This is a genomic window from Paracoccus sigandri (assembly GCF_003709565.1).
GTDB lineage: Bacteria > Pseudomonadota > Alphaproteobacteria > Rhodobacterales > Rhodobacteraceae > Paracoccus > Paracoccus siganidrum.
On sequence record NZ_QNRC01000011.1, the window covers coordinates 1 to 56,928 of the forward strand.

Here is a 56,928-nt window from a genome sequence, read left to right on the forward strand (position 1 = left end):
GATCCTGCAGGGCCTGGCCCGGCCCGCCAACGACCTGTCCCGCGGCTGCTCGACCGAGGACATCGTCGCCGCGGCAGCCATCACCGCGCTCCAGGCAAGAACAGCAGAGGAAAACGAGACGGTTGCGACGGCGATCGGGAAAGGCGCCTAGCAGACGAACCCACCCGCAGAAACGCCGCCTAATAGAGGTCCCGCCGCCAGCGACCCGACAACGACAGAGCCCGAAGCCAGACCGCGCCGAAAAGCGCGGTAGGCCACCAGGCGAGGCGCGCTTGCGTCCATCTGCCGATGGGCAAGGGTTCAAATCGAGGTCCATCGGGTGTAGATGGTGACATCCAACCATAAGAACACCGAGGCAGAGATCGACATGTTCAGAGCAAGCACGGCCTTTCTGGCTGTTTCATTGGCATTGGCAGGATGCGGCGGAGGTTATGGCTATGACAGCCCCGCGAACAGTGCGGCCGTCCGGACCGTCGGCGGGGCGGCGGCCGGTGCGCTGGTCGCGGATGCCGTTGGCGGATCCGGAACCAAGGGGGCGCTCATCGGGGCGGTGGCTGGCGGCCTGTCCTGCGCGTCCGGCACCTGCCACTGAGGCATGGGGTGCATCGCGAACTGTCCATAGCGCAGGCGTGATCCCGATCGAGGCGACGTCAATCGAGGCGGCGTCACATGGGCATGTGATCGATCGCCTGTCCCGAGCTTCCCACGGGATCGCCGGGCGGGTGGAGGAGACCCGCCCGGCACGTCCCCGTTGGGGATCGCGATCCCTCTTTCCGCCTGGTCATGCCCTGCCGATAAGCGGCATTTCCGACGCGGGGCATTCCTCGGCGGGGCGCAGGTTCAGTGCCCTTCCAGATCGCCCGACAGGCCGGCGCCTCTGGGCGGGATGCCGTTGAACAGGATGTTCAGCAGAAGCGCGGAAAACGTGCCGATCAGGATGCCGCTGCCGAAGGTGCGCCCGAAGATCTCGGGCAGCTGGCTATAGATGCCCGGCGCGACCACCGGAATCATCGCCAGCGCCAGGCTGACCGCCACGATGTAGATGTTGCGCCGGTTGCCGACGAAATCCGCCCGCGCCAGGATCTTGACCCCGGTCGCCGAGACCATGCCGAACATCACGATCGCCGCGCCCCCGATCACATAGCTGGGGATCGAGGCGCTGATGAAGGCGACCTTCGGCAGGCATCCCAGCAGGATCAGGATGGCGCCGCCGGCCGCGACCGCCCACCGGCTGAGCACGCCGGTGATCTGCAGCAGCCCGACATTCTGCGCATAGGTGGTATAGGTGAAGGTGTTGAAGATGCCGCCGATGATATTGCCGATCCCGTCGGTGCGCAGGCCGCGCGCCAGCCGTTCCTCGGTGATCTTCTGGCCGGCCATGTCGCCGACGGCCAGGAACTGGCCCACCGCCTCGATCATCATCACCACCATGACGGCGCAGAGCGCAAGCGTGCCCCACAGGTTGAAGATCGGCGTGCCGAAGGCGAAGGGCGTCACCAGGTTGACCCAGCCCGCATCGCCCAGGCCGGTGAAGTCCACGCGCCCGGCGGCGATCGAGATGACGAAGCCGAGCGTGATCCCGATCAGCACGCCCAGATTGGCCAGGAAGCCCTTGAAGATCCGCGTCACCAGCAGGATGGTCGTCAAAACGATGGCGGCGACGGCCAGGCCGAAGGGCTCGCCATAGGCCGGATTGGGGACCGGCCCGTCGGGGGTGTTGATCGTCGGCGTCCCGCCCGCGGTCCAGTTCACGCCCACCCGCATCAGCGAAAGCCCGATCACCAGCATCACCGTCCCGGTCACGATCGCCGGGAAGAACCGCACCCATTTGCTGAAGAATTTCGCGGCGATCAGCGTGAAGACGCCCGAGGCGATGACGGCGCCGAAAACCCCGCGAATGCCCAGGTCCGGGTCGGTGCCGGTGGCGATGATCGCGGGCACGGCGGTGAAGCTGATCCCCATCATGATCGGCAGCCGCGCCCCGATGTTCCAGATGCCCAGGCACTGGATCATCGTCACGATGCCGCAGCAGAACAGGTCCGCGCTGACCAGCAGCGCGATCTGTTCCTTGGACAGTCCAAGCGCGTTTCCGACCAGAAGCGGCACGGCGACCGCGCCCGCATACATCACCAGCACATGCTGCAGACCCAGCGCGGCCAGCTTGGGCAGCGGCATCTTCTCCTCGATCGGGTCGTGTTTCTGGACCGGCTCGGCATATTCCATATCGGTGGCCACGCTCATCGGTTCTCCTCCCCTGCGGCTTCGACCGGAGCGGCGTTCTCCTCCCCCGCTTCCGTTTTCCGAACCATCTTGTGCGATTGACCATTCATTTAACAACTAGCATAATTTACTTTATACATTCGTTTATTTTATGAATTATGCCCGGAGGAACAGCGCATGGAGCCGACCCTGAAGCAGCTTCGCGCCTTTGTCGCCGCCGCCGAAGCCGGACAGTTCACCCGCGCGGCCGAGCGGCTGGGACTGTCGCAATCGGCAGTCAGCACTCTTATCAACCAGTTGGAGCGAAACCTTTCGCTGCGGCTGTTCGACCGCCATACCCGGCTGCTGCGCCTGACCGAATCCGGGGCCGAGGTGCTGGCCGTCGCCCGGCGCGCGATCGGCGACATCGACAACATGATCGAAAACGCGCGAGAGCTGAACACGCTCAGCCGCGGCCGCGTGGCCATCGCCTCGGGGACGCTGCAGGCCGCCTTGCTGCTGCCGCGGCTGATTCGGGCCTTCAACCAGCGGCACGAGAATGTCGACGTGTCGCTGCATGACGTGTCCGAGCGGGTGATGATCGACATGGTCAAAAGCGGCAGCGTGGATATCGGCCTTGGAACCCTGCCCGACAACGACAGCGAGATCGTCGGCACGCCGCTTGTCACCGATTCCTTCCTGGTGGTCATGCGCCCCGAACATCCCATCGCGCGGCGCCGGTCGCTGCGCTGGAAGGACCTCGAGGGTGAGACGCTGATCGGTCCGCAGCGCGGAAACCCGATTCGCGACCGGTTCGAGGCCGAACTGGCGCGGGCGGGAATCACCCTGACCCTGCATCGATCCTTCCAGGACGTGTCCCTGCCGCTGACCATCATCGGCATGGTCGATGCGGGCCTGGGCGTGGCGATCATGACCTCGACGGTCATCCCGCTGGCCCGGTCGATGGGGCTGGTGACGGTGATGCCGAACGAGCCGCAGATCGAGCGCGACATCTCGCTGATCATCCGCAGCGACCGCTCGCTTTCGCCGACGGCCCGGCAGTTTCGCGACTTCCTGCATCGCTCGGTGCAGGAGGAGGCGCGGCGGCGATCGCGTGCGCCGCGGGCATCACATTGTTGACAATCTGATTCGAAAGTGCTTTGCTTGACCTCGAGTAGAAGCAAAAGGCTGCATCTCACGCGGCGTTAATTGCTCATTTTTCCATTCGGAAGGTGAGTAATGCCGTGCAAAATGCATCCCTGAGACAATCCACCCGCATTCCAGCACCCGTCTTCGCCGCATCGCGGCGGGCGCGTTGCCATGCCACCCCGTTCTCCGCCCGGAGACCGGGGGGATCGTCGCTGCCTGCTCGGAACCTCACGACACCAAACAGGAGGTCGAAACCGTGATCATAGATCTTAGCTGCTATCCAACGGACCTTGTTGATCTCGCCTGGCGCCATGACGGCGAGCCTTTCACCGGAGAGCGGCTGCTCAGGATGATGGACGGCCCGTTCTACGTCAACGGCAAGCCCCGGCGCATCGACAAGGCGTTCATCCAGCCGCCGCAGGGCAATACCATCTATACCGATGGCGTCCTGGAAGCGGAAGGCAAGGCGGCGATCCGCCAATACATGGCCTATACCGAGAAGATGGTGACCGAGCATCCCGACCGCTTCCTGGGCTGCTTCGTCTACAACCCGCGCTATGGCACGCAGAACGGCGCCGAGGAAATCGCGCGCTATGCCAAAGAGTTCGATTTCAAGATGGTCCAGCTGCAGGCGAACATGCACGCCTATCGCCCGGACCGCGCGCTGGACTGGCTGCGCCCGGCGATGCGCGTCTGTGCCGACCTGGGGCTGATGGTCAAGGTCCATACCGGCGACGGGCCCTATTCGATCCCGACCGAGTTCTACCCGATCATCCGCGAATTCCCCGAGGTGAACTTCATCCTGGCGCATTTCGGGGTGCAGACCGGCGGCGTCTATGTGTTCGAGCCGTTCCAGATGGCGATGGATGCGCCCAACGTCTATGCCGAATCCGGCTGGTGCCTGCAGTCGCGGATCGTGGAATTCGCCAAGGAACTGCCCAAGCACAAGATCCTGTTCGGCAGCGACACGCCCCCGAACGAGCCCGGCATGTGGCTGAACCTGCTGGAGGTTCTGTGCCACGAGCCGCCGCAGGGCCTGAACCTCGATGAGGACACCCTCGAAGACTATCTCGGCAACAACGTTGCCCGGATGATCGGCCTCGACCCCACCCCGCCCCCGGCGAGCGTGGCCGAAGCCGAAGCCTATCTGAAGGCCAAGGGCGTCCAGCTTCAGCCCGCCTGAGCCATCCCGGTAACAGATCACAGGAGACGAGCATGATCATCGACACGCACCTCCATCCCACGAATCTCGTGGACGAGGCATGGCGCCACACCGGCACGCCCTTTACCGGCGAACGGATGCTGAAGCTGATGGACGGCCCCTACATGATCAACGGCAAGCCGCGCCGGATCGACATGGGCTTCATCCAGCCGCCGCCGGGCAATACCGGCTATCGCGACGGCAACCGCATGGGGCGCGACGGCATCCGCGACTACATGTCCTATATCGTGGAACTGTGCGAGAAATACCCCGACCGGTTCATCGGCAACTTCGCCTACAACCCCCGCTGGGGCCCGGAAAACGGCGCGGCCGAAATCGAATTCCATCACAAGGAATACGGTTTCAAGATGATCAAGCTGCATGCGAACATGCACGGCTATCGTCCCGACCGCGCGCTGGACTGGCTGCGCCCGGCGATGAAGATGTGCGCCAAGTACAACATCGTCGTGCTGATCCACACCGGCGACGGCCCCTATACCATCCCGACGATGTTCTATCCGATCATCCGCGAATTCCCGATGGTCAACTTCATCATCGGCCATTTCGGGATCCAGACCGGGGGGAACTATTCCTTCGAATCCTTCTGGATGGCGAATGACACGCCCAACGTCTATTGCGAATCCGGCTGGTGCTTCCAGTCGCGGATCGTGGAATTCGCCAAGCAGCTGGAAAAGCACAAGATCGTCTTCGGCACGGATTCGCCGCCCAACGATCCGGGGATGTGGCTGCGCGAACTGGAGGTGCTGTGCCACGAGCCGCCGCACGGGATGAACCTGTCCGAGGACGACCTGGAAGGCTATCTGGGCAACAACATCGCCAGGCTGGTCGGGCTGACCCCGACCCCGCCCCCGGCGAACCTGGAGGACGCCAAGGCGCGCCTGACCGATACCTACGCCAATGTGGACCGCGCGACCGGCAAGAGCCTGCTGGTGCCCGCCTGACCCCATGCGTGACAACGCGCCGCCGGCACCCCGGCGGCGCATCCCCCGCCAGGACCGGAGCGACCGATGCCTCACACCGAATTCCACCGCCAGGACGTGCGCCGCTTCCTTGCCGATTACCGCGCCGCCCATCCCGAAGACATTCTGACTCTGACGGATCCGGTCTCGGACGACCAGGACGCCACCGCGCTGGTCTTCGCCCTTGCCGCCAAAGGCCGCGCGCCGCTGATCGAGATGACCTCGGTCGGGGGCTTGGGCGCGGATGTGATCACCAACATCTTCGGCTGCCGCAGGCGCATCGCCCGGATGTTCGGCACCGACGTGGCTGGCCTGCACGCCGCCTATCAGGCCGCCGCCCGCCGCGCGAGTCCGCCGGAAATCGTCGCCGACGCCCCGATCCTGGAAGACGTCATCACCCAGAACATCGACCTGAACGGCCTGCCGATGCTGAAACATTTCGCCACCGACCGGGCGAAATACATCACCAGCGGTATCATCATCGCCGAACATCCCGACACCGGGGCGGGCAATCTCAGCTATCACCGCTCGATGATCAATTCGCCCGACACACTGGCCACCAGCCTGCATTCGCGCGGCCATCTGTGGCGGCTTCTGAACATGGCCAGGGAGGCCGGCCGGCCGATGCCCGTCGCCATGGTGATCGGCGCGCATCCGCTGTTCATGATCGCCGCCTCAGCCCGGCTGGCTTTCGGCGAGGACGAGCGCAGCATCGCCGGCGGCCTGTTGGGCGAGCCGTTGCAGGTGGTGCGGACGCCGAAATACGGGCTGCGCGTGCCCGCTTACGCCGAGATCGTGCTGGAAGGCGTGATCGAGCCGGAGGCCCATGTCGCCGAGGGTCCCTTCGGCGAGTTCACCGGCTATTCCTCGGACCGTTCGACCAACAACCTGTTCCGGGTCGAGACCGTCCTGCGCCGCCGCCAGCCGATCCTGGTCAGCGTCATCGGCGGCAATTCCGCCGAGCACCTGAACCTGGGCCGCGTCCCGCGCGAGGCCGAGATGGCCGAGAAGATCAGGCAGCGTTTCCCCAGCGTGACCGAGCTGCACTATCCCGCCTCGGGCACGCATTTCCACGCCTATGTCGCGCTGGACCAGCAGCGCTTCGGCGAGGCGCGGCAGGTGCTGATGGGGATCCTGGGCTGGGACCCTTATCTGAAAACCGTGATCGCGGTGGACAGCGACGTGGACGTGACCCGCGACGAAGAGGTCCTGTGGGCGCTGTCGACGCATTTCCAGCCGCATCGCGACGTGATGATCATCGATTCGCTGCCCGGCAACGCGCTGGACCCCTCGGCCTCGGGGATCGGCACCACCTCGCGCATGGGGCTGGACGCGACCCGCGGGCCGGACTTCCACGGCACTCGCGCGCTGATCGACGAGGGCGCGAAGGCGCGCGCCGCGGCGCTGCTGCGGGCGGCGGGCCTGTCATGAGCGCGGGCGCGGCAGCCGCCCCGGACCGGCCGCGCATCGTGGTGGGCATTTCCGGGGCCTCGGGCGCGGTCTATGGCAAGCGCGTGCTGGAAGTGCTGCGCGACATGGGGGTCGAAACCCATCTGGTCATGTCGCAGGCCGCGCGGATCACCATCGCGGCCGAGGCCGATTTCACGCCCGCCGATCTGGAAGGGCTGGCCTCGGTCACGCATTCCAACAAGGATATCGGCGCCTCCTGCGCCAGCGGATCGTTCCGCACGCTGGGGATGATCGTGGCGCCCTGTTCGGTGAAGTCGCTGTCCGAGATCGCCTGCGGCATGACCACCGGCCTGCTGACCCGCGCCGCCGATGTCACGCTGAAGGAACGGCGGCGGCTGGTGCTGATGCTGCGCGAGACGCCGTTCCACCTGGGCCATATCCGGTCGATGGCGGCGGTGACCGAGATGGGGGCGATCGTCTATCCGCCGGTCCCGGCCTTCTATGCCAAACCCGCCGGCCTTGCCGAGATGGTGGATCATACCGTGGGCCGGGTTCTCGACCTGTTCGATCTGGATACCGGCCTGTCGCATCGCTGGACGGGGCTGCGCCATCGCGACGACTGACCGCCCCGCCACTGCCGCCAGATGAAAACGCCCCGCCATGCCGGCGGGGCGTTTGTCTGTTGCCCGCGCCCGGATCGCTCCGGGCGCGGGGGGCTCAGCCCTCGACCTCCGACAGGCAGTTGCGCAGCTCGGCTTCCAGCCCGGCCTTGTCCAGTTCGCGGCCGATGAAGACGATGCGGCTTTCGCGCCGCTCGTCCGCGCGCCAGGGATGGTCGGGGCGCAGGTCGATCAGTTCATGCACGGCTTGCAGCACGTGGAACCGCTCGTCCCCTGCCATCCAGAGGATGCCCTTGGTGCGGAAGGCGGTGGTGCCGTTCTCCGACAGGTGCCGCTTCAGGAAACCCAGCAGCCGGTCGTGGTTGAAGGGCCGGTCGAAGGTGAACGAGACCGAGCCGACGCTGGGGTCGTGATGGCTGTGGTGGTGATGGCCGTCCAGGTCCAGCAGCCTGGCGCGCTCGGCGACATAAGAGGGCGTGAAGCCGCTGATCCCCAGGATCGCGCCCAGGTCCACCACGCCGTATTGCGAGCGCAGGATGCCCGCCGTCTGGTTCAGCTGGCGCAGATCGCCTTCCAGCGCGTCCAGTTCCGCCGGCCCGGCCAGGTCGGTCTTGTTGATGATGATCCGGTCGGCCGAGACGATCTGGTCCACGGCCTGGTTCTCGCGCCCGTCCAGCTGCTTGTCGTTCAGGTGCTGGCCGATATGCTTGGCGTCCACCAGCGTCACGATGGCGTCAAGCTGGACCGCCTCCATCACCTCGGGGTCGATGAAGAAGCTGGTCGCGACCGGGGTCGGGTCGGCCAGGCCGCTGGTCTCGACGATCACATGGTCGAACTTGTCCTTCTGCGCCAGCAGCTTCTTCATCACCTGGATCAGGTCGTTGCGCACATCCACGAAACAGCAGATGCAGCCGTTCTTCATCTGGAAGATCTCCTCGTCCGAGGCCAGGACCAGGTCGGAATCCACGTCGATCTCGCCGAATTCGTTCTCGATCACCGCGATGCGATGGCCGTGACGCTCGGTCAGGATATGGTTCAGAAGCGTGGTCTTGCCCGCCCCCAGGAAGCCGGTCAGGATCGTGACCGGCACCTTTTCCTTCTGGACCTCATATACCTGCATCCTGAAGCTCCTTCTTCCTTGCCCGCAGACCGTTCAGGACGTCCTCGGGGGTGATGGGATAATGGTGGAACCTGACGCCGATGGCGTCGTAAACGGCGTTGGCGATGGCCGGGCCGATGGCGATGATCGGGTCCTCGCCCACGCCCTTGGCGCCCCAGGGGCCGCCGGGATCGGGCGCGGCCTCAAGGATGATCGTCCGGATGTCGGGCATGTCCATCGACAGGGGCATCTTGTAATCGACCAGCCCCGCGTTCAGCGAACGCCCGTTGGTGCGGTCGATCACGTAGTTCTCGGTCAGGGTGTGGCCGATGCCCTGCTGGATGCCGCCCTCGATCTGGCCCTGCGCGGCGATCGGGTGGATGACCTTGCCGACATCGTGGACCGGCACCACGGTCCTGCATTCGATGATGCCGGTCTCGGTATCCACCTCGACCTCGACGAAATGGGCGGCGAAGGAATAGGACTTGGTCGGCATGTAGCTGCCCGAGGCGATCAGGTGTTCCGCCGGGATCCCGCGCGAGGGGCCCATCGCCTCATGCACGGTCAGGCTGGTGCCGGGCTTGTCGCGGGCGGTGATGATCCCGTCCACCATCTCCAGGTTCTCGACCTTTTCCTGAAGTTTCTCGGCCCCGCGCGCCAGAACCCGTTCGCGCAGTTCCGCCGCCGCCATCCTGGCGGCCGAACCGACCAGATAGGTCGTGTGGCTGGCGAAGGCGCCGATGTCCCAGGGCACCACGTCGGTATCGCCATGCACGACATGGACGGATTCGAAGGTGACGCCCAGTTCCTCGGCCACGATTTGCGCCAGCGCGGTATGCGCCCCGGTGCCCAGCCCCGCCGCCCCGGTCAGCAGGGTGACGCTGCCGTCCTCGTTCATCTTGACGGTGGCGTTGCCCTGTTCCTTGATGCCGGGATAGGCGCTGGAGCCGTGCATCTCGCAGCCGATGCCCCAGCCCCTGCGGACCGAGGGGCGGCCCGCCACGCCGCGATCCGCGCCGCGTTTCGCCTGCCAGCCGAAGGCCTCGATGCCGTGGCTGATGCAGGCTTCCAGCCCGCGCCCGACGATGGGATGGCCCGAGGGCGCGATATCGCCCTCGCGCACCGCGTTGCGCAGCCGCATTTCGGCGGGGTCGATGCCCAGCTTCTCGGCGGCCTCGTCCATCTGGATGTCGATGGCGAAATAGGTCTGGACCACGCCATAGCCGCGATAGGCCCCGGCAATCGGCGTATTGGTATAGACCGCCCGCCCGTCCAGCCGGACGTTCTCGCAACGGTAAAGCGAGGTGGCCGAGGCCGTGCCGACATTGGTCACGCCGGGGCTGTGCGAACCATAGGCGCCGGATTCATAGATCACCTTCATATCGCGGGCGACCAGGGTGCCGTCCTTGCGGAAGCCCTGCTTCAGCCACATGCGGAATGGATGACGCGAGCGGCCGGCGATGAAAGTCTCGCGCCGGGTGAATTCCATCTTGACCGGGCGGCGGCATTTCCTGGCCAGCAGCGCGCAGAGGAATTCGTGCTGGAACAGGTCCTGCTTGGCGCCGAAGCCGCCGCCCATGTGATCGACCAGCACCCGGACCTTGTTCAGCGGCAGGCCCAGCACCTCGGCCAGCGCGCCGCGCACCATGAAGGATGTCTGGGTCGAGGTCCAGAAGGTCAGCTTGTTGCTGCCGTCCCAGTCGGCCACGCAGACATTCGGCTCCATATAGGTCGGCACCGGGCGGCCGCCCTCGAATTCGCCCTCCAGGATCAGGTCGGCCTCGGCGAAGCCCTTCTCGACGTCGCCGCGCTCGATATGGACGGGCGGGATCACCAGGTTGCCGCCGGGGCCGACCTCGTGGATCTGCGGCGCGCCGGGGGCCTGTGCCGCGTCGATGTCATAGACGGCGGGCAGGGGCTCGTAGTCGACCTCGATCAGGTCCAGCGCCTCGTCGGCGATCTCCTCGCTGACGGCGGCCACGGCGGCGACACCCTCGCCCCAGAAGCGCACCTTGTCCTCGAGGATATACTGGTCCTTGGTGCAAGAGGCCGAACGCGGATGCGGCGAGCCGTAATGCAGCACCTTGGGCACGTCGTGATGGGTCAGCACCGCCTTGACGCCGGGATAGGCCAGGGCCTTCGACACGTCGATGCGGGTGATCCTGGCATGGGCGATCTCGGCGCGCTTGATCTTGCCGTGCAGCAGGCCCGGCAGGTGATAGTCGCCGGTATACTTGCCCTCGCCCGTGACCTTCTCGATCACGTCGGCGCGCTTGACGCTTTTGCCGACGATGCGGAAATCCTGCTTGGTCATCTATGCCTCCACGCCCTGCTGCGCCATGCGCTTGCCCGCGCTGCGGATCGCATCGAAGATCTTGGTATAGCCGGTGCAGCGGCAGATATTGCCCGACAGGCCGAAGCGGATTTCCTCGTCCGTGGGCAGCGGGTTTTCGTCCAGCAGGCATTTCGCCATGATCAGGATGCCCGGCGTGCAGAAGCCGCATTGCGAGGCGCCGTGTTCCATGAAGGCCTCCTGCAGCGGGTGCAATTCGTCGGGGCTGGCCTGCAGCCCCTCGACGGTGGTGATCTCGGCCCCCTGGGCCTCGATGGCCAGCATCAGGCAGGCATTCACCGGCTGGCCGTTCACGATGACGGTGCAGGCGCCGCAATCGCCGACGTCGCAGCCCTTCTTGGTGCCGGTCAGCCCGCCTTCCTCGCGCAGCGCGTCCAGCAGCGAACGATGCCCCTCGACGGCGAAGCTGCGGGATTCGCCGTTCACCGTCAGGTCCAGAAGCGTCTTTTTCATGCCGCGACCTCCATCGCCTGGGAAACCGCGCGGCGGGTCAGCACGCCCACCATCTCGCGGCGATACTCCGCAGAGCTGCGGACATTGCTGATCGGGGTGCATTCCTGCATCGCCTGTTCCGCCGCGGCCGACACCGCCGCCGCGTCCAGCCGCGATCCGACCAGGATCGCCTCGGCCCTCGGCGCGCGCAACACGACCGGCCCCACCGCGCCAAGCGCGATGCGGGCGCCGGTGCAGGTGCCGCCCTCGGTGTCCAGGCTGACGGCCACGCCGACCGTCGCCAGTTCCATCGCCTTGCGCCGGCCGTGCTTGATATAGGCGCGGCGGCTGCCCGGCGCCGGGGGCGGCACGGTGATGGCGGTGGCGATCTCGCCGGGCGTCAGGACCGAGCGGCCGGGGCCGGTGAAGAAATCGGCCAGCGGAATGACCCGCCCGCCGCCGGGGCGCCAGGTCTCGATCGCGGCGCCGTCGGCGATCAGCGGCGGGATCGTATCGGCCGAGGGCGAGGCGCGGCAGATATTGCCGATCACCGTCGCGCGGTTGCGGACCTGGATCGAGGCCAGAACCTTCAGCGCCCCGTGCAGGTTGGGATAGCGCGCCGCAAGGCCGGGCGCGGCTTCCAGTTGGCCCGCCGTCACCATGGCGCCGAAGCGCAGCCCGGTTTCATCGGCGTAATCGACCCCGGAAAGGCCGGGGACGCGCTTGATGTCGACAAGGTGCTTCACATCCCGCAGGCGCTCGCGGATCTCGACAAGCAGATCCGTTCCGCCGGCAAGGATGAACGCCCCGTTCCCCAGCGTCGTCAGAAGGTCCGAGACCTCCTCAAGGTTTCGTGGCTCGTGGTACTCGAATCTACGCAATTCGCCCTCCTCTGGCTATTGGTCTCAAGCATCGGTCTTCCTGCCTGGCCGCTTTCCGATCGGGGCTTCGCCGGGGTCTTTTCCTTTCTGTCCGCTCAGACGGGTCCTTCCGCGCTTTCGCGAAGGAATTCGCGTTCCAGCGCCCGCAGCAGCTGCGTGTTCACGGCTTCGGCCTCCTGTCCGTCGCCGCGCAGCAGTGCCGCAAGGGTCCTGGTATGGGCGGTCACGCCCGAAAAAGCGGATTGCCGGCCGGGATTGCGCGTTCCGAGCAGCGGCTGGCAGTCGATCAATTCATGCACGAAGCGGGCGATCATCGCATTGCCCGCCAGTTCGGTGAAGGCGACATGGAACGCGCGCGAGAAATGCCGCGCCTCCTCGATGCGCCCCTCGTCATAGGCCGCCGCCTCCTGGCGCAGGATCGCCTGCAGCCGGTCGCGGCCGGCCTCGTCCAGGCGCCCGGCCAGCAGCACCAGGGCCGCGCCCTCGTTGACGATCCGCGCCTCCATGATCTGATGCGTGGTCTCGGGCGAACATTGCATCACCCGCGCGCCCTGATGCCGCGCCAGATGCACCAGCCCGGCCTGCGCCAGCCGCAGCAGCGCATTGCGCACCGCCTGGCGATTGGCATTGGCGGCCTCGGACAGCTCGCGCTCGACCAGCCGCTGGCCGGGCTGGACCCGGTGCTGCTGGATCGCCTCGTGGACGATGCGGAACACCCGTTCCTCGGCCTCCGGGCCGCTCTTGCGTCCCGGATCTTCCGCGGAAAGCGGCTCGTCGGTCATATGTGCTGCGGTGTGATTCATGGCTTTCAGGATTGTCAACAATTCGACTTTGAGGCTAAGCTGGGACATTGTCAACAATTCTGATGCGACCATCTTCAACCACGCTCTTCACGGCTAAGGCAGTCGAGCGGACCTCTGACAACCACATGGAGGCCCCATGACCCAGGACTTGAAGACCCCGGCACGGCCGGACGCACGGCATCCCGCGCTTGCCGATCCATGGGAGGCGGCGCTGGCGTCGGGGCCCGGAACGGTGATGGCGGTGCTGACGCAAACCCATGGTCCCGCTTACAGAATCCCCGGCGCGGCAATGTCGATCGCGGCCGATGGCAGCTTCGCCGGCGCGCTGACATCGGGCTGCATCGAGGCCGACCTGATCCTGAATGCGCAGCGCGTGCGGGACGGGGGCGCGCCGCTGCGGCTGCGCTATGGCGAGGGCTCGCCCTTCCTGGATCTGCGCCTGCCCTGCGGCGGCGGCATCGAGGTGATGCTGTTCCCGATTCGCGATTTCGACGTGCTTGCCGCCCTGTCGCGCGCCCGTGCGGCCCGGCGGCCCGCGACGCTGATCCTGTCGGAAACCGGCCGGCTGAGCCTTGGCGGCGGCGGCGAAACCCCCGCGGACGGCTTTCCCATCGCGTTCAAGCCCCCGATCCGCTTCGTGATCTTCGGCGCCGGCCCGGAAGCGGCGGTTTTCGCCGATCTGGTGCAATCGCTTGGCTACGATCACGTGCTGCTGTCGCATGAGGAGCAGGGGCTGAGCGCCGCCGAGCGGATGGGCTGCAATGTCCGCAGGCTGGACCGGCTGCCCGATTTCGCCGAACTGGTGCCGGATGACCGCTGCGCGGCGCTGCTGTTCTATCACGATCACGATTATGAGCCGGAAATCCTGCGCCATCTGCTGGCCCGCCCGGCCTTCTATATCGGCGCGCAGGGCAGCCGGGCCACCCAGGCCAGCCGGTTGCGGCAGCTGGCGGAGATGGGCGTGGCCCCGGAACTGCGCGAACGGGTGCGCGGGCCGATCGGCTTGATTCCGTCCTCGCGCGATCCGAAACTGCTGGCGATTTCCGTTCTGGCCGAGGTGGTGATGATGGCGGGCGATCAGGTCCTTGTCCCGGCGGTCGCATGAGATGCCTGGGCGCCCTTCTGGCCGCCGGCCGCTCGACGCGCTTCGGGGCCGGGGACAAGCTGCTGGCGCCCTGGCGGGGGCGGCCGCTGGTCGGCTGGGCGGCAGAGGCCCTGGCGGCATCGGGCTGCGACGAGGTGATCGCGGTCATATCCGCGCCCGAGGTCGGGGCGGTCCTGCCCGATGGGTGCACGCTGCACCGGATCGCGCCGGGCCTGCCGATGTCGGCCTCGTTCAAGCTTGCGCTGCGCATCGCGCGGGACAGGCAGGCGGACGGGTTGCTGCTGTGCCTGGGCGACATGCCCAATATCGATGCCGGGCTGCTGCGCCGGCTGCGGTCCCTGCCGGGCAGCGGCGCCTGCCTTGCGGCCGGCCGGCGGATGCCCCCCGCTTATATCGCCGCCGGGGATTTCGACCGGGCGCTGGATGTCGAGGATGGCGACCACGGGGCGCGGGCGATCATCGCGGCCCTGCCCGAGACGCGGCTGATCCGCATCGACGAGGACGCCGCCCATGACGTCGACCGGCCCTCCGACCTGACCCGCCCGGCCTGAGGCAGCCGTCAGGCGTCGGTTTCCAGATGCGCGGCCCGGATGGCGGCGGCATTGGTCAGGATCAGTTCCCGCAACCGCTGCGCTGCGGGCGACAGGCTGCGCTGGCGGTGCTGCAGGATCGAGATTTCCCGCGTGACGCGCGGCTCGACCAGTTCGATGGTCCGCACATGGACGGCCGGGGCCAGCTGGCGCGAATTCTCGGGCAGCACGGAAATGCCCATCCCCGCCGAGATCATGCTGATCGCCGTGGTCGAGAACCGCACCTCGTAGCTGGGACGGAATGCCGGGGCGACGCGGATCATGGTCCGTTCGACGATCTCGCGCAGCGGGTTCTCGGCGGCCAGCACGATCAGCCTTTCCTTCGCCAGGTCCTGCCAGCGGACCTGCTTCAGCCGCGCGAAAGGATGATCCGCGCGGCAGGTGACCATCAGGCGGTCGCAGATGACCGGCGTCGCCTTGATCTCGGGGTCGTCGTCGACAAGCGTGCCGATGGCGATGTCGACCTGGCCGCCCTTCAGCGCCATGCGGATCCGTTCCTCGGCCATGTCGTGAAGCTGGACCGCGACGCCCGGATGCTGTTCCAGAAAACGCGCAAGCAGCGGCGGAACGATGGTCGCCGCCAGGACGATCGAGGCGGCGACGGCCACCCGGCCATGCTTCAGCGCGGCGCTGTCGCGGACGCCGCGCGTCGCCAGTTCCAGGTCCTCCAGGACCTTGCGGGCCTGGGGCAGGAATTCCTGCCCGATCGCGGTCAGGCTGACCATCCGCGTGTGCCGGTCGAACAGCGACACGCCCATCTCGGCCTCCAGCTCGCGGATCAGGATGCTGACGGCGGGCTGGGTCAGGCCAAGGCTGTTGGCGGCCAGATTGAACCGCCCCAGGTCGGCGACGGCGATGAAGGCGCGGATCTGGCGCAGCGTGACGTTCATCCCCGCGCCGCAAGGCGCGACGATGCCGCTTCGATATGGCCTGCGTCCCGCATTCTAGGCCTCTTGCGCCACATGCCCTGCCTTCTGCCCGGCCATCAGCAGGCCGACTTCCTCCAGCCTGCTGCGATCGGCCGGCACTTCCCCCAGGATCTGGCCGTGGAACATGACGAGGATCCGGTCGCAGATCGCAAAAAGCTCCTCCAGCTCGGTGGAAATCAGCAGGATCGCCCGGCCGGCATCGCGCTGTTTCAGCATCTCTTGCAGGATGAATTCGATCGCCCCGATGTCAATCCCCCGCGTCAACTGGCTGACCAGGATGAAATCGGGATCGCGCGCCAGTTCGCGGGCGACCACCAGCTTCTGCTGGTTGCCGCCCGAAAGGTTGGCGATCCGTTCTTCTTCATCCGGGGTCTTGATGCGGAAGCGCGCGATCAGGTCGCGCGTATGGGCGGCGATCCGACGCCGCTGCAACATGCCCCGCGCCGCGAAGGGCGGCTGGTCATAGCGTTCCAGGATGGCGTTCTCGGCCAGGGACAGCGGCATCAGGATGCCCATCTTGTGGCGGTCCTCGGGGATATGGGCGAAGGCGCGGGCGTTGATCTCGGCCGGGGACAGCCCGGTGATGTCGCGGCCGTTCAGCGCCAGGCGGCCGCTGTCGATGGGCAGCAGCCCGGCGATGGCCAGGGCCAGCTCGGTCTGGCCGTTGCCCGAGACGCCGGCGACGCCGACGATCTCGCCCCGCCTGACCTGCAACCCGATGTCGCGCAGCGCGGGCAGGCCAAGGTCGTTGCGGCAGGACAGGCCCTCGACCGACAGGACCACATCGCCCGGATCGGCCGGGGCGCGCGGCAGTTCCATCAGCACGTCGCGGCCCACCATCAGCCGCGCCAGTTCGCGCGGATCGGTATCGGCGACGCGCGTGGTATGGACGACGCGGCAGTCGCGCATGACGCTGATCCGGTCGCTGACCCGCATCACCTCGTCCAGCTTGTGCGAGATGAAGATCACCGTCTTGCCGTCCTTCACCAGCCCGCGCATCAGGTCCAGCAGCCGGTCGGTTTCCTGCGGCGTCAGCACCGCCGTCGGCTCGTCCAGGATCAGCAGGTCGGTGCCGTGATACAGCACCTTCAGGATCTCGACCCGCTGCTGTTCGCCGACCGACAGATCCTCGATGACGGCATCGGGGCGGACGCCCAGGCCGTAGCGATCGCTGAGTTCGCGGATGCGGGCATGGACCTTTTCCATGTCGTGGATCAGGCGCAGGGGCGATCCCTGGCCCAGCACATAATTCTCGGCCACGGTCAGGTTCGGAACCAGCATGAAATGCTGATGCACCATGCCGATCCGGTGCCGGATCGCCTCGCGCGGGGAGCCGATGTTCAGCGGCCTGCCCTTGTAGATGATCTGCCCGGAATTGGGGCTGAGAATGCCGCAGAGGATGCTCATCAGCACGCTTTTGCCGGCACCGTTCTCGCCCAGAAGCGAATGGATCTCGCCCTCCTCGACCTCCAGCGTGACGCCGGCGCTGACGATGATCTCGCCGAAGGATTTGTGGATGTTGTCCATTCGCAGGAAGGGACGCTCGCTCATGTCGTTACCTCTCGTCATAGGGCGTGCCCAGTTTCCGCGGGGCGGCGCTTTTGCCGCCGACGACGATCAGGGCGACGATGGTCATCAGATAGGGCAGCGCCTGGAACGCCTGATAGGGGATGTTCAGCATGGGCTGGGCCTGAAGCTGCAATTGCAGCGCGTAGAACAGCCCGAACAGCAGCGACACGAAGAACGCGCCGACCGGCGACCAGCGCGCGAAGACCACCACCGCCAGCGCGATGAAGCCGCGCCCCGAGGTGATGCCCTCGACGAACTGGTTGGAATGGCCAAGCGTCAGGAAGGCCCCGCCCAGCCCCGCCAGCCCGGTCCCGATCAGCACCGCGCCATAGCGATAGGCCGCCACGCTGCGTCCCGCCACGTCCACCGCCTTGGGATGGTCGCCCACCGCCCGCAGCGTCAGCCCGAACGAGCTGCGGTAGAGCAGGATCACCGCCAGCACCGTCACCAGCACGGTGCTGTAGACGATCAGGTTCTGCCTGAACAGCGCCTCGCCGAAGAAGGGCAGGTCGCTGAGCCAGGGGATGCGGACCGGGCGGGCGATATCGACCCCGCGCCCGGTCGAGACGTAATAGGTGCGGAACAGAAAGGCGGTCAGGCCCAGGCCCAGCAGGTTGATCGCCGCGCCGACCACGATCTGGTTGGCCTTCACGGTGATGGTGAAGAAGGCGAAGATCAGCCCGAAAGCCATCCCCGCCGCGATGCCGGCGGCAAGGCCCAGGGGAATGCTGCCGGTGGCGAAACTCGCGGCGAAACCGCAGAAGGCGCCCATCAGCATCGTGCCTTCCAGCCCGATGTTCAGAACGCCCGCGCGTTCGGAAATGACCTCGCCGATCGAGGCGAAGATCAAGGGCGTCGCCAGGCGCCAGGCGGCGCCGAGAAGGGTGGCGAGGAAGCCGAGGGTGAGGATATCCAGCATGATCTGCTCCTTAGCTGCGCCGGCGCGGCCAGATGCGGATGGCGGCGAAGGCCACGACCGACAGGATCACGATCCCCTGGATGATCGAGACCAGCACCTGCGGCACCTGCGAGGTGATCTGCATCAGTTCCGAGCCCGACCGCAGCACGGCGAACAGCCCGCCCGACAGGATCGCCCCCAGGGGATTGTTCCCGGCCAGCAGCGCCACCGCGATCCCCTCGAACCCGTAGCCCGGCGAGATGTTCTGATAGAGCCTGTGGGTGACGCCCGCGACCTCGAAAGCCCCGGCCAGCCCCGCCATGCCGCCGCTGATGCACATTGCGGCCATCATGTTGCGCCCGGCATTCATCCCGGCATAGCGGGCGGCGTGCGGGTTGATGCCCACGACACGGACGGCATAGCCCGCGCTGGAGCGATAGAGGAACACATAGAGTACCAGGGCCAGCGCCACCGCGACCAGGATGCCGATATGCAGCCGCGTGCCCGCGATGAGATCGGGCACCCAGGCCTCGCGGAACAGGCGGGCCGATTGCGGATAGGCGGCGCGCGCGTCCCTCATGGGGCCTGTGACCAGCCAGCTGGTGCCGATCAGCGCGATATAGTTCAGCATGATCGTGGTGACGATCTCGCTGGCCTGGAAGCGGACCTTCAGAAAGCCCGCGATCCCGCCCCAGATCGCCCCGCCAAGCGCCCCCGCGACCAGCACGGCGGGGACGTAGAGCCAGGGCGACAGGCCCTCGAAGCTGATGCCGATCAGCGTCGCGCTGACGGCACCCGCGTAAAGCTGTCCCTCGGCGCCGATGTTCCACATGTTGCAGCGGAAGGCGACGCACAGCCCGGCGCCGATCAGGATCAGCGGCACCGCCTTCAGCAGGATCTCGGTCACCGACCTGAAATCCTGAAAGACGCCGAGGATCATCACGTTGACGACGTCGGCCCCGTCGAACCCGTTCAGCGCCAGAAGCACCGCGCCGCAGGCCAGCGCGATGGCGACGGCGGCGGCTGGAAGGGCCACCGCGACGGCGGCGCGGGCGACGGCCCTGCCGACAAGGCGCAGGATCGGGACGGCGGCAGCCCCCCGCCCGTCCCGTTCGATCTGTGTCATGGTCATGAAACCTTTCCCCCGTTCCACCGCGGTCCCGGCGGGACCGCGACGGGGTTCCCCTCAGTTGGAATGGGTCTGGATGTTTCCAGCGGCGATCTGGGCGGCGACTTCCGCCACCTCGGCCTTGATCGCGTCGGGCACGGCGACCGGCCCATCCTCGCGGAAGGTGAACTGCATGACCTTTTCGTCCTTCAGCCCGAAGACCACGTTCGCCTCGGGCGGCGCGCCGTCCCTGATGCCGCGCACCACCTCGACCACGCCCTGCGCGTAATCGGCCACATAGAGGCCGAGGATATTGTCCGGCGCCACCGGGGTGAAATCGCTGAAGATGCTGAAGGTGCGCACATCGGCCCCGGATTCGGCTATCCCCTGATAGCCGCCGACCGTCGCGCCCGAGGCATTCGGCAGCACGAAATCCGCCCCCTGCGCGATCATGCTGAGCGCCGCTTCCTTGGCGGCGGTGGTGTCGGTGAAATTGCCGATATAGGCCTCGCTGATGGGGAAATCGGGATCGACGCTGCGCACGCCGTTTTTGAAACCCTCGAACGCCTGCTGGATCGGCGGGATCTCCATGCCGCCGACAAGCCCGGCCTTCTTGCCCATCTTCGCCGCGATCACGCCCATCAGGTAGAAGGGCTGGCTGGTATCGGTGTGCAGCCCGATCACCCTGCCTTCGTGGATGTCGCTGGACGAGATCAGGAACCAGGTCTCGGGGTAGTCCTCGGCCACGCTCAGCGCGGCGTCCTGGAACTCGAAGCCATGGCCCAGGATGACCTGATAGCCCTGGCTGGCATAGTCGTAGAACGCCTTCTCGAACGAGGCCGGGTTCTGCTGAAGCTCGACATAGCTGATCGTCGCACCCAGCTGTTCCTGAACCCCTTTCAGGGCGTTGTATCCGATCCGGTTCCAGCCCTCTTCCGAGACGCTGCCGGGCACCAGAAGCCCCATCTTCAGATCCTCGGCCCAAGCCTTCCCGGCCGGCAACAGGCCCGCCAGGACACCAGCCATGCCGCCCATCAGCACGGCACGCCGAAACACACGCGATTCCATCGTTGTTCTCCTCCCCTACGTGTTTTTTGTTCTCCCGCCGCCAACCGCCCGAAGGCCAGCCGGCGGCTAGACGCGCTCGGCCACCCGGAGCGTTTCCGGCTGGGCCAGCGCGACCGCGCTTTCCGAGACCAGCCGCCCGCGGGACAGGACCTGCATGTGGTCCGCACCGCCGGCGACCAGCCTGTCGGTATCGGCGCAATCGGTCAGCACAAGGTCCGCCCATGCGCCGGCGCGGATGCCGTAATCCTCGCCCAGCCCCATCAGGCGGGCGGGGGCGGTGGTGATCAGCCGATGCGCGGCGGACAGCTCGTCCGCCATCAGATGCCCGGCCAGCAGGGTCCAGCGGGCGATCTCCAGCAGATCTCCCGAGCCGGTCGGCACGAAGGGATCCTGGATATTGTCCGAGGCCGTCGCGATCACGACACCGCCGCGCATCAGCTCGGCCACGCGGGTCAGCCCGCGCGGCGGCAGGGTCTGGCTGTCGCGGCCCTGCAGGTAAAGATTCGCGGCCGGCAGCGTCACCGCCCCGACATCGAGGTCGATCATCCGCTGCATGATCCGCTCGAATCCGGCACGCGGCATGGCGCTGAGCACCGAGACATGGCTGAACACCGTGCGCCCCTGCATCCCGTAGCGCTCGACACAGTCAAGCGCCGTGTCGAAATGCAGGGAGGCGGGGTCCAGATGTTCGTCCAGATGCAGGTCGACCGGCTTGCCCGCCCGCGCGGCGGCGGCGAACAGCATGTCGATATAGCGGTCGGGGTCCTCGGCAACCGCCGGCGTGCCGCCGACGACATCGCCCAGGGCCACGGCCGCGTCGATATTCGCCCCAAGCCAGTCGTAATCCTGCCCCGGATGCGCCATCATGAAGGCCACCAGCTGCAGGCTGATGCGGTCGCGCCATTCGTCCCGCAGGCGCGCCAGCGCCTCGATGCCGTGGAAACGGGCATCCTTGTCGACATTGACATGGCTGCGGATGGCGGTCGTGCCACGTGACAGGCAGCGCTGCATGGTCCGGCTGGCCCGCCGGGTAATGTCCTCGGGGCCTGCGGTGCGGGCATATTTCGCGAAGGCCTCGCGCGCGCCCTGCAAGGTGCCCGACGGGTTCGGCGTGAAGGGCAGCACCCCGGTCTTGTCCAGATGCTGGTGCATGTCGACGAAACCGGGCGAGATCAGCATGGAGGACACATCGACCCGGTCGGTCTCGGGGCCGGCCTGCAGGTCAGGGCCGACGGAGTCGATGCGGCCCCGCGCTCCGATCAGGATGTCGGCCCGCTCGGCCGTGCCGCCGTCCCGGATGACCAGGCCGCCCGACAGCAGCAATGCCCGCCGCCCGTTTGCGATATCGAAGGATAGCTTCCGGCGGTCCGCACACATAGGCCTGTCCCCTGTTTCCTGAGATGCATCTGCAAGAATAGTGACGCGGCCTTTATTTAAACAAATTCATTATTTAAATGAATTGATAAAAATATCGCAACTGATGGTGCTGGCCGATGCGGCGGCAGATCTGAAGACGACCCGGCCGGCGTCTGATCCGAGGTATCTCGCCCGCGGTCGCGGTGGGGGTGGCCGACACAGGCACTGGCATGCCGGAAGGTTTTCCGACATGCCAGCGACCTTGTGAATAGATGGCTGTCCAAAGCTGCTGCAGGACTTCGACCACAATAGGCCGAAGGATACGGCGACCTGCAACGGTTTGTATCACTTGCTGAAAATTCGCTTGTGAGCCCAAATCCCGGACCGCATGACTTATTCTTGCCGGCTAAGGGGCCCGCGGTAAATTGGTGCGATTGCCTAGGCAGCTTTGCCTATGCCGGGTGGCGGCGTGGCGGGAACGCGTCTTGTTGACAAGCCCCCGGTCGCGGTGTTCTGCAAGAGCCGATGCCCTGCGGGAAGCGGCCGGATGCCGCCGCGCCCCGGAAAACGGCGGGCCGGAGAAGCGGAGATGGCGGCGGATGAGACGGCGGAGGGGCGCATGAACGGGCGGGACCGGACCCGCGATCGGGCCGGCGCGGACTGCGGCGGGGCGGTGTCGTGAGAAACTCGCTGGGGGCGCTGCTGGCGATCGGCCTTGCGGGGCTGCAATTCGTTGCCGTGCTGGTGATCGTGTTCTCGTCCTACCTGACCTCCGAGCGGGCCTTGCTGGACCACGCGCGCAACCTGCTGAGCGATGTCGGCACCAACACCATCGAGCATTCCAAGGGCTTCCTGAACCCGGCGCGGGGCGCGGCCGAGCTGGCCGCGCGGCTGGCGCAGAACCATATCGTCGCCAGCGACAACCCCGATGCGCTGGAGCAGCTGCTGTTCCAGCAATTGCAGATCACCCCGCAATTCGCCGGTCTTTACTACGGCAGCGAGGATGGCGGCTTCGTCTATGTCATGCGCAGCGCCGGGCCGGGGCCGTTCCGCACGAAATTCGTGCTGATCGACGGCGAGGAGCGGACGACCGAGCTGGTCTGGCGCGACGACGACTTCAACGTGATCGAGCGGCAGTTCGATCCCGCCGACACCTTCGATCCCCGGACCCGCCCCTGGTATGTCCGCGCGCGTGAGGCGATGGGAACGATCTGGACCGATCCCTATATCTTCTTCTCGTCCCAGCAGCCGGGGATCACGCTGTCGGCGCCGGTCCTGAACGATGGCGACGGCATTCGCGGGGTCGTCGGCGTGGATATCGAGATCAGCGAGATCTCGGATTTCCTGGCGCGGCTGAAGATCGGCGATACCGGCAAGGCCATGATCATCAACAGGAACGGCGATGTCATCGCGCATCCCAATCCCGACCTGATCAAGACCGAGGACAGCGACGGCACCCTGCGCTTCACCAGCATCAACGAGATCGAGGATCCGATCGCGCGCGCCGCCTTCGGCTCGGACGACGCGGATCCCGATTTCCTGGTCAGCAAGGAGGAACCGTTCGAGTTCAGCCATGACGGCGCGGTCTATGTCTCGACCCTGATGCCGATCATCAGCGAGATCCTGCCCTGGACCATCGCGGTCTATGCGCCCGAGGACGATTTCACCCAGGTCATCAAGAAGAACCGCGAGGACAACCTGTGGATCGCCGCGCTTGTCGCCGGGATCACCGGCTTCATCGGGCTGCTGCTGGCCGAATTCATCCACAAGCCGGTCAAGGCCTTCGCCGTCCGCTCGGCGCTGATCTCGCAGGGCGAGATCGACCCGTCCGAGCCCCTGCCGCGCACCTACAAGGAGCTGGCCCATGCCAACGAGACGCTGGTCCAGCAGATCGTCGCGCGCAAGAAGACCGAACAGGAATATGGCCAGACCTTCGACCTGGCCTCGCGCGGGATGGCGCAGATCGAGCCCGCGACCGGGCGTTTCCTGCGGGTGAATGCCAGCCTGTGCGAGATGACCGGCTATGACGCGGCGGAACTGACCGGGATGCGGATCTCGGATCTGGCGCAGCCGGGCAGCGGCGTGCAGTTCGCCTCGGGCGAGGGGCCGCTGGACGCCTCGTTCGCGATCAACCAGGAGGCCTGGCTGTTGCGCAAGGACGGGCGGCCGATCTGCGCGGCGGTGAACGCGATCCTGATCCGCGATCACGAGGGCCGGCCGCTTCATGCGGTGGTGACGATCGACGACGTGACCGAAAGCAAGGAGAAGGAAAGCCAGATCGCGCAGCTGAACAGCGACCTGTCGCACCTGGCGCGCGGCAACACGATGGGCCAGATGGCCGCCGGCCTGGCGCACGAGCTGAACCAGCCGCTGGCGGTCATCGCCCAGGATGCCGACACCGCGCTGCTGATGCTGGACCAGGATGCCCGGCGCGATCCCGAGCTGCGCGAGATCCTGGCCGAGATCGAGCAGCAGTCGCATCGCGCCGCCGACATCATCCGCGCCCTGCGCGGCTTCATCCGCAAGGACGAGGGGACCCGCACCGCCTTCGATTTCGTCAATCTTTTCGGGCAGACCCGGCGGCTGGTCCAGGCCGAGGCCAACCAGGCGGGCGTGACCATCCGTGCCGATCTGGGCGATCTGCCCCCGGTGCTGGGCAACCGCATCCAGGTGGCGCAGGTGCTGGTCAACCTGCTGCGCAACGCCATCGAGGCGATCGCGGGCGATCCGCAGGCCGAGCGCATCGTGACGGTGACGGCACGGCGCGACGGCGACCGGCTGGAGGTCGCGGTCCGCGATACCGGCCCCGGCATCGCCCAGGGCGTCAACCTGTTCAGCCAGTTCGCGACCACCAAGCGCGACGGCATGGGGCTGGGCCTGTCGATCTGCCGCACCATGGTCGAGGCGAATGGCGGCCGTCTGTGGCACGATCCCGAGGTGACGCCGGGCGCCTGCTTCCGGTTTACCTTGCCTTTTGCCGCGACAACCTGACAAAAAGGATTGAAAAACCGGGTGGTCCGGGGAATGCCCTGCCGCGGCGGGACATGTTCGCCGCCCGGATCCATGGGTTGCGACCGGTAGCTGGGGAAGATGCCGATGCCTGACAGCGTTCAGACCGTGTTCATCGTCGACGACGATGCGGCGATCCGGACCTCGTTGTCGCGGGCCCTGCGCAAGCGCGGCTATGTGGTCGAGGTCTTCGATTCGGCGCTGGCTTTCCTGGAGGCCCATGACGGCCATTGCTCGGGCTGCCTGATCCTCGACCAGGGGATGCCCGGCATGACCGGGCTGGAGCTGCAGGAGCATCTGGCCGCGGCGGGTCATCCCTTGCCGATCATCTTCATCACCGGCCATGGCGGCGTGCCGGAATCGGTGCAGGCGATCAAGCGCGGCGCGGTGGATTTTCTGGAAAAGCCGTTCCGCCAGTCGGTGCTGATCGAACGCATCGACGCCGCGCTGGAAATGGCCCGCGACCTGGCCCGGACCAAGGATCACAACCGCCAGATCCGCCGGAAATTCGACCGCCTGACCGCGCGGGAACTGGAGATCGTGCAGCTGATGCTGGCCGATCCCTCGGCCGTGTCCAGCAAGGAGATCGGGCGGCGGCTGGAGATCAGCCCGCGCACCGTGGACCATCACCGCGCGCGGATCCTGGAAAAGCTGGAACTCAGCTCGGTCGTGGAGCTGATCGACCTGGCAAGGCGGTCGAACCTGGACCAGGTATAGGGGCCGGCGCGCCCCTCGGGTCCGGGCCGCGCGCACCCCATAACATGCAGTTGCATGTTTGTGGCGGCCGTGCTAGGGCGCGCGCCAGCCAGGATGCAGATCCAGCCAGAAACCCGAACGGAGTTCCTTTCATGGCCGCGCATCCCGTCCGTCGTTCCGGCACCGCCACCCTGCTTGCCCTGCTGTCGGGCACGGCGCTGTCGCTTTCCGTCCTGCCCGCCGCCGCGCAGCAGACGGAGCCGGCCCCCGGCTTTTCCGGCAGCCTGGTCCTGGACCCGATCATCATGCGCGCCCGCGACATCGACGGCAATGCCGCCGACCGGGGCACCAGCGAATATGTCGCCGATGCCGAGCTGGAGCGCGCCCGGATGGGCGATCTGCGGGACCTGTTCTCGGGCATCGCCTCGGTCTCGGTCGGCGGCGCGATCCCGGTGGCGCAGAAGATCTTCGTCAATGGCGTCGACATGCTGAACACCGCCGTCACCGTCGATGGCGTGTCGCAGAACAACCGGATCTTCCACCACGTCTCGGCCAATGCCTTCGATCCGGGGCTGATGAAATTCGTCCGCGTCGATGCCGGCGTGGCCGCCGCCGATGCCGGGCCCAACGCGCTGGCGGGCGCGGTGGTGATGGAGACGGTCGATGCCGCCGACATCCTGGACGCCGGCCAGCGCTTCGGCGGCAACCTGCGCCTGTCCTATGACAGCAACGGCAAGACCTTCGGCCGATCCGGCACGCTGGCGATGCAGCAGGACGGTTTCGAGGCGCTGGCCTATCTGAAATCGGCGACCGGCGACGATTACAAGACCGGCGCGGGGCGGACCATCGCCGGCACGGCGGCCGATCTTCAGGCCGCGCTGCTGAAGCTGGCCTTTGAGGCGGATACCGGCCACCGATTCGAGCTGTCGGCGCAGCGGATGCGCGACGACGCGCTGCGCCGGTCCCGCGCCAATATCGAGGACACCTTCGGCGGCCGCCCCTATACCGAGCTGCGCCGCTATGACACGACGCGCACCACCTATGCGCTGTCATACGAGAATACCCAGGCCGAGGGGCTGTGGGATCCGCGCATCGTGCTGGGCTTCTCGGACGTGGCGGTCAAGGTGGACCAGCCCGATTTTCCGACCGTCGGGCGCAGCGACGGCAGCTCGGACAGCCGCAACGGCAGGATCGAGAACCGCTTCCACCTGAACGACACCGACACGATCACGGCGGGCGTCGATTTCTACAGCCGCAGCAGCCATTACATGGACGCCCAGCCGATGGACCTGACCGAGAAGTCGCGCAACCTGGGCCTCTATGCGCAGGCGCGGCTGGAGCCGACCGAGCGGCTGTCGGTCTCGACCGGGCTGCGCTTCGACCGGCAGAAATTCACCGGCGTGGATGGCTGGCGCGACACGGTCTCGGGCCTCAGCGGCAATGCCTCGGTCGCCTATGAGGTGCTGCCGGACCTGAGCCTGCGCGCCGGTATCTCCAGCGTCTTCGGGGGCATCGCGCTGGAGGACAATTTCCTGTTCGACACCTTCACCAGCTATGACGGGCTGAAGCCCGCACGATCACGAAATTATACCGTCGGCTTCGACTACGAACTGGGCGAGCTGCGCCTGGACGGCGAGGTCTTCCTGACCGCGGTGGACAATGCGCGCGGGGTGCTGCGCGGCGAGGCGGTGAATTTCGACTTTGAAAGCAGGGGCTACAACCTGGGCCTGGGCTATGGCTGGGAGGGCGGCTTCCTGCGCGCCAGCTATGCCTATAGCAAGATCGAGGTGAACGGCGCGCGGGCCACCAGCTATGACGCGGTGGACCTGGGGGCGCCGCTGGGGGGCGTCCTTGCCATCGAGGCGCAGCATAGCCCGGCAGGCAGCGACTTCACCTATGGCGGCAGCGTGCAGGCGGCGCAGGCCTATGACGACATGCCCGGAATCGCCGAGCGCGGCATTCCCGGCTATGCGGTGCTGAACCTGTTCGTCGAATATGCCTCGCCCACGGTCCGGGGGCTGACGATCCGGGCGGCGGCGAACAACGTCCTGGACAAGGACTATGCCGACCGGGCGACCTATGGCGCCGATTTCAACTCGGTCGCGCCGCTGAAAGAGCCGGGACGGTCCCTGTCGCTGGTCGCCTCGATGCGGTTCTGACAACGGCCCGGACGAGGGCCGGGCGATCGGCCCTGTCGCGCTTCAGCGGTAAAGCCGGTTCAGCATCCGCACCAGGTCATAGGCCTCGTCGGTGCTGATATGCGGGGCGAAGGCGGCCTGGATCTTTTCCATGTAGACCTGCCAGATCCGGTGATGCAGCCCGCGCGCCTGCGGCGTCAGGCGAAGGATCTGCCCGCGCCCCGCGCCGGGCCGCGCCGCGCGCCGCAACAGCCCCGCCTTCTCGATCCGCGCGACATGGCGCGACAGCGCGTATTGCGGCACGAACAGCCGCTTCTGCAGGTCGATCATGGCGATGCCGTCCTTGCCCGCCTCTTCGGTGGCCAGCAGGATCTCGTACCAGATCGGATCGGCGATCCCCATCTCGCGCAGGCTCTTCTCGATCCCCGGCATGACCGTGCGCTGGATGCGCAGCAGCGCGAAGAAGACGCGGTTATAGGCGATGTGGGGATCGTCGTCGCCGAATTGCGGCAGACCCGTCCGGGCAAGAGGGTCAGGGCTGGATGTCACGATGGCCTCTGGCTGGCTTGGGGCTGTGGCGCCGACCATAGGACAGCCCGCGACCCGAGGCGAGTCCGCCCCATGGGTGCGCTGCGGGCAATGTCCCGCCCGGCCGGCGGGCCACCGTCGCTTCGCCTTGCCGCCCGCCCCCGGCCCGCGATAAGAGGGCGCATGCGCCATATCGGGTCCCTGACGGTCTGCCTGTGCCTTGCCGGCTCTGCCGCGGGGGCGCATCCGCATATCTTCGTGGATACCGGCCTGACCCTGCGCTTCGACGACCAGGGCCGGCTGGGCGCGGTGGGCGTCGTCTGGGTCTATGACGAGCTCAGCTCGATGCTGATCCTGGGCGACCTGGAGCTTGACGGCGATGCCGATGGCGAGCTGACGCAGGTTGAGCGGCAGCGCCTGCAGCAGGAGGGCAGCACCTGGCCGGAGGATTTCGACGGCGACCTGTATCTCAGCCAGGCGGGGCAGGCGATCGCGCTGTCGGGGCCGCGCGACAGCATCGTCGATTACCGCGACGGGCGGCTGATCGAGACCCATCTGCGCCCCCTTGCCACGCCGCTGGCGCCGCAGCCCCAGCCGGTCGCGATCAAGGTCTATGACCCGTTCTACTATACCTTCTACGATCTTGCCGCCGCGCCGAAGATGATCGGCCGCGGCGATTGCGAGGTCCGGATCGAGCGCGCCGACATCGCCGCTGCGCAGAAGCTCTATGCCGACGAACTGGAATTGCTGAACGACGAACAGATGCTTGACGAAGGCCAGTCGCCCCAGCTGGGCGGCGCCTTCGCCGACGAGGTGAGGGTGACATGCGCCGCGCAGCCCTGATCGTCATCGCCGTGCTGGCGGGCTTCCTGGCGCTGTTCCTGCTGATGGGGCTGGACGAGCGCCTGGCGCGGATGGCGCTTGGCCTGCAGCGCGACTATCAGAACGCGCTGGCCGGGGCGCTGCGCGCGCTGCGTGCGGGCCAGCCCGGCGCGGTCGCGGGATTCCTGGGGATCTGCTTCACCTATGGCTTCCTTCATGCGGTGGGGCCGGGCCATGGCAAGGCGGTGATCGGCGCCTATGGGCTGGGCTCGCAGCGGGGGCTGGGCTGGATGGTCGGGCTGGCGGCGCTGTCCAGCCTGGCGCAGGCGACGGTCGCGGTGGTGCTGGTCTATGCCGGTGTCTGGGCCTTCGGCGGCGCGCGCGACCGGATAGAGGGGCTGGCCGGCGCGGCCGAGCCCTTCTCGGCCCTGGCGATCGCGCTTCTGGGCGGGCTGCTGTGCTGGCGCGGCGCCCGCCGCGTCATCGCCGCGCGCCAGCCGCACCGGCATGACGCGCATTGCGGCTGCGGCCATGCCCATGCGCCGGATCCCCGGCAGATCCAGTCGCTGCGGAACTGGCGCGAAGCCGCGGCGCTGGTCGCCGGCGTGGCGCTGAGGCCCTGCACTGGCGCGCTGTTCCTGCTGATCCTGACATGGCGGCTGGGTCTGGACGGGATCGGGATCGCCGGCGCCTATGCGATGGGCCTGGGCACGCTGATGGTCACCGGGCTGGCCGCCGCGCTTGCCGTCGCCCTGCGCGGCGGGGTGATGCTGTCGCTGCCGCGTCTTCGCGGCGGGGCAGGGGCGATGGCGATGCTGGAGCTGGGCGTCGGCGGCGCCATCGCCGCGCTGGCGATCAGCGCCGCCTGGGGCATGGTCTGAGCCACCCGCCGCCGCGGCCTATGTGGGATAGCCGAAGGTTTCGAAATCGCGGGCGTAGTGGTCGCGCACGCGGATCCGGTCAGAGGGCTCCCAGTCGATCTCCAGCACGTCCGAACGCAGCTCGTGCGGGGGGATCTCGGGCGGCTCGACCCCCAGGCGGGAGGCCATCGCGGCCAGCGGCGCGGCCAGCCCGTCCTCCAGCCGGAAGACCTCGACATCCTTGCCCAGGAACTCCCATTGCGGGCGCAGGTGGTTGTCCAGGTGGAACTTCTCTCGCTTCTGGCGGTCCAGGTTCTCCTCGACCCAGGCCGAGAAGGCGGGCAGCCCCTTCCAGAAGCTCTCCTTCGCCAATTGCGCGCGCATCCGGTATTCGCTGGCGATCCGGTCATAGGGGTTGCGCACGATGGTCAGCGCATAGTCGAAGAACCCCTCGCCCAGCAGCGCCCGGATATCCTGCGCGCGAAAATGCTGCGGCGTGCAGCGGTTGGCATGGGGCACCCCCATCGAGAACAGCCGCAGCGGCGCGATTCCCTTCATCCAGCTCTCGACCGAGGTGCCCCCAGCCTTCGGGATATGGATGAAGAGGACGCGTTTGCCGTTATGCTGGATGAAGGGCATAATCGTCTGCTCGGCTCCGGTTTATGCTATCGGTTTTGGTGCAACGATCGGAGGAGCTGCTTTATGCAGCGATCTCCGCCTGGATCCGATAGCCGTTTTCCTTGAAGAACTCCTGCATTTCTCCATAGCAGGACTTCAATGCAGCATTGGTTCGGTTCCAGTCATGATCCAATAGCGCCTGTGCGGGATCACGCCATTCCTCGCGAACGTCCTGATAGGGCAGCTGATAGAGGTCGCAGAACTCTCGAATACGGGAGTCATAGACATAATAGTAACATGGCCTCCCCTGAAGCAGGGCGATCATGTTGCCGTGAAAACGGAAGCCGATGATGGCATGCAGTTCCGAGGCGCGATCAAGCCATTCCTCGATACTTCTGACGCTGACCATGTGAATGATCAGGTCTTCGGCAGAAAGGCGGTTTTCGATGTCGATCCGATCAAGAACTTCCCTTGCAGCGGCGATCCTGTCTTCCATGGGAAGCTGCTTGTCGGCAATATTGAATTCATTCATCACGCCTTGCTCGAAGAGATACAGCGCTGCGCATTCGTCTATGCCATAACGGATCGCGTTCACATGAGCTTGGCGCGCTTCGTCAGGAGAAGCGCAGTACATGCTTTTTCTGAGGCCCGTATGCAAGGAAACCCCGATACGGCGCCGCTTTGTGCCAAGATCGGCGTCAACGGAAACTTCCGGGCACTTCAAGCTGTAGAACAGTGACGGGCAGCCGGTGACCCGGATATTTTTTCCGCCCAACCGCTCGACGACCGCCGCCGTAAAGCTCCCCCGAACCGAGATGCTGGCCGAACGTTCATTCAAGCGGGCGATGAAACCCTTCGCTCCATCATGCCCATCAAGGAAGTCGACGCTGCTTTGAGGACTCTGCGCGCCAAGCCCGACAATCGTCAGAGGGGCATCGATGCTGTCCAGGGTCTTGTTTGCGGCATCGAAATCAAGCTTGTGATGAAGGTAGGTTGATCCGCGGATCAATGCACGCGATACATGCCGATCCGGGGTCTTGCCGAAGGGAACGCGGATCGTTTCTCCAAGATCCACCTGCCGCAGAAGTGCGGCACAAACGAGCATGTCACCGTAATTCGGCTTCCAGCGCGAGGTTCGCATGTCCGGCCAGGTTGTCAAGTCATCCTTGAACGAATGATTGAAGTGCACAAGGGCTGTCGTCATCTTTTGTCCTCTGCCTGCCGTGCCGGATGTACCGTATTACGATTGGCGCTGATAATATGTCGGGCGCTTTCGTGAAGATTGTGTGAACGATCTAATGCTTGAGTGATCGTCCCAACACTGCCGCCGTGCTTTCGGGATCATGAGCTTCGCCTAGAAAATCAAAGATCTTCTGGACATATTCCGGCCCTTCCGAATAACGCTCATATTCGATGGTGAAGGAGTGTTCGGGGTTTGCCGTGGCAAAGTTCTTGAACATGGTCTCTGCGCGCTGAAGTTCTTTCACCACTGTTGCCTTGGGATGTTTCGCCCACCAGCTGGATTTCGAGACGGCATCATGATCGCGGGTTTGGAACAGGAAGCGCGCATTCGGGAATGTATCGCGCAGAATTTCCATGTATGTCTGGAAGAAACGAGGGTCTTCGTGAAAGCGAATTTCCTTGAAGCCGCTGACGCGACATCCAGGGGCTGGCTTCAGAATCTTTTCAACGAAAAGATTCATCAGGGAATAGGTAAAGTCGATGGGGTCGACATCTTCCGCACCAGCCCAGGGATCGTAGGGTTGACCCAGAATTTTCTTGAGATATGGGCGACGATCTTCCGTGCGCTTTGGCAGATCCTCACGGCGCCATTTGTACATGTCGTTGTTTGCCACGAAATTGGCTGCGCGAGACAGGAAATAAGTCAGATTCCCGTTTTCACCGCGAATGCAATATCCTGGAATGGAATTAAGCAAGCTCTGTGTCAGCGTTGAGCCCGAGCGACCGTAGGTGACAACAAAAACATAACCGTCCTTTGGCATATACAGAGCAGGGTAGAGGCCGGAGCTCATTTCTTTTCCTTCTTACTTCTTCTTCTTGTCGGCGGCCTGTATCATCTCCAGGCGTTGGATGAGCGGCACCACCGCGCTGTTCCAGTCGCGGCCCGTCATGTCCGCGCGTGCGCGGGCGGACAGGCGCTGGACCAGATCGGGATCCGCAGCCAGCCGGGCCAGCGCCGACAATGCCTCGCCGACGGTTTCGCGCTGCGACAGGACGACGCCGTTTTCCCATTGGCGCACGACCTCGGTCACCGCCCCCGCATCCGTCGCGATGGGGATCACGCCGGAACGCATTGCCTCGAGGATCGTCAGCGGCAGGCCCTCGTAATAGGAGGGCAGGATGAAGACATCGGCCCATTCGAAGGCCTCGGCCAGCCCTTCCGGCGTGGTCAGCGGCGGCTCCAGCAGCCCGGCGATATGGGGCGGGATCTCGAGCGCGCTGTCGCCCAGAACCGTCTTGCCGATCAGGCGCCACTCGATCGGCAGGCGCGTCGCCTCGGCCGTCTCGACGATCGAGATCAGGCGCTCGACCCCCTTCTGGTGGTCCAGCCGGCCCAGATAGATGATGCGCAGCGGATCCTGCGGGGATCTGGTGGCGCGACGGGCGTCGATCCGGGCTTCGGCACCCTCGGGCAGGTCGAAACTGGGGGCGTTCAGCAGCGGCACGATCTTGTCTGCGGGGATGCCCATGCCGTGGCACCAGTCGCCCAGCTGCTCGGAACAGGGCAGGATCGCGTCATAGGCATGTTCGAAGGCCAGTCCCAGATAGGTATTGCCGACCAGCCGCTTGAAGGGGCTTTGATCGCTGAGATGCAGCGACAGCGCGGTCTTGACGCCGAAGCGCTTCAGCCGCCCCATCACGCCCGAAATGGCGCCGCCGTGGAAGTTGATGACCGCGTCCAGCCAGGACAGCATCGCGGTGGCCTGCCGCTGATCGCCGAAACGCGACCAGTCGGGCACGTCGGTGCCCAGATAGTTGGAATTCGCCGGCCCCCAGGTCGTGAAGGTCGGATCGGCAAGGAAGGTGACGCTTTCGAAGGTGTCGCGCCATTCGGCGCTGAACTGGCAGCTCTGGGCCTCCAGCACGAAGAGATGCGGCCGCCAGCCGGCGCGCTTCATCGCCCGCGCGGTGTTCAGCGCCACCCGCTCGACCCCGCCGAATTCGACCAGGGGCAGCACGAAGCCGATGTCGCGCCCGTCCCTGGCGATGCGGGGATAGGCGGCGTCGGCCTTGGTCGGGATGCGGCTGATCTCGTGCGTGCGGCCGCGCCAGGGGATGTCGGGCTTGCGCCAGTCCCAGCTATAGGCCAGCGCGTCGCGGTTGGGCGAGGCCTGGTAGCGGGCGGCGACGGCCACGAAGTCATGGGCGGCGGCGGTATAGAGTTCCTCGCCGTTCGAGAACAGCGTCTCGGGCAGTTGCAGCCGCAGAAGCGTGGTGGGCACGGCGCAGGGCCGGGCGGCGACGCCCGAGGCCCAGGCGATCGAGCTGTCGCGCACGATGTCCGAGAACAGGCCGGGCCGGACCATCAGCATGGCGGCATGAAGCTCGGTCGAGCCCTGGGCTTCCTGTTCGTTCCAGCCGATGCGCTCGGCCTCGCGCGGCTCGATCTCCAGCGCGGCGAAGCATTGCTGAGCAAGCCGGCGCTCCATCGTCCACAGCACCGCATGCAGCAGCCGCGCGCGGCGCAGCTGGTCCAGCACGGCCGAATGCGTCATCAGCAGGATCGGCGGCATGTGGTGCTGGCTGTTGTCGGTCTGGGTGCGCCACCACAGCCGCTCGAATTCGGCCATCGGCATCCGCCGGGCGTCGGGGACGTCGGGATCGACGGTCAGCAGCACCTCGCCCCGGTCGGCAAGGAAGATGGCATAGCGCGGCGCCTCCTGCTGCTCCAGCTCCAGCAGGCCGCGCGGGCTGAACAGCTTCTTGTGCTTCTTGCGCATCTCGCTGCGGATCGCGTCCGAATCGCGCTCGGAATCGGCCAGCATGGATTCGGCGCGCTTGCGATAGAGGAAGCCGAAATTCTCGATGTTGCGGCCGCGGAAACCGGCCTCGGCGGCGGTCAGGAAGAAGTCCCAGTCCTCGAAGCCGGATTTGAACGAGGTGTCGAAATAGACCCCGGCCTCGAAGACCTCGCGGCGGATCAGGCTGCCGGCCTCGCAGACATTCATCACCGTATGGATCAGCAGCGAATAGTCGCCGCCGTAATCGCCCGCCCAACGCAGGCCGAACATGTCGATATTGGGATAGATCCAGCCCGCGTCGGCATGCTTCTCCAGCGCCGCCATCGCGTTGGCCATCGCATCGGGGCGCAGCCGGTTGTCGGCGTCCAGCATGTAGATCGCCTCGACCGAGGACCAGGTCGCCAGCGCGTGGCGGATGCCGTGGTTGCGGGCATCGCTGAGCCCGCCATTGGGCTTGCGCAGATAGGTGATGCGCTCGGGATAGCTCAGCGCATATTCGCGGCAGACCAGGTCGGTCTCGGCATGGGGGCAGCCGTCATTGACCAGCACCAGCTGGATCTGGAACCCCGCCCGCTGCGCCAGGACGCTTTCGATCGCCTCGGACAGCAGCACCGAATGGCGGAAGATCGGCACCACCACCGCCACGCGGGGCGCCGTCACCGGCGTGCCGCTCATGGCCTGGGGCCTAAGAAGGGTCTGTTGCATCCCGTCACCTCGTCAGAACTGCAGGCAGATGTTCGAGAAGGTGGACCAGCCATAGGCATTGCTGTGCTGATCCTTCGGCAGGCGGGTCATCAGGTAGATGTCGTAGGGCGCGTCCAGCGGCTCGGGCAGAAGGACATGGGCCTGCCCCTCCTCCTCGGGCGCCAGCCGGATCCAGCCCGAGGCGAGCTTGGGGTCGAAATCGGGCAGCCGGCCGGGCTTGTGCGGGCGCTGGTCCTGCGGCAGCAGGGCAAGCTGGTATTCGACCGCCGGCGCCTCGGCATGGCGGGTGGCCAGCGTGGCGAAGACCTGGCGCGCGCCGGGCAGGGCGATGCCCGGCAGGATGCCGCAGGCCACGCGCTGGGGCACGACATGGACCAGCAGCGCCTCGCTGGACTGGAACAGCGGCACGGTGCTGTTCAGCGATTCCAGGTCGATCGCGGTGGCCAGCGTGTGGCGCTCGACCCGGCGCAGGCGGTTCCGGCCGCCGACCTGGATCACCGCATGGGCGGGGATCGGCGCATTCGCCCCCGCGATCCAGCGCCACAATTGCAGCGCGGGCAGGGTCTCGACCGGCTGGCCGTCGACCTCGGGATGGAAGCGCGGCTCGGGGTGCTGGACGGCGCTGGACAGCTTGACGACGCCCTCGCCCTGGTAGCTGACATTCAGCATCAGGCTGATCGTGTCCGGCCCCAGCGCGCGGTCCAGCGAGAAGCGCAGCCAGCCCTGTTCCAGCCGGGCCGCCGAGACCTCCCAGATCGCCAGGGTCTCGTTCGTGTCGGGGCTGAGCAGGCTGACATTCAGCATCCCGCCCTCGGCGGGGGCGGTCTCGTTGCTGATATGGATCGCCAGGTCGCTCAGCCCGGTGCTGGCGCCCGGCAGGCGCTGCATCAGCCGCGAGCCGCCGCGCAGCGTGATCGGCAGCTGGCCCGAGACCGGCGACAGCGTGGTTTCCAGCGTGCGGTGCTGGGGGCCGTGGCGATAGACGAATTGCTCGAGGTTCTGGAAGCTGGCCTGGATCGCCTCGTGCTGCTGGCGCAGCAGCCCCAGTTCGCGCATGAAGCGGGTCGAGCGCTGCGCGCCCTTCTGCTGCTGCTCGGTCAGCCGGGCCACCAGCCATTCCAGCACCTTGGTGCGGCTGTCGAGGATGTCGCCCATGCCGAGCGTGATCTCTGCCGGCGGATCGATGTCCAGCCGGTCGCGCCACAGTTCGGCCAGTTGCGACAGGCGCTTCTTGCCGCTGCTGGACAGCGGCAGCTGGCCGATGATGCGCAGCATGACCTGATCCATGGGCAGCGGCAGGCCGCCGCCATCGCTGAAGGCGATGTCGCTGCGCGAGCCCGAGGCGACGATCAGGGAAACCGGCAGCGACAGGGCGCTGGCTTCGGCATAGTCTTCGGAAGCCACAAGAAGAGAGGCATGCTGTTGGGTCATGGAAACGCTGGGTTGACGACAGTGGAGGGCGAATTGGCGTAAACAGCCGGAACCACTTGCACATTGAACAGCCAGAACCGTTTGCGACATTTGTCGGCAAATGACAACCTCTCTGCGGTGCAGCGAAAGCCCGGCCATTCAACTGCTTGTATTATGGTCATTTTGCGTCATCCTTGTGACATCCAGCCCGTCGCGCAGGCAGCCGATCGGCGCTTTTTGCCGCTTTTCCTGCACAGGCTGGGCGTCATGCCGCCGCGCGGTACGCGGGGACGGGTTCACAAGTCTGCGTTGTGGCATCTTTCGGCAGCGTGCTGCCCGTCTTTTGGGCGATTATTCGCCTGCGGCGCGGCCTTCGCCGGCCGGTTCCCGGACGGGATTCGCCAGGCCCCCGACCGCCGCGGCCCAGGCAAGCGCCGGACCCAGCGAGGCGCGGAAGGTCGCGCCATGGGTCAGCCCCTCCAGCACGCTGACCCGCAGCTTCAGGTCGGGGCGCGCCTCCAGCCGCTTGGCCAGCGCCAGGGTCTGCGGCGAGGGGCGCGGCGCGACCGGGGCATCGGTGCTGCGGCGGTGTTCCTGGTCGCCCAGCATGACCAGCACCTCGGCGCGGCCATCGGCCAGGGGAACGGCGGCGGCCTCGATTCGCGCCAGGGCGCCGCCGCCGAAACCGGTCGAGGGGCTGACCGGGACATAGCCCCGGAACAGGTCCGGGCGGCGGAACAGCGTGGACAGCGTGAACAGCCCGCCGAAACTGTGGCCCCACAGGCTGCGCCGCGCCGGGTTCAGCATCGCGCCATCCGCCGCCGCCTGCATCAGCGGGCCCGCCAGCCGGTCGCGGAAGGCATCGTCGCCGCCGGTTGCGCGGCCTCGGGCGCGGGGCTCGACGGCGCCATTTAGCGGCGCGGGGGTATAGTCCAGCGTGCGGTCTTCGGCGGCGATCTCGGTCTCGACCTGATGGCCAAGGGCGATCACGGCCAGCCCCGGCTGGCGCGACAGCTGATCGGCCGTCAGCCGGTTGAAGGCGGCATTGCCGTCCAGCATCCAGATCGAGGGCCAGCCGCCCGCCGGCACGGGCCCCGAGGGCAGGGCGCGGAACAGCCGATAGCCGCGCCCGTCCAGCGTGACGTCTAGCCGGGATGTCCGGTGCGTGGCCGGCGGGGCGTCCAGCAGCGGCCAGGTCGCGATGCCGGGCGTCGGGCGGGATTGCCCGGAAAGGGCGGTGAGGGCGGCCGCGCCCGCAAGCAGGCGGCGCCGGGTCAGCGTGATCATCGGCGGTCTCCGTCGGATGGCGCTGGCTTGGGCTGGCTGACCCCGTCCTAGCGCGGGGCCGGGGCGATCTCAACGGTCGTCAGGCATGGTGCTGGGCGAAGATGACGATCGCCTGGACGCGCGAATTGACCCCCAGCTTCCGCAGGATCGCGCTCATGTGATAGTCGATCCCGCGCCGCGTCATGCCCATGATCAGGCCGATATCGGCATTCGACTTGCCCATCGCCGCCCATTTCAGGATCTCTTTCTGGCACGGGCTGAGGGCGCGGAAACCGGCCGAGGCGCTTCGGCCCACGGCATTCTCGACGCCGATGGCCGCAAGCCGCGCCCGCGCGGTATTGGCGACGATCTCGGCCGCATGGACCCGGTCCTGCGAGGGGCGGTCCTCCAGCGACAGCATGGTCAGCGCGCCCAGCCGGCCCGAGCCGCGGTTCATGGGCACGGTGATCCCGCCCTGCAATCCGACCGAGGTGATGTATTCATAGTAATCGTGATGCGGACCGGCCTGCCAGTCGGTCCGGCGCCAGGCCAGGGTCGGGCCGGTTCCGACGGCATGGGCCAGCAGCGGATCGCGCTCGAACCAGCCGTCGCGGTCATAGGCGACGCGCTCTTCCAGCGTCCATGTGGTCAGCGTCGGGTCGGTCATGAATTCGCGCCCCGAGGCCTTGCCGCAGCACAGGTTGAAGCTGACGAATCCCAGCGCCTGCGTTCCGCGCGTCAGGGCCGCCTCAAGTTGACGCAGGTCTTCCGCCGCGCAGATCTCGGCAACCGTCTGTGAAAGCACACCCAACATGACAAACACCAGGAACCGACAGAAAACACATGCGCCGTCCGGGGCGCTGAGCGCCCGTCAACTGTCAAGTTGCACAGTTGTATTCGCACATGCAAATGATATTGGCAGAACCGGTCGGTTTGATATGTTTGATTGCCGACTGCTGGCCTGACCGTTTCCGCGCGCGGCTGGCCGGGCTTCACGAGTATTGGTTGCGTGTAGCGCGGGGCGGGCAGGCGCCGGTCTTCCGGCGCCTGCGAGCGGAACGACCTACCAGGAGGTCAGGACCGCGCCCTCGTATTTCTCTTCGATGAAGGCCTTGATCTCGGGGCTCTGATAGGCCTCGACCAGCTGCTTCACCCAGGGCTGGTCCTGGTCGCCGTTCCTGACCACGATGATGTTCACATAGGGGCTGTCCTGTTCCATCGCGATCGCGTCGGTCCTGGGGTCCAGCCCCGAGGCCAGCGCGTAATTGGTGTTGATGATCGCGATATCGGCATCGGCCAGCGCGCGCGGCAGCTGCGCGGCGTCCAGCTCCATGAAGCGCAGGTTCTTCGGGTTCTCGGTCACGTCCAGCGGGCTGGGGACAAGCCCGGTGCCCTCGGCCAGCGTCACCACGCCCAGCTGTTGCAGCAGCAGCAGCGCCCGCCCGCCATTGGTCGGGTCGTTCGGGATCGCCACGCGGCCGCCCTCGGGCAGTTCGGCGATGTCTTCCAGCTTGTCGGAATAGACCCCCATCGGCGTGGTGATGGTGGTGCCGACCTCGACCAGGTCGAAGCCGCGATCCTTCATCTGGTTTTCCAGATAGGGGCGGTGCTGGAAGCTGTTGGCCTGCAGGTCGCCATCGGCCAGCGCCTGGTTGGGCACGACGTAATCGGAAAACTCGATCACCTGGATGTTCAGCCCCATCGGGGCGGCGACCTTGGCGACCTCTTCCATGATCTCGCCATGTTCGCCGGGCGAGACGCCGACCTTGATGTCCTCGGCCAGGGCGGCGGTGGCCGTCAGCGCGAGGATGGAGGCAACAGTGGTAAAGCGCAGCATCGGATGGCTCCTTGTCGTTGACTGCGGGAAATTCAGTGGCCGCGATTGCGGGGCGCGCGCTTGTCGAAGCGGGCGGCGATCCATTCGCCGACGGACTGGACCAGCTGCACCATCACGATCAGGATCACCACCACGGCCAGCATCACCTCGGGCATGAAGCGCTGATAGCCGTAGCGGATGCCCAGGTCGCCCAGGCCCTCGCCGCCGACCGCGCCGACCATGGCGGAATAGCCGATCAGGCTGACCACGGCCAGGGTCAGGCCAAGCGCGATGCCGGGCAGAGCCTCGCGGATCAGCACCTTGCGGATGATCTGCAGGGGCGTGGCGCCCATGGCGCGGGCGGCCTCGATCAGCCCGGCATCGACCTCGCGGATGGCGTTTTCCACCAGCCTTGCGATGAAGGGGATGGCGGCGATGGTCAGCGGCACGATGGCGGCGTCGGTGCCGATCGAGGTGCCGACCAGGGCGCGGGTGAAGGGGATGATCGCCACCACCAGGATGATGAACGGGACCGAGCGGGTCGCGTTCACGACCAGCCCCAGCACCCGGTTCAGCATCGGCGCCGACAACAGTTCGCCCCGCTGCGAGGTGGCCAGGAACACCCCCAGCGGCAGCCCGCCAAGCGTGCCGAGAACGGCCGAGGCCGCGACCATGTAGAGCGTCTGCAGCGTCGCGTCGAAAAGCAGCCAGATCAGGTTAGCGGACATAGCCCAGCACCTCTGTCAAAAGCCCGTGGCGTTCCAGATAGGCGCGGGCCTCGTCCGCGCGCGCGGCGTCCAGCGACAAAAGCAGGTTGCCGAAGGGATGCGGGCCGATCTCCTCGATGGCGCCGGCAAGGATGTTCACGCGGATGCCCAGTTCGGAATTCAGCTGCGACAGCATCGGGTCGGTCGCGTGCCGCCCCGCGAAGGTGACGCGCAGGACCTGTTCCGAGGCGCCCTCGGGCCGGGCCTGTTGCAGTCGGTTGGCGATGAAGGCCGGCAGGGTGATGCCGGTCACGCCCGACAGGAAGGATCGCGTGGTCGCGTGGCGTGGCGCGACGAAGACGTCATAGGTCGGCCCCGATTCGACGATCCGGCCGCCCTCGATCACCGCCATATGGCTGGCGATGTCGCGCACCACGGCCATTTCATGCGTGATCAGCAGGATGGTCAGGCCCAGGTCGCGGTTGATGTCGGCCAGCAGCCGCAGCACCGTCTGCGTGGTCTCGGGGTCCAGCGCCGAGGTGGCCTCGTCCGACAGCAGCACCTTGGGCTGCGTGGCCAGCGCGCGGGCGATGCCGACGCGCTGCTTCTGCCCGCCCGACAGTTCCGCGGGATAGCGGTCGCGCAGCGTCTCCAGCCCGACCCGCGCGATCAGGTCCTCGACCCGCGGGCGGATCTGGGCAGAGGGAAGCCCCGCGATTTCAAGGGGAAGCGCCACATTGCCATAGACGGTGCGCGACGCCAGCAGGTTGAAATGCTGGAAGATCATGCCGACGTCGCGGCGGATAGCCCGCAACTCCGCGCCGCGCGCCGCGCCCACGTTCCGCCCGCCCACCGCGACCGTGCCGCTGGTCGGCCGCTCCAGCCCGTTCACCATGCGCAGCAGCGTGGACTTGCCCGCGCCGGATCGGCCGATGATGCCGCAGATCGCGCCGGGCTCGATGGTCAGCGACACGTCCTCCAGCGCGGTGACGCGGGCGCCGCCGCTGCCCGGAAAGGCCTTGCCGACCTTGTCGAAGGTGATCGCCGCACCCGTTTTCGCGCTTTCGCTCATCGCATTTCCCAAGAGGCGCGCGCAACGTCGCGGGCGCGCCCCTGCGGGTTGCCTCAATCGCCCGCCGGACGCAACCCCGAGGGGCTGCTTCCGGTTTCCCTGACGCTGCGGCGGCGGGGCGGCGGGCGGGAAGGCTCAGCCGGCCAGCAGCCTGCGCAGGGTGCCCATCGCGCGCTCATGCGGCTCCTGATAGCCGATCAGCCCGAAATACTCGCCCTGCGCGTCGAACAGCAGCACCTGGGTCGAGTGATCGACATTGTAGCCGCCCTCGTTCAGCGGCGCCTTGCGGGCATAGACGCGGAAGGCGCGGGTGGCCTTGGCGATCTCCTCGGGCGTGCCGGTGATGCCGGTCACGCCCGGCACCCAGGACACGTATTCGCCAAGGATCTCCTGGGTGTCGCGCTCGGGGTCGACGGTGACGAACAGGACCCGCAATTCCTGGTCCTCGGCCTCCAGGTCCTCTTGCCAGGCCATGACCTCGCCCAGGGTGGTGGGGCAGACGTCGGGGCAATGGGTGAAGCCGAAGAAGACCGCCGTCGGCTGGCCCTTCATGCTGTCCTCGGTGAAGGGCTGGCCATCGGTGGTGACCAGCTGATAGTCGCCCTTGCCCAGGTCGGAATGCATCCCGGCCGGCTGGTTCAGGCGCGGCTCGACCACCTGGAACCAGACCAGCGCGGCCAGCGCCAGCACCACCGTTGTCCACAGCGCGATCCGCAGGATGCGAAGATTTCCGGCCATCGCTCAGTGCCCCTTGTGCATGTCGTCGCCCGCCTCGCCATGACCGGCGGCGCGCGAGTTGATCGGACCGATGGCCAGCGGAAGCTCGATCTCGCCGGCCTTCTCGAAGGTCAGGGTGACGTCGACGGTCTCGCCCTCGACCAGCGGGTGGCGAAGCTGCATGAACATCAGGTGCAGCCCGCCGGGGCGCAGCTCGACCGTCTCGCCGGCGGGGATCGGCAGGCCGTCGGGCAGTTCCCGCATCTTCATCACCTCGCCCTCGACGGACATCTCGTGGATCTCCACATGGCCGGCGGCATCGGAGGCGGCGGCGACCAGCCGGTCGTCCTCGGCGCCGCCATTGGTCACGGTCATGAAGCCGCCGGCGACCGGCGCATTGGGCAGCGTCGCGCGCGAGAACGGGCCGGTGATGGTCAAATCGCCCAGCTGCCAGCTTTCGCCGCTGTCGGCGTCATGCGCGAGGGCGGCGCCCGTGATTGCGGCCGAAGCGGCCAGCGCCGCGAGGAATCTGCGTTTCAGCATGATGATGATCTTTCGTCTGTCGGGTCGCAGCCGGGCCCGCATCGGGGGCAACGGGCTGCGAAGCAAGCGGATATGGCGCGATGACGTGGCGCAGCTGCCCGCCGTCACCGCCGCCGGCGGCTGTCAGACGGGCAGCGGCGGGCCTCGGGCGGCGGGTGCCAGGACCTCGATGCGGCGTTCATGCAGCGGGACATGCGGCGCGTGGCGGGCGGGTTGCAACACCAGATGCGGCAGCGGCCCGACCGCCGCCGCGGGCCCCAGCGCGGATTGCGCATGGATCGCCCAGTCGCAGACCGGGTTGTCGTGATGGGGGTCGGGGCGATCCTCGTCGGCGGGGATCAGGCTGCCATCGGCGGCAACCACCATGTCGACCAGCCCCTCGCCGGAACACAGCACGATGGTCAGCCGGTCGTCGGGGCCGGCGGCCAGCATCGTGCCCTGGCCGATCAGCGAGAACAGCAGGAAGGGCAGCACCAGCAGCCAGCCCAACGCGCGCCGCCGGCGGCGGCGGGGACCGCCCGTCGCGGCTGGCCTGTGGGCCGGAATGTCGCGCTGCGCGTCCATGTCGTTACCTGAGCGAAACCGCCCCGGTCATGCCAGAGCGGGCGCCGGAAGGAAAGGCGCAAGAGGTCGCAGGGCCCGCCCCCGCTACTCTGCCGCCTCGGCATAGGCTTCCAGCGGCGGGCAGGTGCAGACCAGGTTGCGGTCGCCATAGGCGTTGTCCACCCGCCCGACCGGCGGCCAGTACTTGTCCACCCGGAAGGCGCCGGGCGGGAAGCAGCCCTGCTCGCGGCTATAGGCGCGGTCCCAGTCCTTCACCAGGTCCTCGACCGTGTGCGGGGCATGGCGCAGCGGGCTGTCCTCGGCCGCGATGCGCCCCTCGGCCACGTCCGAGATCTCGTCCCGGATCGCCAGCAGGGCGGCGATGAAGCGGTCGATCTCGGCCTTGGTCTCGGATTCGGTGGGCTCAACCATCAGCGTTCCTGCCACCGGCCAGCTCATGGTGGGGGCGTGGAAGCCGTTGTCGATCAGCCGCTTGGCGATGTCGTCCACGGTGACGCCATGTTCCGCGAAGGGGCGGGTGTCCAGGATGCATTCATGCGCCACCCGGCCGCGATTGCCCATGAACAGGATCGGATAGGCCCCAGCCAGGCGGCTGGCGATGTAATTGGCGTTCAGGATTGCCACCCGCGTCGCCTGGGTCAGCCCGGCGCCGCCCATCATCAGGCAATAGGCCCAGGAAATCAGCAGGATCGAGGCGCTGCCCCAGGGTGCCGCGCTGACCGCGCCGCTATCTTGCTCGCGCGGATCGCCGGGCAGGAACGGCGCCAGATGCGCCTTGACGCCGATCGGGCCCATGCCGGGGCCGCCGCCGCCATGCGGGATGGCGAAGGTCTTGTGCAGGTTCAGGTGGCTGACATCGCCGCCGATCTCTCCGGGCTTCACCAGACCGACCAAGGCGTTCATGTTGGCCCCGTCGATATAGACCTGCCCGCCATGTTCATGCGTGATCCGGCAGACGTCGCGGACGGTATCCTCGAAGACGCCATGGGTCGAGGGATAGGTGATCATCACCGCCGCCAGCTTCTCGCCCGCCTTGGCGGCCTTGTCGGCGAAATCCTCCAGGTCGATATCGCCGTTCGGCGCGGATTTCACCACGACGACCTTCATCCCCGCCATCTGCGCGGAAGCCGGGTTGGTGCCATGGGCGCTGACGGGAATCAGGCAGATGTCGCGATCCTCGCCGCGCGCGCGATGATAGGCGGCGATGGTCAGCAGGCCCGCATATTCCCCCTGCGCGCCGCTGTTGGGCTGCATGGAGAACGCGTCATATCCGGTGATCTGGCACAGCTTGGCTTCCAGGTCCTCGATCGCCTCGGCATAGCCCGCCGCCTGGTCCTTCGGCGCGAAGGGGTGCAGTGCGCCGAATTCCGGCCAGGTGATCGGCATCATCTCGGCCGCCGCGTTCAGCTTCATGGTGCAGGACCCCAGCGGGATCATCGCCCGGTCCAGCGCCAGGTCGCGATCCGAGAGCCGGCGCATATAGCGCATCATCTCGGATTCGGCCCGGTTCATGTGAAAGACCGGATGGGTCAGATAGTCGCTGTCGCGCAGCAGGTCCTCGGGAATGGCGGGCGCCGTGGCGGGCCGGGCCGCGTCCTCGATCCCGAAGGCGTCCAGCAGCCGCGCGATTACGCCCGCATCCGTGGTCTCGTCGACGCTGATGCCGACCCGGTCGCGGCCCACCTTGCGCAGGTTGATGCCGCGCTGCTCGGCCGCGGCCAGGATCCCGGCCTGGCCCACGCCCACGCGCACGGTGATGGTGTCGAAGAAGGCCTCGGGCGCGACCTCGGCCCCGGCACCGCGCAGCGCATCGGCGATCGTCACCGCATGCAGATGCACCCGCTGCGCGATGGCCCGCAGGCCCACCGGCCCGTGGAACACGGCATAGAAGGACGCCATCACCGCCAGCAGCGCCTGCGCGGTGCAGACATTGCTGGTCGCCTTCTCGCGCCGGATATGCTGCTCGCGCGTCTGCAAGCTCAGCCGATAGGCCTTGTTGCCCTTGGCGTCGATGGACACGCCCACGATCCGCCCCGGCATGGCGCGCTTCAGCTCGTCCCGGCAGGACATGAAGCCGGCATGGGGCCCGCCATAGCCCATCGGCACCCCGAAACGCTGCGCCGAGCCGACGACGATATCGGCGCCCATCGCGCCCGGCTCCTTCAGCAGGCACAGCGCCAGCAGGTCCGAGGCGACCACGGCCAGCGCCCCCGCCCCATGCAGCGCGGCGATGTCGGCGCCCAGGTCGCGGATATGGCCATAGGTGCCGGGATACTGGAAGATCGCGCCGAAGACCTGCGCCGGGTCCAGGTCCTGGGCGGCGTCGCCGCGGATGATCTCGATGCCAAGCGGCGCGGCGCGGGTCTCGATCACCGCGATGGTCTGCGGATGCAGGTTGCGATCGACGAAGAACGCCCCGGCCTTCGACTTCGCCTGCCGCTTCGCCATGGCCATCGCCTCGGCCGCCGCGGTCGCCTCGTCCAGCAGGCTGGCATTGGCGATGGGCAGGCCGGTCAGGTCCGCGACCATGGTCTGGAAATTCAGCAGCGCCTCCAGCCGGCCCTGCGCGATCTCGGGCTGATAGGGGGTATAGGCCGTGTACCAGGCCGGGTTCTCCAGGATATTGCGCTGGATCGCCGGCGGCGTGACGGTGCCGTAATAGCCCTGCCCGATCAGGCTGGTCATCACCCGGTTCTTCGCCGCCACCCGCCGCATCCGCTCCAGCAGGCCCGCCTCGGACAGGGCCGGCCAGTCCAGCGGGCTCTCCTGCCGGATCGCCTGCGGCACGGTCTGCCCGATCAGGTCCTCCAGGCTCTCGGCCCCCACCGCGCGCAGCATCTCGGCCATCTCGGCCGGGGACGGCCCGATATGGCGGCGGTTGGCGAAATCGTCGGGTTGGTAATCGGTCGGGGTCCAGCGGGTCATGCGCCCTCATGCTCCATTCACGCGCCGGGCCGGAAAGGCGGCTTCATCTTGGCGCAAATATCCTCGGGGGGTCCGGGGGGCGAAGCGCCCCCGGCCTTCGCCGGGCCGCCAGGCCCGGCAACGGTCTCAGCCGATCAGCTCGTTATAGGCGGCCTCGTCCATGAACCCGTCCATCGCGCCGGCATCCGCGGGCTTGATGCGGAAGAACCAGGCGGCCAGCGGATCGGCATTCACGTCGCCCGGCGCGTCGGCCAGGTCGCCGTTCACCGCGGTGATCACGCCCGCCACCGGGGCCACGATGTCCGAGGCCGCCTTGACCGATTCGATCACCACGATCTCCTCGCCCGCCACGACCTCGCGGCCTGCTTCGGGCAGCTCGATGAAGACGACGTCGCCCAGCTGCTCGCTGGCGTGTTTCGTGATGCCCACGGCGATCTCGTCGCCCTCGGCGCGCAGCCATTCGTGGTCTTCGGTATATTTCAGCATGGGGTCGGCTCCTCAGCGTTTGTAGGACGGCGTGATGAAGGGCAGGGGGGCAATCGCCACGGGGATCCGCTTGCCGCGCAATTCGGCCCACAGGCGCGTGCCCTCGGGCAGGCGGGGATCCAGCAGCGCCATGGCGACCGGGCCGCCCACCGAAGCCCCGAACCCGCCCGAGCGGACCTGCGCCAGGGGCTCGCCCCCGGTCTCGGCCGCGAACAGGGCGACGCCCTCGCGGATCGGGGCGCGGCCCTCGGGGCGCAATCCGCGGCGGATGCGGGCGGGGCCGTCCTGCAGCTCGGCCAGGACGCGCGCGGCGCCGGGAAAGCCCCCGGCGCGGCAGCCGCCGTTGCGGCGAACCTTGGGGATCGACCAGCCAAGCGCGGCCTCGGAGGGCGTCACGCCGGCATCCATGTCATGGCCATAGAGCGGCAGCCCGGCCTCCAGCCGCAGGCTGTCGCGGGCGCCCAGGCCCACCGGCAGCACCTCGGGCTGTTCCAGCAGCGCCTCGGCGAAGCCGCGCAGGCTGGCCTCGGGGACCGAGATCTCGAACCCGTCCTCGCCGGTATAGCCCGAGCGCGAGATCCACAGCCCCGCCCCCTGCCAGTCGAAGTCGCGCAGGTCCATGAAGCGCATCGCGGCCGTGCCGGGGATCAGCCGCGCCAGCGCCGCCCCGGCGGCAGGACCCTGCAGCGCGATCAGGCCGCGATCGGCGACCGGCCGGACCCGGACGCCCTCAAGGCCGCGCAGATGGGCGATGTCCTGTTCCGCGCAGGCGGCGTTGACGACCAGCAGGAAGTGATCGCCGCGATTGGCGAACATCAGGTCGTCCATGATCCCGCCATGGCGGTTGGTGAACAGCCCATAGCGCTGCCGGCCCTCGGCCAGGCCCATCACGTCGGCGGGGATCAGGGTTTCCAGCGCCAGCGCCGCGCTCTGCAGGTTGCCGTCACGCGGAAAGACCTGCACCTGGCCCATATGGCCGACATCGAACAGGCCGGCCTGGGCGCGCGTATGCAGATGCTCGTTCAGCACCCCGGCGGCGAATTGCACCGGCATTTCCCAGCCGGCGAAGGGAACCATGCGGCCGCCCTGGGACAGGTGCAGCTGGTAAAGCCCGGTTCGGCGCAGTTTTTCGGACATGCTGTCCCCTTCATGCTCTGTGCCGGGCGCCCGGCATCGGTTGACGGGCGCTGCCCGCATGTCGATGCCCCCTCTGTCCCTGCCCGCGAGGCGGGCGCCTGAGATCGTTATCCCTTCGGCGGGCCGACACGCTCGGCCACTCTCCAGAGTCCTTGGGGAAAACGGTCCTTTTACCTGAGAGTTTGCCGGGGCGGCTGCTCCTTCGGTCCCGGCGTGAGGCCGGTTTCTCCCGATTTCCTGTCCCGACTGCTAGCCGCAGCCCCGCCGCAAGGCAAGCCTTTTGTCGTAGACGGGCCGGGAAGCGGCGCTTTCTGAAGGCGGGTTCTGCCTCGATTGACAGGGCCGGGCCGATGGCCGACACAGGCGCCCGCTGCGCATCGGGGAAATCGCGCATGGAGGCCGGTCTTGACGCGGAAATTCTTTCAGATCGGCTTCAACAAATGCGGCACCACCTTCATCGCCCGGCTGTTCCAGATGAACGGCATCCCGGCCCTTCACTGGCTGGAGGGCGCGCTGGCCGAGGACATCGCCTATGCCCGCCTGACCGGGCGGCAGCCGCTGCAGCGATGGGCGGCTGACACCGTGGCTTTCACCGACATGGAATCGGTGCGCTACCTGAACATGCCGGCCATCGAGGGATTCAGGGAATACGCCTTCCTGGACCGCGCCTATCCCGGCTCGGTCTTCCTCCTGAACACCCGGCGGCTGGAGGACTGGATCGCCAGCCGCTACATGCATCGCGGCGGCACCTATGCGCGGGCCTGGGCACAGATCCTGGGCGTCGGGCTGGGCGATCTGGCGGATATCTGGGCGGCGGACTGGCAGGCGCATCTGGCGGGCTGCCGCGCCCATTTCGCCGGCCGCCGCGAATTCGTCGAGATCGACATCGACGAGGCCGGCCCCCAGGACTACCGCGACGCCCTGTCGCCCTGGTTCGAGCTGCCGCATTGCCCGCCGGTGCCCGGCGCGGGGGTCCGCAAGGTGCGCGCGGGTTATCTGCCGCGGCTGGCGCGGATGCTGGACATGCCCCGCCCCGGCGCGGACCTGCCCGAGGATCTGCGCCAGCGCACCGCCGAGGCGCTGGCGCGCCATGCCCGCCCCGCGTCGGTGTCCCTGGATCCGGGCAAGGACGACGCCCCCTCGCCGCAATTCGCGCTGTTCGATGCCGCGACGGCCGAGGTCCGGGCGCAGGACGGCAGCCTCTTGCCGCTGCGCCGGGGCGAGGGCGGGAAATATCACCTGAACCCCGCCCATTCCGGCCTGCTGCGCATCGCCACGACCGTCAACGACATCGCCGAGGTGACGGGTCGCGGGACCTATCGGCTGGACATGCGGCCCGCCTGCCGGCTGGGCAGCGACGCGTCCCATCCCGTCGCCGGCCCCGTCATCGCGCCCAGCCGCCGGGCCGGGGCCCGGAACGTGTTCCTCTGGCCGATGCCCTGGATCCACCGGCTGGGCAATGACGGTTTCCTGGGTCCCCTGACCCGGCCCGATCCCGATTTCGCCGACAAGTGGGACCGCGCCGTCTGGCGCGGCGGGCTGGCGGGCTATGCCTCGGGCGACGGTGGCCCGGACCTGGACCGCCCGGTCGAGGCCGCCATCGCCACATTGCTGCAGGCGCCCGAGGGATCGGATCGGTTCCGCCAGGCCCGGAAGGTGCTGCAGGGCTCGTCCCGCCTGTCGCTCATGGCGCGGGCCGATGCCGATCTGGACGCCGCGCTGGTGGCCGATGCGCGGGCCCGCGCCGCCCTGCGCCGGGCGGGGCTGGAGGTGCCGCTGGCCGACCGGCATGACGACGCCTTCCTGCTGTCGCATCGCTATCTGGTCTGCCTGGGCGGCACGGCGGGGCCCGAGGATTTCCTGCCCCTGGCCAACAGCCATTCCGTGGTGCTGAAGGAAGAGGACGGGTGGGAGCTGTTCCCCTCGGGCCTGTTCCAGCCCTGGCAGCATTACATTCCGCTGCAATGGGGCGCCGCCGACCTGCCGCAGCGGCTGGCCTGGGCGCGGGTCAATCCCGATGCCTGCCGGCGCATCTCGGCCGCGGCCCGCCAGCTTTGCGCGGTGCTGGCCGACCCGGAATGCCGGCGGCGGCATCTGGCGCAGGTGCTGCGCGACTACCGCATCGCCAGCGGGCAGGCGGCTTAAGCGGCGCCCGCAAGCGCCTCGAGCGGGCGCCAGCCGTGCAATGGCGTCAATGCGGGCAGGCGGGCGGCCCAGACCGCGCCGCCGCCCGCAGGCTGGTCGTGGCGGCGGTCCGGCGCAAGCCCCGCGATCCGGCACCAGCACAGCGTGCCGATGCCGCCATGCCCGACGATCAGCAGATCGCCCGCCCGATGCGCGGCAAGCTGCCGGTGCAGCGCCGCCATGCCCCGCGCGGCCACCTCCGCCGCCCGTTCCCAGCCTTCGGCGCTGTCCTCGGGCCGGGCGAAGAAGGCATCGGCCAGCGCCTCGTGCCGGGCATGGGGGACATAGCCGGTGGCGCTGCGGTCGATCTCGTCCAGGCCGGGATCGGTTTCGGGCGCGATCGACAGGGCCGCGCCCAGGATGGCGGCGGTCTCGGTCGCCTTGGTCTCGGAACTGCTGACGATCCGCGTCGTGCCCGCCAGCCAGCGCGTGCCCGCCGCCAGCAGCCGGGCGCGGCCTTCCTCGGACAGCGACCAGCGCGGCACCGGGACCTTGGGGTCGATCCGCACCTGCAGGTGGCTGAGATAGCGCAGCAGCGCCATCTCAGACGGTGGCGTTCAGCGCGCCGCCATCCAGCAGGATGTTCTGGCCGATGATGAAGCGGGCATGTTCGCTGCACAGGAAGGCGCAGGTCGCGCCGAAATCCTCGGGCCGGCCATAGCTGCGGGCGGGGATGGTCGCCTCGCGCTGGCGGCGGGCCTCGTCCAGGCCGATGCCCTGGGCCTGGGCCACGCCCCTGTCCAGGCTGTCGGCGCGGTCGGTCGCATGGATGCCGGGCAGGATGTTGTTGACCACGACGCCATGCGGCGCGACCTGCCGCGACATGCCTGCGACGAAGCCGGTCAGCCCGGCGCGGGCGGTGTTCGACAGGCCAAGCGCGGCGATGGGAGAGCGCACCGATTGCGAGGTGATGTTGACCACCCGCCCCCAGCCGCGCCCGATCATGCCGGGGACCAGCGCCTGCATCAGCGCGACGGCCGACAGCATGTTGGCGTCGATGGCCTTGATGAAATCCTCGCGGCTCCAGTCGGTCCAGGTGCCGGGCGGCGGCCCGCCGGCATTGGTGACCAGGATGTCGGCCTCGCCCAGGGCCGCCAGCACCTTCGCGCGGCCGTCGTCCGTGGTGATGTCGGCGGCGACGGGGGTGACCTCGACGCCGTATTTCGCGGCGATCTCTCGGGCGGTGCGGGTGATCTCGGCCTCGGTGCGGCTGTTGATGACCAGGTCGACGCCCGCCTCGGCCAATGCCTCGGCGCAACCCCGTCCCAACCCCTTCGAGGCCGCGCAAACCAGCCCGCGCCTGCCCTTGATGCCCAGATCCATCCTGCCCTCCTGCGTTTCCCTGGGGGCAAGGAAACGCAGGAAGCCCGGAAATGTCAAACCGCCGCTTCGGCCGCCTCGCGGATGGCGCGGATGTTGTTGCCATAGGGCGCGGGATCGGCGACCGAGCCGCCGCGGAACACGGCCGAGCCCGCCACCAGCACGTCGGCCCCCGCCGCCGCGACCAGCGGCGCGGTCGCCGGATCGACGCCGCCGTCGATCTCGATATGGATGGGACGGTCGCCGATCAGCTCTCGCAGGCGGCGGATCTTGGCGGTCATGTCCAGGAATTTCTGGCCGCCGAAGCCCGGATTGACCGTCATCACGCAGACCAGGTCGGTCAGGTCCAGCAGATGCGCGACCGAATCGGCCGGCGTGCCGGGGTTCAGCGCCACGCCGGCCTTTCTGCCGGTCGCGCGGATCGCCTGCAGCGTGCGGTGGATATGCGGGCCGGCCTCGATATGGGCGGTGATCAGGTCGGCGCCGGCCTCGGCATAGGCCTCGATATAGGGATCGACCGGCGCGATCATCAGATGCACGTCCATGAAGGTCTTCACATGCGGCCGGAACGCCTTCACGGCGGGCGGGCCGAAGGTCAGGTTCGGCACGAAATGGCCGTCCATCACGTCGACATGCACCCAGTCGGCGCCCTGGTCCTCGATCGCCCGGATCTCGCGCCCGAAATCGGCGAAGTCGGCGGACAGGATCGAGGGCGCGATCCTGATCTTGCGGTCAAACGTCATGGCTCGTCCCTCTTGCGGCTGCCGTCGATGTCCAGCCCGCCGGAAAAGACGCGGCTTGGACGGATATCCGCCTCGGATATGGTCGAAAGCGTCGCCGCGTCAACCGGCCCGTCGCCTTCGAACAGCCGGTTCGCCTGCCGCAGCCGCGCGCGGTCCAGCGCATTGCGGATGCTGCGGGCATTGGCGAAATGCGGCTGGGCGCGCCGCAGGCGGATATATTCCTCCATCGCCGCCCGCCCCGCCTCGTCGAAGCGATAGCCCTGCACCTCCAGCATCGTCTCCGAGATGCGCCCCAGCTCCTCGTCGGTATAGTCGGGAAACTCGATGTGATGGGCGATGCGAGAGCGGAAACCCGGATTGGCGGCGAAGAAGCGGTCCATCCGGTCGGCATAGCCGGCCATGATGACGACCAGGTCGTCGCGGTTGTTCTCCATCACCTGCAGCAGGATCTCGATCGCCTCCTGGCCATAGTCGCGCTCGTTGTCGGGCTTGTAGAGGTAATAGGCCTCGTCGATGAACAGCACGCCGCCCATGGCCTTCTTCAGGACCTCCTTGGTCTTGGGCGCGGTATGGCCGATATACTGCCCGACCAGGTCGTCGCGGGTCACGCTGACCAGATGCCCCTTGCGCACATAGCCCAGCCGGTGCAGCAGCCCGGCCATCTTCAGGGCCACCGTGGTCTTGCCGGTGCCGGGATTGCCGGTGAAGGACATGTGCAGCGTCGGCGTCTCATGGGCCAGCCCCATCTCGCGCCGCGCCCGGTCGACCAGCAGCAGCGCCGCCGTCTCGCGGATCCGCTGCTTCACCGGCGCCAGCCCGATCAGCTCGCGGTCCAGCTCGTCCAGCACCTCGCGCACGCCCGAGCTTTCATACTGCTCCTTCAGGTCGACCGAGGCCGGAACCCGCTCGCTCACATCGCCATCCATGACCCGCCCTTTCATCTTGGCAGAAATATCCTCGGGGGGTCCGGGGGGCGGAACGCCCCCCGGCCGTCGCGGGACGCAATCACGCCACGCCTCAGCGCGCGACCAGTTCGTGGGTATAGCGCATCGAGCGCCCGTCCACCTCCTGCCGCCAGGTGCGGAAGGACGGCTCTTGCGCGGGACGGTTGACGATGAAGGACATCATCACCGTCTCCCAGCCCCGCGTGCTGTCGAAGGCGTTGATGCGGATATAGCTGTCGCCATGCGCCTTGCGGCATTCCTCCAGCTCCATCATCACGCCCTTGGCGTCCTTCAGGTCGAACATGGGATGGCCCCACATCTCCCAATAGGTGTTCCGGGGATGCGGCTCGTCGGTATATTCGATGCCGACCGCCCATTCCTTCGACAGGATGTATTCGACCTGCGCGCTGATCTGGGCGTCGTCCAGATCGGGCAGGAAGGAAAAGCAGCCCTGAGTGATACGCATGTGGTGATCCTCCTTAGCTGACGGACGCGGTCGGAACGAAGTCCGAGGTGTCGGTCGAGGTATAGTTGAAGGTGATGTTGCCCCAGACATCCAGCGCGGCTTCCAGCGGCTTGCACCACTTGGCGGCGCGGCGCAGGATCTCCGGGCCCTCGTTGGCGATATCCACGCCCTCGTTGCGGGCCAGGACCATGGCCTCCAGCGCGACGCGGTTGGCGGTGGCGCCGGCCTGGATGCCCATCGGGTGGCCGATGGTGCCGCCGCCGAACTGCAAGACCACGTCGTCGCCGAACAGGTCCAGAAGCTGGTGCATCTGCCCGGCATGGATCCCGCCCGAGGCGACCGGCATCACCTTCTTCAGGTTTGCCCAGTCCTGTTCGAAGAAGATGCCGCGCGGCAGGTCGACCTCGTTCTGCATCTCGCGGCAGACATTGTAATAGCCCTGCACGGTCAGCGGATCGCCCTCCAGCTTGCCGACGGCGGTGCCGCAATGCAGGTGGTCGACCCCCGCCATGCGCAGCCATTTCGCGATCACGCGGAAGCTGATGCCGTGGTTCTTCTGGCGCGTATAGGTGCCATGCCCCGCGCGGTGCATGTGCAGGATCATGTCGTTCTGGCGGCACCAGTTGCTGATCGACTGGATCGCGGTCCAGCCGACGATCAGGTCCACCATGACGATGACCGAGCCCAGCTGCTTGGCGAATTCGGCGCGGGCATACATCTCTTCCATCGTGCCGGCGGTGATGTTCAGGTAATGCCCCTTCACCTCGCCGGTGACGGCCGTGGCCTTGTTCACCGCCTCCATGCAGTAAAGGAAGCGATCGCGCCAATGCATGAAGGGCTGGCTGTTGATATTCTCGTCGTCCTTCATGAAATCCAGGCCGCCCTTCAGCCCCTCATAGACGACGCGGCCGTAATTCTTGCCGCTGAGGCCCAGCTTGGGCTTGGTGGTGGCGCCCAGCAGCGGCTTGCCGAACTTGTCCAGCCGCTCGCGTTCCACGACGATGCCGGTGGGCGGGCCGGCGAAGGTCTTCATGTAGGCCACGGGGAAGCGCATGTCCTCCAGCCGGGCGGCCAGCAGCGGCTTGAAGCTGAAGACATTGCCGATGATCGAGGCGGTGACGTTCGCGATCGAGCCTTCCTCGAACAGGATCAGGTCATAGGCGACATAGCAGAAATACTGCCCCGGCGTGCCCGGCACCGGCTCGACCTTGTAGGCCTTGGCGCGATACTGGTCGCAGGCGGTCAGCCGGTCGGTCCAGACGACGGTCCAGGTCGCGGTCGAGCTTTCGCCGGCCACCGCCGCCGCCGCCTCGATCGGGTCGACGCCATCCTGCGGGGTGATGCGGAACAGCGCCAGCACATCGGTGTCCTTGGGCTCGTAATCGCCGTCCCAGTAACCCATCTGGGCATATTTCAGGACGCCCGCGGCATAGCGTTTCTTCTTGTCGGTGATTTCGGTCTTGGACATCTCGTTCATGACTTCTTCCTCCTCTCAGGCGGCGCGCGCGCCGGTGGTGGCCGGGTCCAGCGCCCCCGACGCATAGCGTTTTGCCATCTCGTCCATGGCGACGACCCGGATCCGGCCGGCCTGTCCCGCGGTGCCGAAACGCTCGAACCGGTCGCGGCACAGCGCGGTCAGCTCGGTCATGGCGGGGATCAGGAACTTGCGCGGATCGAATTCCTGCGGCTTGTCGCGGGCGACCTTGCGGAACTGGCCGGTCATCGCCATGCGGCAATCGGTGTCGATATTCACCTTGCGGACCCCGTGGCGGATGCCGCGCTCGATCTCCTCGACCGGGACGCCATAGGTCTGCGGCATCTCGCCGCCCGATTCGTTGATCAGGTCCTGCAGGTATTGCGGCACGCTGCTTGATCCATGCATCACCAGATGCGTGCCGGGCAGGCGGTCGTGGATCGCCTCGATCACATGCATCGCCAGGATGTCGCCATCGGGCTTGCGGGTGAACTTGTAGGCGCCGTGGCTGGTGCCGCAGGCGATGGCCAGCGCGTCGCAGCGGGTGCGCATGACGAAATCCACCGCCTGGTCGGGATCGGTCAGCAGCTGCGAATGATCCAGCTTGCCCTCGGCGCCGGACCCGTCCTCGGCCGCCGCCTCGCCGGTCTCCAGGCTGCCCAGCACGCCAAGCTCGCCCTCGACGGATGCGCCGACGCCATGGGCGGCCTCGGCCACCCTGGCGGTGACGGCGACGTTATAGTCGTAATCGGCCGGGGTCTTCATGTCCTCGTGCAGCGATCCGTCCATCATCACGCTGGTGAAGCCGTGCCGGATCGCCGACATGCAGGTGGCCAGGTTGTTGCCGTGGTCCTGGTGCAGGCAGATCGGAACGCCTGGGTTCATCTCGGCCAGCGCCTCGACCATGCGGCGCAGCATGATGTCGCCCGCATAGGACCGGGCGCCGCGGCTGGCCTGCAGGATCACCGGGGCATCGACCTCGGCGGCGGCCTTCACGATGGCCAGCCCCTGTTCCATGTTGTTGATGTTGAAGGCGGGCACGCCATAGCCATGTTCGGCGGCGTGGTCCAGAAGTTGCCTCAGCGTGATCAGCGCCATCATTTTCCTCCGTTTTTCAGGGATTGGGCGATCAGGGTCTTCGCCAGTCCGGCGACATTTTCGGCGGTGATGCCGAAATGCCGGTAAAGGTCGGGGGCAGGGGCCGAGGCGCCGAAGCCCGTCATGCCGACAAAGCCGTCCTCGGGGCGCAGGACCTGGTCCCAGCCCTGCCGGATCGCGGCCTCGATGCCGATGCGCGGCGCATCGCACAGCACGCCCTGCCGATAGGCGGGGTCCTGCTGGGAAAACAGCTCGAAACAGGGGGCCGAGACGACGGCGGCATTGATACGCTCGGCCTTCAGCAGGTCGGCGGCGGCCAGGGCGATCTCGACCTCGGAGCCGGTGGCGATCAGCGTCACGTCGCGTTCCACAGGTGTCGCGCGCAGCACATAGGCGCCGCGCCGGCTGCGGTTCTCGGCATCGTCGTCGATCCGCACCGTCGGCAGGTTCTGCCGCGACAGGGCCAGGACCGAGGGCGTCGTCGCCGCGGTCAGCGCGATTTCCCAGGCCTCGGCGGTCTCCACCGCGTCGGCGGGGCGGAAGACCATGAGGTTCGGGATCGCCCGCAAGGCGGCCAGATGCTCGACCGGCTGGTGGGTCGGGCCGTCCTCGCCCAACCCGATGCTGTCATGGGTCATCACATGGACGACCGGGACCTCCATCAGCGCGCCCAGCCGGATCGCGGGGCGGGAATAGTCGGCAAAGGCCAGGAAGGTCCCGCCATAGGGGACGAAGCCGCCATGCAGCGCGATGCCGTTCATCATCGCCGCCATGCCATGTTCGCGGATGCCGTAATGGACATAGTTGCCCGCATAATCGCCCGGCGTGACGGCCCGCATCCCCTGGCTGCGGGTATTGTTCGAGCCGGTCAGGTCGGCCGATCCGCCGATGGTGTTGGGCAGGGTCGCGTTGACCACCTCCAGCGCCATCTCGCTGGCCTTGCGGGT

General features: G+C 67.2%; 52 protein-coding genes and 1 riboswitch (1 of these 53 only partly in view). Of the genes, 15 read left to right on the forward strand and 37 right to left on the reverse strand.

From position 1 onward, the window contains the following. Both C9E82_RS11545 and C9E82_RS11550 read left to right on the forward strand, forming a co-directional pair. The coding region (locus C9E82_RS11545) for a phosphate acyltransferase (RefSeq protein ID WP_280524948.1) at positions 1-151 on the forward strand (151 nt) is incomplete at its 5' end. 174 nt (positions 152-325) lie between these two features. After that, a complete protein-coding gene (locus tag C9E82_RS11550; RefSeq protein WP_240643507.1) occupies positions 326-592 on the forward strand; it encodes a hypothetical protein in 267 nt (88 codons plus the stop codon). 248 nt (positions 593-840) lie between these two features. Here C9E82_RS11550 and C9E82_RS11555 read toward each other — a convergent pair whose 3' ends face one another. Further along, positions 841-2,241, reverse strand: coding sequence for a nucleobase:cation symporter-2 family protein (locus C9E82_RS11555; protein WP_240643508.1), 1,401 nt, complete (start codon positions 2,239-2,241; stop codon positions 841-843). Between the two features lie 156 nt (positions 2,242-2,397). Between C9E82_RS11555 and C9E82_RS11560 the strand changes: the two genes are divergently transcribed. From C9E82_RS11560 to C9E82_RS11580, 5 genes are all read left to right on the forward strand, one after another. Beyond that, a complete protein-coding gene (locus C9E82_RS11560) occupies positions 2,398-3,339 on the forward strand; it encodes a LysR family transcriptional regulator (RefSeq protein WP_119897837.1) in 942 nt (313 codons plus the stop codon). Between the two features lie 265 nt (positions 3,340-3,604). Continuing rightward, the gene (locus C9E82_RS11565; protein ID WP_119897838.1) at positions 3,605-4,531 is read left to right on the forward strand and encodes an amidohydrolase family protein; all 927 of its coding nucleotides are present in this window, start codon (positions 3,605-3,607) and stop codon (positions 4,529-4,531) included. A 32-nt stretch (positions 4,532-4,563) separates the two neighbouring features. Beyond that, the gene (locus tag C9E82_RS11570; protein ID WP_119897839.1) at positions 4,564-5,511 is read left to right on the forward strand and encodes an amidohydrolase family protein; all 948 of its coding nucleotides are present in this window, start codon (positions 4,564-4,566) and stop codon (positions 5,509-5,511) included. A gap of 66 nt (positions 5,512-5,577) precedes the next feature. Continuing rightward, positions 5,578-6,960, forward strand: coding sequence for a UbiD family decarboxylase (locus C9E82_RS11575; protein WP_119897840.1), 1,383 nt, complete (start codon positions 5,578-5,580; stop codon positions 6,958-6,960). Continuing rightward, on the forward strand, positions 6,957-7,562 hold the full coding sequence (locus C9E82_RS11580) for a UbiX family flavin prenyltransferase (RefSeq protein ID WP_119897841.1): 606 nt from the start codon (positions 6,957-6,959) through the stop codon (positions 7,560-7,562). Before C9E82_RS11575 ends, C9E82_RS11580 begins: the two co-directional genes overlap by 4 nt. Before the next feature lie 94 nt (positions 7,563-7,656). Here C9E82_RS11580 and C9E82_RS11585 read toward each other — a convergent pair whose 3' ends face one another. The 5 genes from C9E82_RS11585 to C9E82_RS11605 all read right to left on the reverse strand — a co-directional run bounded on the left by C9E82_RS11585 (position 7,657) and on the right by C9E82_RS11605 (position 13,106). Further along, positions 7,657-8,679: a CobW family GTP-binding protein gene (locus C9E82_RS11585; protein WP_119897842.1), complete on the reverse strand. Its 1,023-nt coding sequence runs from the start codon at positions 8,677-8,679 to the stop codon at positions 7,657-7,659. Then, positions 8,666-10,972 carry a xanthine dehydrogenase family protein molybdopterin-binding subunit gene (locus C9E82_RS11590; protein WP_119897843.1) on the reverse strand — a complete coding sequence of 769 codons (2,307 nt, stop codon included), beginning with the start codon at positions 10,970-10,972 and terminating at the stop codon, positions 8,666-8,668. Before C9E82_RS11590 ends, C9E82_RS11585 begins: the two co-directional genes overlap by 14 nt. Beyond that, on the reverse strand, positions 10,973-11,464 hold the full coding sequence (locus tag C9E82_RS11595) for a (2Fe-2S)-binding protein (protein ID WP_119897844.1): 492 nt from the start codon (positions 11,462-11,464) through the stop codon (positions 10,973-10,975). It lies immediately after the preceding gene. Then, positions 11,461-12,324: an FAD binding domain-containing protein gene (locus C9E82_RS11600; protein WP_119897845.1), complete on the reverse strand. Its 864-nt coding sequence runs from the start codon at positions 12,322-12,324 to the stop codon at positions 11,461-11,463. Before C9E82_RS11600 ends, C9E82_RS11595 begins: the two co-directional genes overlap by 4 nt. 95 nt (positions 12,325-12,419) lie before the next feature. Continuing rightward, positions 12,420-13,106 (reverse strand): GntR family transcriptional regulator, encoded by a 687-nt coding sequence (locus tag C9E82_RS11605; protein ID WP_170162051.1) that lies wholly within the window; start codon positions 13,104-13,106, stop codon positions 12,420-12,422. A 157-nt stretch (positions 13,107-13,263) separates the two neighbouring features. Here C9E82_RS11605 and C9E82_RS11610 point away from each other — a divergent pair, with 157 nt between their 5' ends. Together C9E82_RS11610 and C9E82_RS11615 are read left to right on the forward strand one after the other, a co-directional pair. After that, the gene (locus tag C9E82_RS11610; protein ID WP_119897847.1) at positions 13,264-14,232 is read left to right on the forward strand and encodes an XdhC family protein; all 969 of its coding nucleotides are present in this window, start codon (positions 13,264-13,266) and stop codon (positions 14,230-14,232) included. Beyond that, entirely contained in the window at positions 14,229-14,783 is a 555-nt protein-coding gene (locus C9E82_RS11615; protein WP_119897848.1) for a nucleotidyltransferase family protein, read from the forward strand. The genes C9E82_RS11610 and C9E82_RS11615 overlap by 4 nt, the downstream gene beginning before the upstream one ends. An 8-nt stretch (positions 14,784-14,791) precedes the next feature. Here C9E82_RS11615 and C9E82_RS11620 read toward each other — a convergent pair whose 3' ends face one another. From C9E82_RS11620 to C9E82_RS11645, 6 genes are all read right to left on the reverse strand, one after another. Next, positions 14,792-15,712, reverse strand: coding sequence for a LysR family transcriptional regulator (locus C9E82_RS11620; RefSeq protein WP_119897849.1), 921 nt, complete (start codon positions 15,710-15,712; stop codon positions 14,792-14,794). A gap of 54 nt (positions 15,713-15,766) precedes the next feature. Next, a complete protein-coding gene (locus C9E82_RS11625; RefSeq protein WP_119897850.1) occupies positions 15,767-17,302 on the reverse strand; it encodes an ABC transporter ATP-binding protein in 1,536 nt (511 codons plus the stop codon). A gap of 4 nt (positions 17,303-17,306) precedes the next feature. Next, positions 17,307-18,239 carry an ABC transporter permease gene (locus tag C9E82_RS11630; protein ID WP_119897851.1) on the reverse strand — a complete coding sequence of 311 codons (933 nt, stop codon included), beginning with the start codon at positions 18,237-18,239 and terminating at the stop codon, positions 17,307-17,309. 10 nt (positions 18,240-18,249) lie between these two features. Continuing rightward, a complete protein-coding gene (locus C9E82_RS11635) occupies positions 18,250-19,350 on the reverse strand; it encodes an ABC transporter permease (RefSeq protein WP_205962159.1) in 1,101 nt (366 codons plus the stop codon). 54 nt (positions 19,351-19,404) lie between these two features. Further along, positions 19,405-20,394 (reverse strand): BMP family protein, encoded by a 990-nt coding sequence (locus C9E82_RS11640; protein WP_205962160.1) that lies wholly within the window; start codon positions 20,392-20,394, stop codon positions 19,405-19,407. A 66-nt stretch (positions 20,395-20,460) separates the two neighbouring features. Then, positions 20,461-21,717: an amidohydrolase family protein gene (locus C9E82_RS11645; protein WP_240643509.1), complete on the reverse strand. Its 1,257-nt coding sequence runs from the start codon at positions 21,715-21,717 to the stop codon at positions 20,461-20,463. 711 nt (positions 21,718-22,428) lie between these two features. On the opposite strand from C9E82_RS11645, the gene C9E82_RS11650 reads away from it, so the two are divergent. The 3 genes from C9E82_RS11650 (at position 22,429) to C9E82_RS11660 (ending at position 27,614) form a co-directional block, all read left to right on the forward strand. Next, positions 22,429-24,741 carry a cache domain-containing protein gene (locus C9E82_RS11650; protein ID WP_119897853.1) on the forward strand — a complete coding sequence of 771 codons (2,313 nt, stop codon included), beginning with the start codon at positions 22,429-22,431 and terminating at the stop codon, positions 24,739-24,741. A 105-nt stretch (positions 24,742-24,846) separates the two neighbouring features. Beyond that, positions 24,847-25,476, forward strand: coding sequence for a response regulator transcription factor (locus C9E82_RS11655; RefSeq protein WP_119897854.1), 630 nt, complete (start codon positions 24,847-24,849; stop codon positions 25,474-25,476). A 131-nt stretch (positions 25,477-25,607) separates the two neighbouring features. After that, on the forward strand, positions 25,608-27,614 hold the full coding sequence (locus tag C9E82_RS11660) for a TonB-dependent receptor plug domain-containing protein (RefSeq protein ID WP_119897855.1): 2,007 nt from the start codon (positions 25,608-25,610) through the stop codon (positions 27,612-27,614). A 42-nt stretch (positions 27,615-27,656) separates the two neighbouring features. On the opposite strand, the gene C9E82_RS11665 is transcribed toward C9E82_RS11660, so the two are convergent. Then, the gene (locus tag C9E82_RS11665; protein ID WP_240643510.1) at positions 27,657-28,142 is read right to left on the reverse strand and encodes a MarR family winged helix-turn-helix transcriptional regulator; all 486 of its coding nucleotides are present in this window, start codon (positions 28,140-28,142) and stop codon (positions 27,657-27,659) included. A 162-nt stretch (positions 28,143-28,304) separates the two neighbouring features. Between C9E82_RS11665 and C9E82_RS11670 the strand changes: the two genes are divergently transcribed. Both C9E82_RS11670 and C9E82_RS11675 read left to right on the forward strand, forming a co-directional pair. Continuing rightward, positions 28,305-28,964 (forward strand): DUF1007 family protein, encoded by a 660-nt coding sequence (locus C9E82_RS11670; protein WP_170162052.1) that lies wholly within the window; start codon positions 28,305-28,307, stop codon positions 28,962-28,964. After that, the gene (locus C9E82_RS11675; protein WP_119897858.1) at positions 28,946-29,824 is read left to right on the forward strand and encodes a nickel/cobalt transporter; all 879 of its coding nucleotides are present in this window, start codon (positions 28,946-28,948) and stop codon (positions 29,822-29,824) included. Before C9E82_RS11670 ends, C9E82_RS11675 begins: the two co-directional genes overlap by 19 nt. Positions 29,825-29,842: 18 nt before the next feature. Here the strand turns inward: C9E82_RS11675 and C9E82_RS11680 are convergent, their stop codons facing one another. The 16 genes from C9E82_RS11680 to gcvT all read right to left on the reverse strand — a co-directional run bounded on the left by C9E82_RS11680 (position 29,843) and on the right by gcvT (position 47,752). Continuing rightward, positions 29,843-30,442, reverse strand: coding sequence for a sulfotransferase family 2 domain-containing protein (locus C9E82_RS11680; protein WP_119897859.1), 600 nt, complete (start codon positions 30,440-30,442; stop codon positions 29,843-29,845). A gap of 61 nt (positions 30,443-30,503) precedes the next feature. Next, positions 30,504-31,625: a polysaccharide pyruvyl transferase family protein gene (locus C9E82_RS11685; RefSeq protein WP_119897860.1), complete on the reverse strand. Its 1,122-nt coding sequence runs from the start codon at positions 31,623-31,625 to the stop codon at positions 30,504-30,506. Positions 31,626-31,716: 91 nt separating this feature from the next. Next, entirely contained in the window at positions 31,717-32,454 is a 738-nt protein-coding gene (locus tag C9E82_RS11690) for a sulfotransferase (RefSeq protein WP_119897861.1), read from the reverse strand. A gap of 12 nt (positions 32,455-32,466) precedes the next feature. After that, on the reverse strand, positions 32,467-35,079 hold the full coding sequence (locus C9E82_RS11695; protein ID WP_183154068.1) for a glycosyltransferase: 2,613 nt from the start codon (positions 35,077-35,079) through the stop codon (positions 32,467-32,469). 42 nt (positions 35,080-35,121) lie between these two features. After that, positions 35,122-36,540, reverse strand: coding sequence for a DUF6212 domain-containing protein (locus C9E82_RS11700; protein ID WP_122449279.1), 1,419 nt, complete (start codon positions 36,538-36,540; stop codon positions 35,122-35,124). A gap of 330 nt (positions 36,541-36,870) precedes the next feature. Continuing rightward, positions 36,871-37,806, reverse strand: a complete 936-nt coding sequence (locus C9E82_RS11705) for an alpha/beta hydrolase (RefSeq protein ID WP_119897864.1) — start codon at positions 37,804-37,806, stop codon at positions 36,871-36,873. 79 nt (positions 37,807-37,885) lie between these two features. Beyond that, on the reverse strand, positions 37,886-38,590 hold the full coding sequence (locus C9E82_RS11710; RefSeq protein WP_244936021.1) for a helix-turn-helix transcriptional regulator: 705 nt from the start codon (positions 38,588-38,590) through the stop codon (positions 37,886-37,888). A 258-nt stretch (positions 38,591-38,848) separates the two neighbouring features. Then, positions 38,849-39,622 carry a MetQ/NlpA family ABC transporter substrate-binding protein gene (locus C9E82_RS11715; protein WP_119897866.1) on the reverse strand — a complete coding sequence of 258 codons (774 nt, stop codon included), beginning with the start codon at positions 39,620-39,622 and terminating at the stop codon, positions 38,849-38,851. A 32-nt stretch (positions 39,623-39,654) separates the two neighbouring features. Beyond that, positions 39,655-40,329 carry a methionine ABC transporter permease gene (locus C9E82_RS11720; protein WP_119897867.1) on the reverse strand — a complete coding sequence of 225 codons (675 nt, stop codon included), beginning with the start codon at positions 40,327-40,329 and terminating at the stop codon, positions 39,655-39,657. Then, positions 40,319-41,380, reverse strand: a complete 1,062-nt coding sequence (locus C9E82_RS11725; RefSeq protein ID WP_119897868.1) for a methionine ABC transporter ATP-binding protein — start codon at positions 41,378-41,380, stop codon at positions 40,319-40,321. The genes C9E82_RS11720 and C9E82_RS11725 overlap by 11 nt, the downstream gene beginning before the upstream one ends. A 135-nt stretch (positions 41,381-41,515) precedes the next feature. Then, complete coding sequence (locus C9E82_RS11730; protein ID WP_119897869.1) at positions 41,516-42,118, reverse strand: SCO family protein; 603 nt, start codon at positions 42,116-42,118, stop codon at positions 41,516-41,518. A 3-nt stretch (positions 42,119-42,121) separates the two neighbouring features. Then, positions 42,122-42,640: a copper chaperone PCu(A)C gene (locus tag C9E82_RS11735; protein WP_240643511.1), complete on the reverse strand. Its 519-nt coding sequence runs from the start codon at positions 42,638-42,640 to the stop codon at positions 42,122-42,124. 123 nt (positions 42,641-42,763) lie between these two features. After that, positions 42,764-43,204 (reverse strand): hypothetical protein, encoded by a 441-nt coding sequence (locus C9E82_RS11740; RefSeq protein WP_119897871.1) that lies wholly within the window; start codon positions 43,202-43,204, stop codon positions 42,764-42,766. Between the two features lie 84 nt (positions 43,205-43,288). Beyond that, positions 43,289-46,129, reverse strand: a complete 2,841-nt coding sequence (gene gcvP / locus C9E82_RS11745; RefSeq protein ID WP_119897872.1) for an aminomethyl-transferring glycine dehydrogenase — start codon at positions 46,127-46,129, stop codon at positions 43,289-43,291. A gap of 126 nt (positions 46,130-46,255) precedes the next feature. Continuing rightward, complete coding sequence (gene gcvH / locus C9E82_RS11750) at positions 46,256-46,612, reverse strand: glycine cleavage system protein GcvH (protein ID WP_183154072.1); 357 nt, start codon at positions 46,610-46,612, stop codon at positions 46,256-46,258. A 15-nt stretch (positions 46,613-46,627) separates the two neighbouring features. Continuing rightward, positions 46,628-47,752: a glycine cleavage system aminomethyltransferase GcvT gene (gcvT, locus tag C9E82_RS11755; RefSeq protein WP_119900995.1), complete on the reverse strand. Its 1,125-nt coding sequence runs from the start codon at positions 47,750-47,752 to the stop codon at positions 46,628-46,630. Between the two features lie 152 nt (positions 47,753-47,904). After that, a riboswitch (glycine riboswitch) is annotated at positions 47,905-47,994 on the reverse strand. 163 nt (positions 47,995-48,157) lie between these two features. Here gcvT and C9E82_RS11760 point away from each other — a divergent pair. Next, positions 48,158-49,897 (forward strand): glycosyl transferase family 90, encoded by a 1,740-nt coding sequence (locus C9E82_RS11760; protein ID WP_119900994.1) that lies wholly within the window; start codon positions 48,158-48,160, stop codon positions 49,895-49,897. Here C9E82_RS11760 and C9E82_RS11765 read toward each other — a convergent pair. From C9E82_RS11765 to tkt, 8 genes are all read right to left on the reverse strand, one after another. Beyond that, complete coding sequence (locus tag C9E82_RS11765; RefSeq protein WP_119900993.1) at positions 49,894-50,478, reverse strand: histidine phosphatase family protein; 585 nt, start codon at positions 50,476-50,478, stop codon at positions 49,894-49,896. The genes C9E82_RS11760 and C9E82_RS11765 overlap by 4 nt on opposite strands. Position 50,479: 1 nt before the next feature. Next, a complete protein-coding gene (locus C9E82_RS11770) occupies positions 50,480-51,259 on the reverse strand; it encodes an SDR family oxidoreductase (protein WP_119900992.1) in 780 nt (259 codons plus the stop codon). 53 nt (positions 51,260-51,312) lie between these two features. After that, positions 51,313-51,999 carry a ribulose-phosphate 3-epimerase gene (rpe, locus tag C9E82_RS11775; RefSeq protein ID WP_119900991.1) on the reverse strand — a complete coding sequence of 229 codons (687 nt, stop codon included), beginning with the start codon at positions 51,997-51,999 and terminating at the stop codon, positions 51,313-51,315. After that, on the reverse strand, positions 51,996-52,925 hold the full coding sequence (gene cbbX, locus C9E82_RS11780) for a CbbX protein (protein WP_119900990.1): 930 nt from the start codon (positions 52,923-52,925) through the stop codon (positions 51,996-51,998). Before cbbX ends, rpe begins: the two co-directional genes overlap by 4 nt. A gap of 91 nt (positions 52,926-53,016) precedes the next feature. Then, entirely contained in the window at positions 53,017-53,409 is a 393-nt protein-coding gene (locus C9E82_RS11785; protein ID WP_119897994.1) for a ribulose bisphosphate carboxylase small subunit, read from the reverse strand. 13 nt (positions 53,410-53,422) lie between these two features. Further along, entirely contained in the window at positions 53,423-54,877 is a 1,455-nt protein-coding gene (locus C9E82_RS11790; protein WP_420849823.1) for a form I ribulose bisphosphate carboxylase large subunit, read from the reverse strand. Between the two features lie 24 nt (positions 54,878-54,901). Continuing rightward, positions 54,902-55,981, reverse strand: coding sequence for a class II fructose-bisphosphate aldolase (gene fba, locus C9E82_RS11795; protein WP_119897996.1), 1,080 nt, complete (start codon positions 55,979-55,981; stop codon positions 54,902-54,904). Then, positions 55,981-56,928 carry the 3' portion of a transketolase gene (gene tkt, locus C9E82_RS11800; protein ID WP_205962162.1) on the reverse strand. The gene runs 1,059 nt beyond the window's last position, so the window shows 948 of its 2,007 coding nt (coding positions 1,060-2,007); its start codon lies beyond the right edge, outside the window; the stop codon is at positions 55,981-55,983. The genes fba and tkt overlap by 1 nt, the downstream gene beginning before the upstream one ends.

Excerpts from the sequence above, each read along its gene's own strand:
- C9E82_RS11675 (WP_119897858.1), top strand. The coding sequence starts at position 28,946 with ATGCGCCGCGCAGCCCTGATCGTCATCGCCGTGCTGGCGGGCTTCCTG.
- C9E82_RS11770 (WP_119900992.1), bottom strand. The coding sequence starts at position 51,259 with ATGGATCTGGGCATCAAGGGCAGGCGCGGGCTGGTTTGCGCGGCCTCG.
- rpe (WP_119900991.1), bottom strand. The coding sequence starts at position 51,999 with ATGACGTTTGACCGCAAGATCAGGATCGCGCCCTCGATCCTGTCCGCC.
- C9E82_RS11740 (WP_119897871.1), bottom strand. The coding sequence starts at position 43,204 with ATGGACGCGCAGCGCGACATTCCGGCCCACAGGCCAGCCGCGACGGGC.
- C9E82_RS11640 (WP_205962160.1), bottom strand. The coding sequence starts at position 20,394 with ATGGAATCGCGTGTGTTTCGGCGTGCCGTGCTGATGGGCGGCATGGCT.
- C9E82_RS11630 (WP_119897851.1), bottom strand. The coding sequence starts at position 18,239 with ATGCTGGATATCCTCACCCTCGGCTTCCTCGCCACCCTTCTCGGCGCC.
- C9E82_RS11695 (WP_183154068.1), bottom strand. The coding sequence starts at position 35,079 with ATGAGCGGCACGCCGGTGACGGCGCCCCGCGTGGCGGTGGTGGTGCCG.
- C9E82_RS11595 (WP_119897844.1), bottom strand. The coding sequence starts at position 11,464 with ATGAAAAAGACGCTTCTGGACCTGACGGTGAACGGCGAATCCCGCAGC.
- C9E82_RS11790 (WP_420849823.1), bottom strand. The coding sequence starts at position 54,877 with ATGTCCAAGACCGAAATCACCGACAAGAAGAAACGCTATGCCGCGGGC.
- C9E82_RS11700 (WP_122449279.1), bottom strand. The coding sequence starts at position 36,540 with ATGACCCAACAGCATGCCTCTCTTCTTGTGGCTTCCGAAGACTATGCC.
- C9E82_RS11685 (WP_119897860.1), bottom strand. The coding sequence starts at position 31,625 with ATGACGACAGCCCTTGTGCACTTCAATCATTCGTTCAAGGATGACTTG.
- C9E82_RS11585 (WP_119897842.1), bottom strand. The coding sequence starts at position 8,679 with ATGCAGGTATATGAGGTCCAGAAGGAAAAGGTGCCGGTCACGATCCTG.
- C9E82_RS11785 (WP_119897994.1), bottom strand. The coding sequence starts at position 53,409 with ATGCGTATCACTCAGGGCTGCTTTTCCTTCCTGCCCGATCTGGACGAC.
- C9E82_RS11620 (WP_119897849.1), bottom strand. The coding sequence starts at position 15,712 with ATGAACGTCACGCTGCGCCAGATCCGCGCCTTCATCGCCGTCGCCGAC.
- C9E82_RS11720 (WP_119897867.1), bottom strand. The coding sequence starts at position 40,329 with ATGTCCGCTAACCTGATCTGGCTGCTTTTCGACGCGACGCTGCAGACG.
- C9E82_RS11605 (WP_170162051.1), bottom strand. The coding sequence starts at position 13,106 with ATGACCGACGAGCCGCTTTCCGCGGAAGATCCGGGACGCAAGAGCGGC.
- C9E82_RS11655 (WP_119897854.1), top strand. The coding sequence starts at position 24,847 with ATGCCTGACAGCGTTCAGACCGTGTTCATCGTCGACGACGATGCGGCG.
- C9E82_RS11660 (WP_119897855.1), top strand. The coding sequence starts at position 25,608 with ATGGCCGCGCATCCCGTCCGTCGTTCCGGCACCGCCACCCTGCTTGCC.
- fba (WP_119897996.1), bottom strand. The coding sequence starts at position 55,981 with ATGGCGCTGATCACGCTGAGGCAACTTCTGGACCACGCCGCCGAACAT.
- C9E82_RS11725 (WP_119897868.1), bottom strand. The coding sequence starts at position 41,380 with ATGAGCGAAAGCGCGAAAACGGGTGCGGCGATCACCTTCGACAAGGTC.
- C9E82_RS11635 (WP_205962159.1), bottom strand. The coding sequence starts at position 19,350 with ATGACCATGACACAGATCGAACGGGACGGGCGGGGGGCTGCCGCCGTC.
- C9E82_RS11560 (WP_119897837.1), top strand. The coding sequence starts at position 2,398 with ATGGAGCCGACCCTGAAGCAGCTTCGCGCCTTTGTCGCCGCCGCCGAA.
- gcvP (WP_119897872.1), bottom strand. The coding sequence starts at position 46,129 with ATGACCCGCTGGACCCCGACCGATTACCAACCCGACGATTTCGCCAAC.
- C9E82_RS11550 (WP_240643507.1), top strand. The coding sequence starts at position 326 with ATGGTGACATCCAACCATAAGAACACCGAGGCAGAGATCGACATGTTC.
- C9E82_RS11625 (WP_119897850.1), bottom strand. The coding sequence starts at position 17,302 with ATGAGCGAGCGTCCCTTCCTGCGAATGGACAACATCCACAAATCCTTC.
- C9E82_RS11680 (WP_119897859.1), bottom strand. The coding sequence starts at position 30,442 with ATGCCCTTCATCCAGCATAACGGCAAACGCGTCCTCTTCATCCATATC.
- C9E82_RS11590 (WP_119897843.1), bottom strand. The coding sequence starts at position 10,972 with ATGACCAAGCAGGATTTCCGCATCGTCGGCAAAAGCGTCAAGCGCGCC.
- C9E82_RS11670 (WP_170162052.1), top strand. The coding sequence starts at position 28,305 with ATGCGCCATATCGGGTCCCTGACGGTCTGCCTGTGCCTTGCCGGCTCT.
- C9E82_RS11575 (WP_119897840.1), top strand. The coding sequence starts at position 5,578 with ATGCCTCACACCGAATTCCACCGCCAGGACGTGCGCCGCTTCCTTGCC.
- C9E82_RS11735 (WP_240643511.1), bottom strand. The coding sequence starts at position 42,640 with ATGCTGAAACGCAGATTCCTCGCGGCGCTGGCCGCTTCGGCCGCAATC.
- C9E82_RS11555 (WP_240643508.1), bottom strand. The coding sequence starts at position 2,241 with ATGAGCGTGGCCACCGATATGGAATATGCCGAGCCGGTCCAGAAACAC.
- C9E82_RS11705 (WP_119897864.1), bottom strand. The coding sequence starts at position 37,806 with ATGATCACGCTGACCCGGCGCCGCCTGCTTGCGGGCGCGGCCGCCCTC.
- cbbX (WP_119900990.1), bottom strand. The coding sequence starts at position 52,925 with ATGGATGGCGATGTGAGCGAGCGGGTTCCGGCCTCGGTCGACCTGAAG.
- C9E82_RS11570 (WP_119897839.1), top strand. The coding sequence starts at position 4,564 with ATGATCATCGACACGCACCTCCATCCCACGAATCTCGTGGACGAGGCA.
- gcvT (WP_119900995.1), bottom strand. The coding sequence starts at position 47,752 with ATGTCCGAAAAACTGCGCCGAACCGGGCTTTACCAGCTGCACCTGTCC.
- C9E82_RS11765 (WP_119900993.1), bottom strand. The coding sequence starts at position 50,478 with ATGGCGCTGCTGCGCTATCTCAGCCACCTGCAGGTGCGGATCGACCCC.
- C9E82_RS11580 (WP_119897841.1), top strand. The coding sequence starts at position 6,957 with ATGAGCGCGGGCGCGGCAGCCGCCCCGGACCGGCCGCGCATCGTGGTG.
- C9E82_RS11690 (WP_119897861.1), bottom strand. The coding sequence starts at position 32,454 with ATGAGCTCCGGCCTCTACCCTGCTCTGTATATGCCAAAGGACGGTTAT.
- C9E82_RS11610 (WP_119897847.1), top strand. The coding sequence starts at position 13,264 with ATGACCCAGGACTTGAAGACCCCGGCACGGCCGGACGCACGGCATCCC.
- C9E82_RS11615 (WP_119897848.1), top strand. The coding sequence starts at position 14,229 with ATGAGATGCCTGGGCGCCCTTCTGGCCGCCGGCCGCTCGACGCGCTTC.
- C9E82_RS11730 (WP_119897869.1), bottom strand. The coding sequence starts at position 42,118 with ATGGCCGGAAATCTTCGCATCCTGCGGATCGCGCTGTGGACAACGGTG.
- C9E82_RS11715 (WP_119897866.1), bottom strand. The coding sequence starts at position 39,622 with ATGCTGCGCTTTACCACTGTTGCCTCCATCCTCGCGCTGACGGCCACC.